Genomic DNA, 57,671 nt, shown 5'->3' with positions numbered 1-57,671 from the left:
TGACCGTGATCATCGGGCGCAGGCGGCGGAAGGTCGCGCGACCGATGCCGCGCACGCGCAAGATGTCCTCGACGCGGCGGAACGCTGTGCGCTCGCGGAACGCGACGATCGCCTGTGCCTTCGAGGGCCCGATGCCGGGCAGCCGCTGCAGCTCCTCGACGCTCGCGGTCTGGATGTTCACCACCCCCTCGGCGCTCGCCGTCGCGGGCGCAGCGGCAGGCGCGCGCGAGGCGCTGGTCTGCGCGGTCGCGACCTGACGTCGCTGCGCATCGGCATGCGGCGTCGCCGCGAGCGTGGAGATCGCGAGCGCGGCGATCGTCGCGCGCACGAGGCCCATTCCGAACATCGAACGATTCTGCTTTTCCATGACTCCGACTCTCCTTTTTCTTTTCTCTTCGACTGACACTCTCGACTGCCATGCTCGACGAGCGAGGCAGTCGTGCTCTCGTTCACTGCGCGAGCGCGTCCGCGACCGCGAGATCGTCGTGCGGCACTTCGCCGGCGTCGCGCTCGTTCCACGGGCGCGCTTCGCGGATGTGCATCGTGCCGTTCACCGGCACCGCATCGAGGAACGCGTTGAGGCTCCCGTCGCGGTTGCGGAACGCGGCTCCGATACGAACCCAGAACTTCTTCCCGTCGCGCTCGCGCTCCACGATCGTGTAGACGACGAGCGGCGACCTGCTGCTGGCGCTCTCCATTTCGATTCGACCTCCTCTCGCCGCCATCGCGCGGCGTGCTCGTCTCCTTCGCAACTCGCGATCCGCTCCCGCGGTGTGAGAAAACAAAGGAAAACGCGAGCCGATCTGGCGGGATCGGTGGCGGAGGGATGGCGGCCGTCAGCTGCCCTCGTCTCTTGAGACTGCGAGCGCACCGTGGCACCATCGCGCGCGCCGAGCGCCGGGGGGACCGCGCGGCGATTGCCCCGCACGCTCTCCGGAGGATCATGAAGGTCAGCCTCACCACCGACGCGCCCACCAAGATCAAGGCGGATCTCCTCGCCATCGGCGTGCGCGCCGGTCAACTCGGCAAGGACACCGTCTTCAAGCAGCTCGACAAGGCGACGGACGGTGCGCTCGCGGCGGCGGCGAAGCGCGAAGACTTCACGGGCAAGACGGGCGAGTCGCTCCGAGTCACGGTGAGCGGCCTCGGCGCGCCCGTCGTGCTGGTGCTCGGTCTCGGCGACGGCGAGCGCAAGGAGCGCGACGTTCGCTCGATCGCGGTGAAGGCCGCGCAGGCGGCGAGCCGCTATCACCACGTCGCGCTCGTGCTGCCCGAGGACGTGCCCGACGAGGAGCGCGCTGTGCGCGTCGCGACCGAGGGGCTCATCACCGGCAGCTACAAGTACACGCGCTATCTGACCGGCGATCGCCTCCCCAAGCGCCGCACCGAGACCGCGAAGATCGCGGTCGCGAAGAGCGCAGCCGGCGCGAAGGACGCGCTTCGTCGCGGCACCGCGCTGGGCGAGACGATCAACTTCGTGCGCGACCTCGTGAACGCGCCGCCGAACGATCTCACGCCGACCGCGCTCGCCGAGGCGGCGCGCGCGCAGTCCGAGGCCCACGGCCTGAGCTGCAAGGTCTGGGACAAGAAGGGCATCGAGAAGCTCGGCATGAACCTCTTCCTCGCGGTCAACCGCGGGAGCGCCGAGGAGCCGCGCCTCGTGCACATGGCGTGGAAGCCCGCGGGCGCGAAGAAGGGCGCCAAGAAGATCGTGTTCGTCGGCAAGGGCCTGACGTTCGACTCGGGTGGTCTCTGCATCAAGCCGCCGAAGTCGATGGTCGACATGAAGTGCGACATGGCGGGCGCGGCCGTGACGATCGGCGTGCTCGTCGCGTGCGCGCGGCTCGGTCTGCCGGTCGAGGTGCACGGCTTCATCGGCGCGACGGAGAACATGACGGGCCCCGCGGCGTACCGGCCCGGTGACGTGTTCTCGAGCCTCGACGGCAAGACCGTCGAGATCATCAACACCGACGCCGAGGGCCGCCTCGTGCTCGCCGACGTGCTCACGTACGCGGCGCGCGAGATCGAGCCCGACTACCTGATCGATCACGCGACGCTCACCGGCGCGTGCATGGTCGCGCTCGGTCCGTGGCGCGCGGGTCTCTTCGCGAACGACGACGAGCTCGCGAGCCGCTACCAGAAGGCCGCGGACGCCGAGGGCGAGACGTTCTGGCGGATGCCGCTCGACGAGGAGCTCCGCGAGCTGCTCAAGAGCGACATCGCGGACATGAAGCACGTCGGCGAGCAGTACGGCGGCTCGATCACGGCGGCGCTCTTCCTGCGCGAGTTCATCGGCCAGTCGAAGTGGATGCACCTCGACATCGCGGGCCCGGCGTTCCTCGATCGTCCGCATGGCACCGCGCCCAAGGGCGGCACGGGCTTCGGCGTGACGACCGCGGTGCGCTTCCTCGAGGCGCTCGGCGAGAGTGCGTGAACGTCGTCGGCTCGCGATCGCGGTCGCGCTGATCGGAGGCGCGATCGCGATCGCGCGTCCGGCGCGCGCGCACCTCGGTCACGTGATCCTGCGCGCCGAGCGGTACCTCAAGCTCGACGCGACCGAGGGCGACACGCGGCTCGTGGTCTCGCTGATGCTCGGCGCGGAAGAAGGCGAGCGCGTGCTCGCGGCCGCCGACGCGAACGGCGATCACGAGGTCACGCGCGACGAAGCGGATCGCTACCTCGCGCAGTGGGGCGAGGGGCTGCGCACCGAGGTGCCGGTCGAGCTCGACGGCGCGCCCGTCGAGCTCGCGTGGACCGACGGCTGGCTCGATCCGATCGGGCGCGTGCGCGAGGTGCCGCTGACGGTCGAGATGGTCGCGCACCTGCCGACCGACGCGCGCGAGCACCACGTCGTCTTCGAGGATCGAATGGTCCGGCGCGAGACGTTCGATCGCACCGACGTCGCGTTCCGCGCGCACGACGGCGCGGAGATGATTGCGTGCGGCCCCGAGCGTGATCCCGCGCGCTGCGACGAGGACGAGCTCGGCATCGTGCGCGGCGGCGCGCAGCCGACGACGTTCGGCGCGCGCGTGCGTTATCCGACGCGGAGCGAGTCGCGCATGCCGCTCGTCGCGCTCGCGGTCGGGCTCGTCGCGCTCGTCGCGGGTCTGATCGCGTTCTTCGTGCGCCGACGCCGCTGACCGACGGAACGAAGAAGCCCCGCCCGCTTCACGCGGACGGGGCTCCTCGCGCGTTCACGCGCTCGCGATCAGAGGCGGAACGGATAGTTGATCGTGAACGTCGCGCGCTGGAAGCGCGGGAACGACGCGCCACGCACCGCACGCGCGATGCACGAGCCGACCGGCGTGCCCGCGAACTGACCGCCGACCGTCGCGTTCGTCACGCGACCCGACGTGCCCGCGACCGAGATCGCGACCGTCGCGGTGCCGTGCTGACCGCCGCCGCACGCCGCGACCGCGCTCTGCACGCTGCCCATCGCGCGCACGACGTCGTCACGCGACGGGGTCTGCGGGAGCGACGAGTCACCGCCGCCACCACCACTGCCACCGCCACCGCCGCTACGGCCGCCACCGCCGCTGCCGCCGAGCGCGCCCTGGAGCAGGCTGTCGATGTCGCTGCCGCCGCCACCGCCGCCACCGCTGCGGCTGCCCGACGACGAGCCACCCGACGCCGCGCTGCCGCCCGACGAGCCGCCGCCGCCGCTGCTCGCAGCCGCCGGCTCACTGCCGCCGCCCGACGAGCCCGAGGCGCCGCGCTCACGACGACGACCGCTGCCGCCACCGCTGCGGCCCTCGCTGCTGCCCTCTTCCTCGCGCGCCGTGGCGCCCGAGGTGCCGGTCGCGGGCGCCGCCGGCGCGGTCGTCCCGCCCGTCGTCCCACCCGCTGCCGCCGCGACTTCGGTGCCCGTCGCAGGCGTCGGCGCGGCGGTCCCCGGAACGGCCGTCGTGCCGGGCACCGCCGTCGCGCCCGGCGCGGCCGCCGTCGCACCCGGCGCGAGCGCGCCCGCAGCCGCCGTGTCGGCCGCCGCGATCGTCGCGGGGTCGGGCTGGTTCGACATCACGACGACGATCGCGATCGCCGCCACGAGGATGCAGCCGCCCAGGATCGACATGCCGATCACCAGGCCCTTGCCGCCGCCCTCTTCCTTCTTCTCGGGGATGATCACCGGCGCGCCGAGCGCCGACCCGAGACCCGGCGAAGCCGTACCGATGCTGAGGAGATCATCGACGCGCGCCGGCGACGCCGCGGGCGCGATCCCGCCCGTCGCCGCACCGCCGCCCGCGACACCGGTCGCGCTCGCGAGCGCGCGGATGTCGATCAGGCCCGAGCCCTCGCCCGCCGCCATCCCCGGCCGCGCCGCGGCCGCCGACGACGAGGACGACTTCGCCGCGCTCGACGACGAGCTGGTCGACGCCCCGGGGCTCGAGCCGCCGGTCGCGAGCGCCTGCAGGTTCGAGAGCGAGAACAGCACCGAGTTCTCGTTGCGCGCGCCGGTCATCGCCTGGTTCGCGCTCACCCGCGGGCTCGGCGCCGACGCGACCACGTCGTCGTCGTCACCACCGCCACCGAACGGGCTTCCACCGCCGAACGGGCTCGCCGACTCGCTCTGCGCGAAGAGATCCGCGCCTGCATCCGAGCCCGACGACGCCGCCGGCGCCGGCTTGCTCGCGGGCGCCGCGGCGGCCTCGGCGAACGGATCGTCACTCGCCGCCGCCTCACCGCCACCCGCGGCGCCGCCGCCCGGGTTCATGATCGCCTGGACGAGCTCCTCGATGTCCTGCGCCGGCTTCCAGTCGTCGTAGCCCTCGCGCCACACGTACGCGTCCCACGCGATCGTGTTCGCCGAGATCATCTGGCCGAGCTGCGCGGGCGAGAACGGGCCCTGCTGCTCGCCCTCGACGACCACGTGCCACACGGCCTCGCCGCCGTAGTCGAAGTTGCCGGCGGGCGCCGCTCCACCCGCGGCCGCGCTCTCCTGCGACGACGACTGATCACCGCGCACGACGATCGCCGCGCCGCACTTCTTGCACCGGATCTTGAAGACCCGGCCTGCCACCTTCTCGTCGGCAATCGAGTACTTGGCGCCACAGCTGTCGCAGACGATTTTCATCTCGGTGATCCCCTCGATCGGTCGAATGGCCTGGTCCCCCGAGCGACAAAACAGCTCGGAACGATAGCGGAGCGGCCCGAAAGCGCGTGCGAGGATACCCGTCTCGCGACGCGCCGATCAAGCTCGGCTCACATCTCGTTCGGCCTGATAGAACCGACGACGCGCACACCCTTGGGTGTAGCGATCGCGCCTCAGCGCGATGTCAGCTCAGGGTCGTCCCGTCCTTGCCGCAGAAGCGGGTCGAGGCCGGATATCGAGTGCCGCAGACCGGGCAGATCTTCTCGCTCGCGGCGGTGCTCGCGGCCTTGCCCGCGGCGAAGTCCGCGTAGGCGACGAGCGGCGTCCCGTCGACCGAGCACGTCGTCGCGTCGGGCGGATATCCGCGGCGACACGTCGGGCAGATCTTCGGCTCTCCGCTCGCGACCGGCGGAGGCGGCGGGACCGGCGCCGGCACGGGCGCGACGGGCGCCTCGTGCACCTCGCTCGCGACGATCGGTCGCTCCTTCTTCTTCCTGCGGCGCCGCCCGACCACGACCAGCCCGATGCTCGCCACGACGACCATGACGAGCCCGAGCACGGCGCCCGCGACGAGCCACGCCGGCGTCCCGCGCGCAGCGCCTTCGCTCCGCGCCGCAACGCGCGCGGCTTCTTCCGACGTGCTCTCCGCATCGCCGAGCGTCACGGCGCCGCCGCCCTCGGCTCGACGCGCGATGAGGTCCGAGAGATCCGGCGTGCGCACCTGCACGCGCACCTGGGCCTCCATCGCTCCGTCGCGCGCGACGATCGTGAACTCGCCTTCGCCCTCCGCCGCGCTCGCTGCCGCCTCGAAGCACGTCCCGCGCAGCTGGCCCGTCGCGCCCGGCGGCGTACGGAGCTCAAGCCGCGGCGATCGCCCGCGGATCGCGCACCCGTTCGCATCGACGACACGCGCGCTCAGGCACACGCGTCCGCCCGGCTCGAGCGTCGACTGCGCCGGGCGCAGCGAGATCCGCGCCGGTGCGCCCGGCGTGCACGCGGGCTCGCGCTCCGGCTCGGGCGTCGGAGTCGGCATCGGCTCGGGCTCCGGTGTCGGGCTCGCGCCGCCGACGCGCTCGAACGTCTGCGTCGACGTGATCGTCGCGCGGCACGACGACTCGTTGAGCTGCCAGTCGTAGCGGCTCACGTCGCGGAACTCGATGCGCTCGGTGCCCTCCGCGCGAAGCGTGTACTGCCCGGTCTCGGCGCGCGGATCGTCGTCGGGCGTGCGGCACACGATCCGCCACGTGCCCGCCTGGAAGCTCGACGACACGCGCCGCACCGACGCGTTCTCGCTCCAGCATCCGCGCGTGCTGCGCGCGGGACGCCCCTGGAACGTCAGATCGTCGCCCGACTGCGTGACGTGGACCGTCGATCCGCCCGGCACGGTCGTCGACTCCGGACGCGGCCCGCAGTCGCCGCCCCAGCTCTCGACCTGCACGTCGATGCGCATCGGCCCGGCGCGCCAATCGCCCTCGTAGGGCCCGTCCGCACGCGCGCTCGATGCCGCGCTCGCGATCACGACGGCCGCGACCAGCGCGACCCAACCCCGACGCTCACCGACGCTCACCGGGGCGCAACATACCAACGTTCGACCGACGGAACACGAAACCGCGCGCAGCTTCCGCCGCGCGCGGTCTCGTTCACGCGAGCTCGATCCGATGGCTCAGCCGCGCGCCTTCTTGATCTCGCCCGTCAGCTCCGGGATGACCTGGAAGAGATCGCCGACGAGGAAGTAGTCCGCGACCTGCGCGATCGGCGCTTCCTTGTCCTTGTTGATCGCGACGATCACCTTCGAGCCCTTCATGCCCGCGAGGTGCTGGATCGCGCCGCTGATGCCGACCGCGAAGTAGAGCTTCGGCGCGACGACCTTGCCGGTCTGACCGACCTGCAGATCGTTCGGCACGTAGCCCGCGTCCGCCGCCGCGCGCGACGCGCCCATCGCCGCTCCGAGCGTGTCGACGAGCGGCTCGAGCACCGTCTTGAAGTTCTCCGCGCTCTTCAGCGCGCGACCGCCCGACACGACGATCTCCGCCTCAGTGAGCTCGGGGCGCTCGCTCTTCTGCGACTCGAGCGACACGAACTCCACGCGCGACGCCGCGTCGTCCTCGGCGATCGAGACCGACTCGGTGTCGCTCGATCCACCGCTCTCCGCCGCCGCCTCGAACTCGGTCTGACGCACGGTGACCACCTGGATCGGCGTCTCGACCGTGCAGTAGCCGAACACGTTGCCGGCGTACATCGGGCGGCGATAGACGATCTTCCCGCCGTCGACCGCGACGCTCGCGATGTCGCTCGCGACGCCCGCCTCGAGGCGCGCCGCGACGCGCGGAAGCAGGTCCTTGCCGTACGTCGTCGCCGTCGCCGACACGACGCCGTAGTCACCGCTCTTCGCCACCTCGGCGACCGTCGGCGCGTACTTCTCCGCGACGTACCCGCCCTCGATCTCCGCAGTGAAGATCTTGCGCGCGCCGTAGCCCGAGAGCTGCGACGCCGCGTTGTCCGCGCCCTCGCCGATCGCGAGGATGTCGAACGAGCCGCCCGTTCCCTCGGCGACCTGCTTGGCGAAGTTGACCGCGCTCAGCGTGCTGCGGCGCATCCCACCTTCGAGGAGCTCCGCGACAACCAGGACATCCGTCATGTTCCCGTCTCCTTACTTTCTCGCGCTGGGTTCAGGAACAGCGGCTCAGAGGACCTTCGCCTCGGTGCGGAGCTTCGTGACGAGCTCCTGCACCGACTCGACGTACTTGACCTGGCCCGAGCGCGCGGGCGGCAGCTCGAACTTCGAGTACTTCACGACGGGCGCGCTCGTGACGCCGAGATCCGCGAGCGACTTGACGTCGATCGGCTTCTTCTTGGCGGCCATGATGCCCTTGAGCGACGCGTAGCGCGCGCCCTCGTTGTACTTGTGGCTGTCCGGCGTCTTGCTGTTCTTCACCGCGGCGGGCGACACGATGCGCAGGTCGACCGTCACGACGGCAGGCAGCGTCACCTTCACGGTGAGCACGCCGGTGTCGACCTCGCGGCCCACCTTGATCGCCTTGCCGCTCGCGTCGACCTCGAGGGCCATCGCGAACGTCGCCATCGGCCAGCCGAGCAGCTCCGCGAGCATCTGGCCCGCGGTGTTCGAGTCGCCGTCGACCGCCTGCTTGCCCATCAGCACGAGGTCGGGCTTCTCCGCGTCGACGAGCGCCTTGAGCGCCTTCGCGACCACGCTCGAGTCGAGCTGATCGTCGGTCGCCTTGATCTGCACGCCGCGGTCCGCGCCCATCGCGAGCGGCTGACGCAGCGTCGTCTGCACGTCGTCCGGACCGAGGCTCACCACGACGACCTCGCCGAGCTTCTCGCCGCTCGCGCCGTTCTCGTTGATGCGCAGCGCGGCCTCGACGGCGTACTCGTCGAACGGGTTCAGCTTCCACTCGAGCCCGTCCGACGTCACGCGCTGACCGTCGGGCGAGACCTTCACCTTGTTCGCGTTGTCGGGATCCGCGACGCGCTTGACGGGAACGAGGATTTTCACGTGAGCCCTCCTACGGGACGAATCGAGGAAGAAGCAGGTGACTCTGCACCTCGTGAGGTGCGTCACCAACGAAAACCAGCGGCGATGTAGAAGCCACGACGCAGTGTGTCAAGCACGGTCTGCGTTGCGACGAACACCCTCCAGAAACACGCTCGCAACCTGCGAAGCAGCGCGATGGAGCTGGCCCGATTCGCCCCCTCCACCGAGCGCCCAAGTCACCGCGACACCATCGAGCGCGCCCCACAACGCACGCGCCAGGATGCGGGGATTCAGATCCGGACGAACGACCCCTTCGCGCTGTCCCTGCGCGACGAGCCCCGCGATCACCTCGAGGTACTCGGTGAAGAGCGGCGTCGCGTACTGCTTCAGCAATCGCGACGACTGACGAAGGTTCACCGTGACGACCTCCGCGAGGTCGCGCTGTCCTTCGAGCAGACCGAGCTGGAGCTCGATCACGCGACGGAACTTCTCGTCGAAGGTGCCGCCCTGCTCGAGCTCGCTGCGCAGCACCTTGATGAGCTTCGAGATGCGGTCCTCGAAGATCGAGACGAGGACGTCGTCCTTGTTCTTGAAATAGAGATAGATGGTGCCGTCGGCGACGCCCGCGGCCTTCGCGATCTCGCTGACGCGCGTGGCGTAGAAGCCCTTGCGCGCGAACACGCGGATGGCGGCGCGCAGGATGCGCTCGCGCTTGTCGGGGCCGCCGCGGTCGGACGCGCGCTTGGCCTTCGACTTCGTGGGGCGCGCGGGCGCGGCGTCCTCCTCGCCCTCGTCGCCTGCGCTGAATGGCCGTTCATTCGGCACGCGCGGGCGTATGCCACGCGCGTGGCGGAGGGTCAACGCCCGCGCTGCTCCTCGGCCGCAGCCGGACGCGCGATGACGTAACGAGGCGTGCCGTCGACCAGCGCGCGCGCGGTGCGCGCGGACGCGTCCGCGTCGATGGCGTGATCGTCGTCGCCTCGCGCGAGATGGCGCGCGCTCGCCCGCGCGGTCGCGGCGTCTCGAGCGCGCGACTCGCGCGTCGTTCGGATCGCGCCCTGGACTGCCTCGTCGATCCGTGATCGTGCAGCCTCTCGCGCGCGCTCGATGCGCGCCGGCAACGTCGTGATCGTCTCTTCGTCGCCGCGCACCGCGATCGCGATCCACGCACCTTCCGCACCGGCACCGGATCGCGCCCACGCGACGCGCAGCGCGGGCCCGTCGAGCGCCGCGATCCACGCATCGAGCGCCGCGCGCGCGCCCACGTCGTCGCTCGCACGCGGAGTGGGATCACGCAGCGCGATCGTCACCTCGACGCGCTCGTCGAGCGAGCGCACCGCGACGATCTCCTCTCCCCCGACGCTCGCGACCGCGTCGCTCGGGCGCGTGCTCTCGGGCGCAGGCAGCGACACGAGCCCGAGCAACGCCGCACGCGCGATCGGCCCTGCGTCGACGTCACCGACGATCGCGAGAGACACCGCGCCACGCGTCGCGAGCCTCGCCCATGCGCGCTCGACCGAACGCGGGTCGATCGCGGCGAGCGACGCGAGCGTGCCCGAAGGCGCGATCATCCCAGGCGCGCCCGGCACCAGCACCGATGCGGCGCGCGCCAGCCGCTCGCTGTCGCCGTCGAGCGAGGCGATCGCGCGCGCGCGCGCGTCCTCGAGCGACGCCGGGCTCCACCCCATCCTGCGCACGCAGCGCGTCACGTGCTCGATCGCGTCGAGCGCACGCGCCGGAGCGACCTCCACGCTCGCGCCGAACGAGCTCGCATCGACCCACGCACCCGCTTCGTGCGCGTCGATGCAGCGCGCGAGCAGGCGCGCGAGGAGCGCGCTCCGCCCTTGCACGCGAGCGGGCTCGTCGCGCACGCCGCCCGCGATCGACACCGCGATCGCGACGCGTCCGATCGGCGCTGCGCGCACCGCGACACGGGTGCCGTGCGCATCGCGGATCGAAACGCCGTGCGCGCTCGTCTCCTCGCGCAATCCTTCGCCGCGCGACGCGGCGTCGCTCGCGCGTGCGAGCGCGTCGATCCGCGCGGTCGCTTCCTCGCGCGCTCGCGCATCGGGATCGTCGGCGTCAGCGTCGCCGCGCCCGCCCGCGATCACCGCACCGACGCCGAGCCCACCCTCGACGCGCTCGCTCGTGCGCGCGACCCACCGCGCGCCGACTCGCCGCGCAAGCGAGCGCGGATCGTCCTCGGCGAGCGCGTCCGGGCGCTCTCCTCCGAGCGCGCGTGCGTACGTCGCGGCCGCGATCACCTCGTCCGCGTCGCGGCCGCGCACGAGCACGATCTCACCGCCACGCAGCGGGAACACGCTCGCGCTCCCGCCTTCGAGCTCGGCGGTCGCACGCCGCGCGATTGCGAGCGCGTGCGGCACGTCGCGCACTGCGATCGCGACGCTGGTCGCGCTCTGGTCGTCGACCTCGACGCGCGCGCCGACGCTCGGCTCGAACGCGCGCACCGTGCGGCTCGTCATCGCGCCGGGGGCGCGCCCGAGCGCGTCCGCGATCGCCGCGCGCACCCGCGCTTCGTCCGCGTCTCCGATCACCACGAACAGCGCGCGCGCCGGCCCGTAGTGGGTCGCGACGAAGCGCTCGATCTCGGCGCGCGTGATCGACGCATCCTCACTCGCGTCGCCGAGCGGGTCCATCCCGGGCGCATCGCCGGTGAGCGCGGCGATCGCGAGCCGATCGGCCGCCCGCTCGACGTCCGCGCGCGAGCCACGCCGCGCCGCGCGCAGCCGCTCCAACGCGGCATCGAGCGCGTGCTCGTCGATCGTCCTCGTCGCGAGCACGCCCGCGAGCGCCTCGACGCACACCTCGATCTGCGCGCTCTCGCACCCGACGTGCAGCTCGGTCCCGTCCGGGATCACGCGCGCCTCGATCTCGCGCCCGTCTGCGATGGCCCAGGCCGCGACCGTCGCGATCGCCGCCGGCTGCGCATCGCGCGATCCCGCGTCGATCCAGAGCGACACCCACGTGCGCCCATCGCTCGGCCGCGCGATCACCGAGAGCGACGCATCGCCGATCGACGCGACGTGCTCGTCCCCCGACGAGCTCACGGCGCGTGGCACCACCGCCCGCGGCGCGCCTCCACACGCGACGAGCACCACGCTCGCCACGATCACAGCGAGCGCGCGCATCACGACGGCGGCTCCTCCCCGCGCGCCAACCGCACCAGGTTGTCCGCATGCCGCAGCCACACGACGACCGCGACCGCGATCGTCATCGTCCCGACCGTCGATCGCGCGCCCTCGAGCGCGACGACGATCGCCGCACCGATCACCGCGCCGACGAGCGATCCCACGCTCGCCCGCCGCGTGACTCGTTTGAGCACCAAGTATCCGACGACCGCCGCCACGCCCGCGATCGGCTGCGCGACCAGCATCACCCCGGCTGCCGTCGCCGCGCCCTTCCCGCCGCGGAAGCGGTGCCACACGGGCAAACAATGCCCGACCACCGCTGCGACGCCGCAGACCGCGGTCCACACGTCGTCTCGACCGAGCACGAGCACCGCCGCCCCGTACGGCAGCGCGCCCTTCAGCGCGTCGAGCAGGAGGACGGCGCGTCCTTCCTTCTTCCCGATCACCCGGCCGACGTTCGTCGCACCGGGATTCCCACTTCCCTCACCGTAGAGGTCGATGCCCTTGCGTCGTGCGATCAGCAGCGCGAACGAGATCGACCCCACCAGATAGGCGACGATCGCGAGCGCAGGACCGATCCAGGACGGCGGCACGGCCGCGGAGCATACGGCTCGTGCCTCGCGGCGGCATCACGCCGCGTGATCGACGATCGGCTGCAGCATGCGCTGGAGGCGGCAGCGGATCTTGTGCTTCTTCGAGTAGACCGTCTTCACCGAGATGTGCATCTCCTCGGCGACCTCCTCGGGGGTCAGGCCATCCATGTAGTAGAGGCGCACGAAGGTGCGATCCTTCGCCGAGAAGGTCTGCAGCGTCGCGTCGATGCGGCCCCAGCGCTCCTTGTCGAGCAGCTGCGTGTACGGGTCGGCCTCGATCTCACCGACGTTCTCCGCGTCCGAGAGCTCCGTGCACTGCGGCTGGCGCGCGACGGTGCGCAGGTAGTCCCACGCTGCGTTGGTCGCGAGCATGCCGACCCACGAGCTCAGCTTGTTGCCGCGCTCCGCGTCGAACGTGCGGAGCTTGTGCATGTCGCGGCGCGTCAGGCCGAGGAGGAACTGCGCGTAGATCTCGCGCACGTCTTCGCTCGAGAGCGAGCCCGGGAAGCGGCTCGTGACTTTGTGGATGCAGCGATAGACCAAGCGATCGAAGCGGCGGTGGAACTCGCGCCACGCGAGCGACTCCTTCAGCAGCATCCGCGCGAGCAGGGTGTCGTCGCTCCACGTCTCCGCCTGCTTCGCCGCCGTCTCGAACCGATTCGTCGTCATGTCCCGTCCTTCGTGATCCGCAGAGAAAGCCCGAGGCTGCCGGCCCCGTCCGGGTCGCAGCTCGTCGTCCCCGTCGAGCCGCGGCCGCCCCTTGAGCAGCCGGCGTGCCACTCGCGCCACCGACCGCTAGATCACGAAATCACAGAGAAAATCGGAACGAAGGAAGAACTCGGAGCCGCCGATCGTAACGTTCGGCTCCCTGCGTTACGGCCGAGCACCGCAACAGCCTGTTACGCTGTTACGCTCCCGTTCCGCTGCTCGCGGCCCCATGCTCAGGCCCCAAGGAACTCTCCCGTTCGCGCGTTGTCCCGCGTGACGGAGGCCTCGCCGGAATGATCACGCGCGCGCTGCTCGCCCTGTCCTCGTTCGCTCTGCTCGCCGCGTGCGGCGGAGCCCGCACGACCGCCGCGACGGGCCCTGCGGTGCAGCTCGAGGAGACGCGCATCGTCGCGCGCCGCACGAGCGGCGGCGAGCTCGAGCTCGACTCGTACGACGCGAGCCAGCTCTTCCAGCGCGCGTACGAGCTCGGCCAGCGTGGCGAGTGCGCGCAGGCGGTCGAGCTCTACGATCGCGTGGTCGCCGAGTTCCCGAGCAGCCGCTTCCTCTCTCCTGCGCTCTACAACGCCGGGCTGTGCCTCCAGAACAGCGGCGAGCTCGCGGGCGCGGTCGAGCGCTGGTCGATGCTGCTCGATCGCGCGCCCGACGCGCCCGACGCGAAGCACGCGCGCTTCTTGATGACCGCCGCGCTGGTCGAGCTCGAGCGTTGGGAGCCGGCGCTCGACTCCGCCGAGCTGCTCCTCGATCGCGACGATCTGCGCAGCGACGAGCGGCTCGAGGCGATGGCGCGTCGAGCCGAGGCGCTCTTCGGCCTCCGTCGTGTCGAAGACGCGGAGCGCGCGGCACGAGACGCCCTCGCCTACTACCGCACGCGCCAGGGCGAGGAGATCATCGCCGACGAGTACTTCGCGGCCGCCGCGAACTTCGTGCTCGCCGAGACGATCCGCGCTCGCTCGGAAGCGCTCGTGCTCCCCGACTCCGACGTGGTGACGCAGCGCGAGACGCTCGATCGGCGCGCGCAGCTCCTCCTCGACGCGCAGCGCGCGTACTTCGACACGATGCGCCACACCGACGCGCGCTGGGCAGCCGCGGCGGGCTACCGCATCGGCGCGATGTACGAGCAGCTCTATCGCGCGATCACCGAAGCGCCCGTTCCGCCCCCGCCGCCGGATCGTCCCCTCACCGGAGACGCGCTCGAGATCTACCGGCGCGAGTACCGCGGTCAGCTCGCGGATCGCGTCCGACCGCTCGTGCGTCACGCGATCCGCTACTGGGAGCTGACCCTGCTGATGGTCGAGCGCACCGGCGTTCGCTCGGACTGGGTCGAGCGCACGCGCACCGACCTCGACCGTGCCCGACAGCTCCTGCTCGGAGGACCGGTCTCCGACACGCCCCTGGAGCCCGAGCCGGCGCGGGCTCTCGGATCGCCCGCCGACGCTCCCGATCGCCCCCCGACCAGCACTGCGGCAGCCCCGTCGAGCGCACCTGTTCACCAATGATCCCCACGATCTGGGGCTCTCGACGACGGCATCCGAGCAAGCGTCGTACCCGGGTGCATCGATCTCGCTTGACAGCTTTGCGAGGGCACCGTACATAACGCGCCCTCGCGTTCCCCGCGCGGGTGGAGTGGTCCGTTCTCCGCAGTCCGTGTCGGCCCGCTCTGCTTCTCCGGGGCGCCAGGAAGGTGTGCTGGCGTAGCTCAATCGGTAGAGCACCTGTTTTGTAAACAGGGGGTCGTGGGTTCGAGTCCCACCGTCAGCTCGAGCCCGATTCCCTCGCTCCGATTGACACGCTGGCTCGACGGGCTCGTTTTCTCACTCTCTTTCCGCGAACGAACGGTCTTCTCGCGAACGACCTGCTACTGACCGGCCCCGCTGAACCAGCCCTGCACGCCAGCCACCGAACGACGCAGCTCAGTAGACGACGAAATCGCTAGACATCCCGGAGGGTTGCCCGAGTGGCCAAAGGGAGCAGACTGTAAATCTGCCGGCGCCAGCCTTCGGTGGTTCGAATCCACCACCCTCCAATCCGCTTCTCCATATCCCCGCTCGTTCGCTACGCGGGAGTAGCTCAGTTGGTAGAGCGTCAGCCTTCCAAGCTGAACGTCGCCGGTTCGAATCCGGTCTCCCGCTCTGTTCGACGTTCGCGGACTCACCTCCCGCGAAAACTTCTCTGAAAATCTCGTTCTTCGCAGATTCCCAGAACCGTACGCCCAGGTAGCTCAGAGGTAGAGCACCTCCTTGGTAAGGAGGAGGTCGTGAGTTCGATTCTCATCCTGGGCTCGAGACCGCACACGCTGAATAAGAGAAAATAGGAGCACGGCGCGATGGCGAAGGAAAAGTTCGTCCGGACCAAGCCGCACGTCAACGTCGGCACGATCGGTCACATCGATCACGGCAAGACCACGACGACCGCGGCGATCACGAAGGTCGCGGCGAAGAAGTTCGGCGGCAAGGAGATCTCGTACTCCGACATCGCCAAGGGCGGCACCGTCCGCGACGACTCGAAGATCGTCACGATCGCGGTCTCGCACGTCGAGTACGAGTCGGAGAAGCGCCACTACGCGCACGTCGACTGCCCCGGCCACGCCGACTACATCAAGAACATGATCACCGGCGCCGCCCAGATGGACGGCGCGATCCTGGTGGTCAGCGCCCTCGACGGCCCGATGCCGCAGACGAAGGAGCACGTGCTCCTCGCGGGTCAGGTCGGCGTGCCGAAGATCGTCGTCTGGCTCAACAAGGTCGACGCGGTCGAGGATCCGGACCTGCTCGAGCTCGTCGAGATGGAGGTCCGCGACCTCCTCAACAAGTACAAGTTCGACGGCGACAACGCGCCGGTCGTCCGCGGCTCGGCCCTCAAGGCCATGCAGGGCGATCCCGAGGGCGAGCAGACCGTCATCAACCTGCTCAACGCGCTCGACGCGTGGATCCCCGAGCCGGTTCGCGACACCGACAAGCCGTTCCTGATGGCCATCGAGGACGTGTTCTCGATCAAGGGCCGCGGCACGGTCGTGACGGGCCGCATCGAGCGCGGCGTGATCAAGGTCGGCGAGGAAGTCGAGATCCTCGGCTTCCGCGACACGCGCAAGACCACGGTCACCGGCGTCGAGATGTTCCGCAAGCTGCTCGACCAGGGCCAGGCTGGCGACAACGTCGGCTGCCTCCTGCGCGGCATCGAGAAGGACGACGTCGAGCGCGGCCAGGTGCTCGCGAAGCCCGGCTCGGTGAAGACGCACAAGAAGTTCAACGCCGAGGTCTACGTCCTCAAGAAGGAGGAGGGCGGCCGTCACAAGCCGTTCTTCACCAACTACCGCCCGCAGTTCTACATGCGGACGACGGACGTGACCGGCACGATCCACCTCGCCGAGGACGTGAAGATGGTCATGCCGGGCGACAACGTCTCGATGACCGTCGAGCTCATCACGTCGGTCGCGCTCGAGGAGCAGCAGCGCTTCGCGATCCGCGAGGGCGGCCGCACCGTCGGCGCCGGCGTCATCACGAAGATCATCGAGTGATCGGAGCTCGCTAGATGGGGGATCGAGTGCGCGTCGCGCTCGTCTGCAGCGAGTGCGACGCGCGCAACTATCAGACGACGAAGTCTCGGAAGCAGGCCGAGCGTCTGGAAATCAAGAAGTACTGCCCCCGCTGCGAGAAGCACACGACTCATCGAGAGTCGAAGTGACCGTTCGAGAGCCTCGACGAAGAAAACGAGGCTCTCGAGAATAGGCCAGTAGCTCCAACGGTAGAGCACCGGATTCCAAATCCGAGGGTTGGGGGTTCGAATCCCTCCTGGCCTGACCTCGACGGGTCGATATCAAACGAACGCTGGAACACGGATGGCGGACGAAGACGACAAGGACCTCGAGCGCGACGGCGACGAGGACACCTCCGACCCGAGCGCGGCCGGGGACTCCGACGACGCTGGCGCCGACGACGACGTCGCGCGCCGCGAGGCCGCCGCGATCGAGCGCGAGGAGCGCGAGCTCGCCGAGGCCGCCGCCGAGAACGAGGCGAACCCGGTCACCAGCCTGCTCGGCATCGAGCGCTGGGTCCAGTTCGCGTTCATCGCGGCCGCGGTGATCACGTTCTACCTGTCGGACCGGCTGATCACGTTCGCGTGGGGCTTCTTCGCGGAGCCGGATCCCACGATCGTCTCGGGCGCCGCGGCGCTGATCGGCATCGTCGGCTCGTTCCTGCTCTATCGCCACCCGCGCGTGAACGAGCTCGCCCACGAGGTCGTGGGTGAGCTGAGCAAGGTGACCTGGCCGACGCGCGACGAGACCTACTACTCGACCGTCGTCGTGATCGTCACCTCGATCATCGCTGCGGTCTACACCGGCGTCTTCGACGCGCTCTGGTCGGCGTTCACCGACCTCATCTACAACGTCTGATCGAGCGGGGGCGCGCTCGAAGCGAGAGGCCCATGCAGTACGAAGGGCGCCTCGACAGCCGGCGCGAGAGTGGGGCTTCGATGGCCAAGAAGTGGTACGTGGTGCAGGCGTATTCGGGCTACGAGGGCAAGGTGAAGTCCGCCCTCGAGGAGCGCGTCCGTCAGCACGGGATGGAGGAGTTCTTCGGGGAGATCCTGATCCCCAAGGAGAACGTCCAGGACACCACGAAGACCGGCACGAAGCGCGTGTCCAGCCGGACCTTCTATCCGGGCTACGTGTTCGTGAACATGGACCTCAACGAGCGCACTTGGCACCTGGTCAAGGACACGCCGAAGGTCAGCGGGTTCGTCGGTGGCCGTCACCCGAGCCCGGTTCCGGAGAGTGAGATCAACGCGATCTTCCAGCAGGTCGCGGAGGGCGCCGCCAAGCCGAAGCCGCGCGTCGTGTTCGACACCGGCGATCACGTGCGCGTGACCGACGGGGCGTTCGCGAACTTCACGGGCACCGTCCAGGAAGTGAACCCGGCGAAGCAGAAGGTCACGGTGCTGGTCTCGATCTTCGGCCGCGCGACGCCGGTCGAGCTCGAGTACGGGCAGGTCGAGAAGACGCAGTAGTTCTCAGCGCAGTCGCCGGTCGAGTGGTCGTCACTCTCGGTGCTGCAACTCTGGTTTCCGCACCGCCATTGCGGTGATTGAGGCTGGGTCTCGACGAGCCCAGCAGACGGTTTCGAGTCGCTTCGCTCCGCGCGCGCGGGATTTCAGGACGCAGCCATGAAGAAGGTCACTGGTCAGATCAAGCTCCAGCTCCCCGCCGGCAAGGCGAACCCCTCGCCCCCGGTCGGTCCCGCGCTCGGTCAGCACGGCGTGAACATCATGCAGTTCTGCAAGGAGTTCAACGCGCGGACGAACAAGCAGGAGGGGCTGATCATCCCGGTGGTGATCACGGTCTTCTCCGACCGCTCGTTCACCTTCATCACGAAGACGCCGCCCGCCTCGGTGCTCATCAAGCGCGAGCTCGGGCTGAAGATCGGCAAGAAGCCGGCGAGCGGCTCGTCGCGTCCCAACAAGGACAAGGTCGGCAAGATCACCCGCGCGCAGCTCGCGAAGCTCGCGGCGGAGAAGATCCAGGACACGAACGCGGCCTCGATCGAGGCGTGCGTTCGTTCGCTGGCGGGCACCGCCCGCTCGATGGGCGTCGACGTCGTCGACTGACCTGCTCGAGCGACGATTCGAGTTCGGACTGACATCGTCGCAACACCCTTCCCGCTGGATGGGTGGAACGTCGGTGATCGAACCACTGCCGCTGAGAAGTGACGGCGTCGGTGGGAGGCGGGAACGCCGACAATGGGGTCGGGGCCGCCGAATGGAGGAGCGATGAAGACGGGAAGAAAGCGCAAGAGCGCGATCGAGTCGATCGATCGTGATCGTCGCTATGCCCTCCCGGAGGCCGTCGCTCTCGTCGCCAAGGCGAGCTTCGCCAAGTTCGACGAGAGTGTGGACATCGCGGTCAGGCTCGGGGTCAACCCGAAGCACGCCGATCAGATGGTTCGTGGAGCAACCGTGTTGCCCCACGGCATCGGCAAGACCGTTCGTGTCCTGGTCTTCGCAAAGGGCGAGAAGGCGACGGAGGCCCAGGCGGCCGGAGCTGACTTTGTCGGCGCCGACGACCTGGTGGCCAAGGTCCAAGAAGGCTGGCTCGACTTCGAGACCGTGATCGCGACGCCCGACATGATGGGTCAGGTCGGTCGTCTCGGTCGTGTGCTCGGTCCCCGCGGTCTGATGCCCAACCCCAAGACCGGCACCGTGACGTTCGACGTCACGAAGGCGGTCAAGGAGGCCAAGGGCGGCAAGGTCGAGTTCCGCGCCGAGAAGGAAGGTGGCATCGTCCACGCTCCGATCGGCAAGAAGTCGTTCTCGCCGGACAAGCTCGAGGAGAACGCCCGTGCACTGATTGCTGCGCTGATGAAGGCGAAGCCGTCGGCGGCCAAGGGCACCTACCTTCGCAGCATCACCATCAGCACCACGATGGGCGCGGGCGTCAAGGTCGACACGGCGACGGTCGAGCAGGCGACTGCGGAGGCGTGATCATGGCCAACGGAACCAGCACTGCCCGCGCGGACAAGGCGAAGGTCGTCGACGAGGTCAAGGGCCTCTTCGACAAGGCGACCAGCGTCGTGTTCCTCGGCTTCAAGGGCATGGACGTGATCACGGTGACGGACCTGCGCTCGAAGTTCCGCAAGGCGGGCGTCGAGTACAAGGTCGTCAAGAACAAGCTCGTCGAGCAGGCGCTGAAGGGGACCCCCCTCGAGGGCAAGCTCGGGAAGGTCCTCGCCGGCGAGACCGCCGTCGCGTTCTCGTTCGAGGATCCCTCGACGGCCGCGAAGGTCGTGCGCGACTTCCGCAAGGAAGGCGACAAGCAGGAGAAGCTCGAGGTCAAGGCCGCGGTTCTCGACAACGCCGTCATGGCTGGCGGTGACGTCGAGAAGCAGCTCGCCTCGATGCCTGGCAAGGACGAGCTCCGCGCCATGCTCCTCGCGACCCTCCAGGCGCCGGCGCAGAACCTCGTCGCGCAGCTGCAGGCCCCCCTGCAGAACCTCGTCTACGTGCTCGAGGCGCGCCGCAAGCAGCTCGAAGAGAGCAGCGGCGGCTGAGCCCGAGCGATTCGCTCGTACTCCAACTCACCGAAACGAACCAGAACATGAGATTTGCGCACCTGCTCAAGTGCGCGTGATTGCAGGGAAGAGAAGGTCAACATGGCGACGATGGATCAGCAGAAGATGGTCGATGAGCTCTCGAGCTGGACCGTGATGGAGGTTGCGAACCTCATCAAGGCGCTCGAGGAGAAGTGGGGCGTCAAGGCGGCGCCGGCGGCGGTCGCGGTCGCGGCCCCGGCGGGCGGCGGCGCGGCGGCGGCCCCCGCGGCGGAGCAGACCGAGTTCACGGTCGAGCTCACCAGCGGCGGCGACAAGAAGATCAACGTGATCAAGGTCGTTCGCGAGCTGACGGGCCTCGGCCTGGCGGACGCGAAGAACCTCGTCGAGGCCGCGCCGAAGGTCGTCAAGGAAGGCGTGTCGAAGGCCGACGCCGAGGACATGAAGAAGAAGCTCGAGGAGGCTGGCGCCAAGGTCACGCTGAAGTGACCGGGATCTGCAATCACGAGCACGGCTGAAAGGATCACGGTGCGGGGGCCGGAAGGCCCCTGCGCCGTGCTCCGTCTTTCTGACGCCCGCATCTGCGGCGCTTTCGGCTGAGTCGCTGGCTCGACCCCGCACGGGTCGCCTGACTCTGCCGCACGTTTTCTGGGGTTCTACCCCGTCCTTCGACTAGCTTCCGGGCTCCCGAACCAAGACGCATAGAGGTACGTTCCGATGGCCTCGACCTCGCAGATTCAGACCAACTTCCGGATTCGGCACAGCTTCGCGAAGATCAGTCAGATCATCGGCATCCCGAATCTGATCGACATCCAGAAGCGGTCGTACGAGAAGTTCCTCCAGGCGAACGTTCCTCCCAACCGGCGCGAAGACATCGGCCTGCAGGGCGTCTTCCGCAGCGTCTTCCCGATCCGTGACTTCAACGGCACGAGCGAGCTCGTGTTCGTCGGATACACGCTCGAGCGTCCCAAGTACGACGTGGACGAGTGCGTGCAGCGCGGCATGACCTACGCCGCGCCGATCAAGGTCACGATCCAGCTGATCATCTACGACTCGCAGAGCGAAGGCTCGGAGCGGACCGTCCGCGACATCAAGGAGCAGGAGGTCTACTTCGGCGAGATCCCGCTGATGACCGAGAACGGTACGTTCATCATCAACGGGACCGAGCGCGTCGTCGTCAGCCAGCTGCACCGCTCGCCCGGCGTGTTCTTCGACCACGACAAGGGCAAGACGCACTCGAGCGGCAAGCTGCTCTACCAGGCGCGCGTGATCCCCTACCGCGGCTCGTGGCTCGACTTCGAGTTCGATCCGAAGGACCTCATCTACGTCCGCATCGATCGCCGCCGCAAGCTGCACGCGACCGTGCTGCTCAAGGCGCTCGGCTACTCGACGCAGGATCTGCTCAAGTTCTATTACGACACCGAGACGATCTTCCTCGAGAAGGGCGGCAAGTACGCGCGCTCGATCGAGTTCGATCTCCTCCCCGGTCAGCGCGCCACCCGCGACATCAAGGTCGAGGGCGACGTGATCGTGCGCAAGAACCGCAAGTTCACGCGCGCCGCGATCCGCAAGCTGAAGGACGCGGGCCTCGATCGCCTTCCGCTCGATCTCCCCGAGGTCGTCGGCAAGGTCAGCGCCGAGGACGTGATCGACGAGGAGACCGGCGAGGTCCTTCTCGGCGTCAACGAAGAGGTCACCGAGGAGAAGCTCGAGCGCCTTCGCGAGGCGAAGATCGAGAGCTTCAAGATCCTCTTCATCGACGGCCTCAACGTCGGCTCGTACCTCCGCGACACGCTCAACGCGGACAAGATCACCACGCAGGACGAGGCGATCCTCGAGATCTACCGCCGCCTGCGCCCGGGCGATCCGCCGACGCTCGAGACGGCGAAGACCCTCTTCAACAACTTGTTCTTCAACCCGGAGCGCTACGACCTCTCGAAGGTCGGCCGCCTGAAGCTGAACTACAAGTTCTACAAGGAAGAGGATCCGGCTCGCCCGCAGCTCGAGGTCAGCGTCCTGACGACGCTCGACATCCTGCACACGGTCAAGCACCTCATCGAGCTGAAGAACGGCCGCGGCTCGGTCGACGACATCGACCACCTCGGCAACCGTCGCGTGCGCGCGGTCGGCGAGCTCATGGAGAACCAGTACCGCATCGGCCTGGTTCGCATGGAGCGCGCGATCAAGGAGCGCATGAGCATGTCTCAGGAGATCGAGACGCTCATGCCGCACGACCTGATCAACGCGAAGCCCGTCTCCGCGGTGGTCAAGGAGTACTTCGGCAGCTCGCAGCTCTCGCAGTTCATGGATCAGACGAACCCGCTCTCCGAGGTGACGCACAAGCGTCGTCTCTCGGCGCTCGGGCCCGGCGGTCTGACCCGTGAGCGTGCGGGCTTCGAGGTCCGCGACGTCCACCCGACGCACTACGGTCGTATCTGCCCGATCGAGACGCCGGAAGGTCCGAACATCGGCCTCATCGCGTCGCTCTCGACGTTCGCGCGCGTGAACGAGTACGGCTTCGTCGAGACGCCGTACCGCAAGGTCGAGAACGGCCAGGTCGCCAAGGAAGTGCGGTGGTTCTCCGCCCTCGAGGAGGAAGGCCACTACATCGCCCAGGCGAACGCGAAGACCGACAAGGACGGCATGCTCAACGCGGGCCTCGTCCCCGCTCGCTACAACGGCGAGTCGGTGATGGTGCCGCACGACCAGATCACGCTGATGGACGTCAGTCCGAATCAGCTCGTCTCGGTCGCCGCGTCGATGATTCCGTTCCTCGAGCACGACGACGCGAACCGCGCCCTCATGGGCTCGAACATGCAGCGTCAGGCGGTGCCGCTGGTCCGCTGTGACGCGCCGATCGTCGGGACCGGCCTCGAGGGCAAGGTCGCGCGCGACTCGGGCGTGTGCATCCTCGCGAAGCGCGATGGCATCGTCGACTCGGTCGACGCGACGCGTATCGTCGTGAAGGCCGAGGGCGAGGCGGGCGCGTTCCCCGACATCTATCGTCTGGGCAAGTTCGCGCGCAGCAATCAGTCGACGTCGTACACGCAGAAGCCGGTGGTTCGCCCCGGTGAGCGCGTGAAGGCGGGCGACGTGATCGCCGACGGTCCGAGCTGCGATGTCGGCGAGCTCGCGCTCGGCCGCAACGTGGTCGTCGCGTTCATGCCGTGGGGTGGATACAACTTCGAAGATTCGATCCTGATCTCGGAGCGAATCGCGAAGGAAGACATCTACACCTCGGTGCACATCGAGGAGTTCGAGTGCGTCGCGCGCGACACGAAGCTCGGCAAGGAAGAGATCACGCGCGACATCCCGAACGTCGGTGAGGACGCCCTCAAGGACCTCGACGACTCGGGCATCGTGCGCATCGGCGCCGAGGTGAAGAGCGGCGACATCCTCGTCGGCAAGATCACGCCGAAGGGCGAGACGCAGCTCTCGCCCGAGGAAAAGCTCCTCCGCGCGATCTTCGGTGAGAAGGCGGGCGACGTGCGCGACACGTCGCTGCGCGTCCCGCCGGGCGTCGGTGGCGTCGTGATCAACGCGCGCGTCTTCTCCCGCAAGGGCACCGAGAAGGACGACCGCGCGAAGGAGATCGAGGACGCCGAGCGCGCGAAGCTCGAGAAGGACATGGCGGACGAGCAGAAGATCATCCGCGAGTCCGCTTACAACCGCGTCAAGAAGCTCCTCACGGGTCGCACCACGCAGTCGAAGCTCGTCGACGAGAAGGGCAAGGTCCTCCTCGCGAAGGGCGCCGAGATCACTGCGGAGATGCTCGACCCGATCCCGCGCAAGTATTGGAAGGACATCGAGATCGACAAGGGCCAGGAGAAGGTCCAGGCGATCCTCGAGGAGCTCAACGAGCAGGTCGGCGCGATCGAGAGCCTCTTCCAGGAGAAGATCGGCAAGCTCTCGAAGGGCGACGAGCTGCCGCCGGGCGTCATCAAGATGGTGAAGGTCTACATCGCCATCAAGAGGAAGCTCCAGGTCGGCGACAAGATGGCGGGTCGACACGGCAACAAGGGTGTCGTGTCGCGCATCCTCCCCGAGGAGGACCTGCCGTACCTGCCGGACGGCACGCCGGTGGACGTCGTGCTCAACCCGCTCGGCGTCCCGAGCCGCATGAACGTCGGTCAGATCCTCGAAGTCCACCTCGGGTGGGCGGGCCTGCTGCTCGGTCGGCAGATCCAGGAGCTGATCGCCGAGAAGAAGCTCGGCGGCGACGGGCTGCGCAAGCACCTGCAGGCGATCTTCAAGCGCGGTGAGACCCGCGCGCTGATCGACGAGCTCAAGACCGAAGAGCTCGTGTCCTTCGCGGAGAAGTACAAGAACGGCTTCAAGCTCGCGTCGCCCGTCTTCGACGGCGCGCACGAGAGCGAGATCAAGGGCCTGCTGCAGCTGGTGCAGGACACGGCGAAGGAGCACGAGCAGCGCTCGTCGCTCTATCACGTGTCGGCTCGCACCAGCGGTCAGACGGTGCTCTTCGACGGTCGCACCGGTGAAGCGTTCCACCGCGATGTCACGGTGGGCGTGATGTACATCCTGAAGCTGCACCACCTCGTGGACGACAAGATCCACGCGCGCAGCATCGGGCCGTACTCGCTGGTCACCCAGCAGCCCCTCGGCGGCAAGGCGCAGTTCGGTGGTCAGCGCCTCGGCGAGATGGAGGTCTGGGCGATGGAGGCCTACGGCGCCGCATACGCGCTGCAGGAGTTCCTCACCGTCAAGTCCGACGACGTGCAGGGCCGCACTCGGATGTACGAGTCCATCGTGAAGGGCGAGTACATCCTCGACGCGGGTCTGCCGGAGAGCTTCAACGTCCTGATGAAGGAGCTCCAGGCCCTCTGTCTCAACGTCGAGTTGATCGAGGGCCCGGGGGGCACGCCGCGCAAGAGCGATGACGTGCTGGTTGCCGAGGAGGAGTGAGGTAGACGATGAAGGACATTTTCTCGTTCTTCGAGAAGCCGAAGGATCCGCTCTCGTTCTCGGCGATTCGTATCTCGCTCGCTTCGCCTGAGAAGATCCGCGAGTGGTCGCACGGCGAGGTCAAGAAGCCGGAGACGATCAACTACCGCACGTTCAAGCCGGAGCGGGACGGGCTCTTCTGCGCGAAGATCTTCGGTCCCGTGAAGGACTACGAGTGCATCTGCGGCAAGTACAAGCGCATGAAGCACCGTGGAATCGTGTGCGAGAAGTGCGGCGTCGAGGTGATTCAGTCGAAGGTGCGTCGTGAGCGCCTCGGCCACATCACGCTCGCGACGCCCGTCGCGCACATCTGGTTCCTGAAGTCGCTGCCTTCGCGAATCGGCGCGATCCTCGACATCACGCTCAAGGATCTCGAGCGCATCCTGTACTGCGAGAGCTACGTCGTTCTCGACAAGGGCGACACGCCCCTCGAGAAGGGCGAGATCCTCTCGGAGGAGCGCCACCAGGAGCTCCTCGACGAGTACGGCGACGACCGCTTCAAGGCTGGCATGGGCGGCGAGGCGATCCTCGAGCTCCTCAAGGAGATCGACGTCCACGCGATGGCCGAGCAGCTCCGCTCCGAGATGAAGGAGTCGAGCAGCGAGGCGAAGCGGAAGAAGTACGCCAAGCGCCTGAAGGTCATCGAGGCCTTCAAGGAGAGTGGCAATCGTCCCGAGTGGATGATGCTGACGGTGATTCCGGTGCTCCCGCCGGATCTCCGCCCGCTCGTTCCGCTCGACGGCGGTCGATTCGCGACGTCGGATCTCAACGATCTCTATCGTCGTGTCATCAACCGCAACAACCGCCTGAAGCGCCTCATCGAGCTGAACGCGCCGGAGATCATCATCCGGAACGAGCGGCGCATGCTTCAGGAGGCGGTCGACGCGCTGTTCGACAACGGCCGTCGCGGCAAGACGATCACCGGCCCGAACAAGCGCCCGCTCAAGTCGCTCAGCGACATGCTGAAGGGCAAGCAGGGCCGCTTCCGCCAGAACCTGCTCGGCAAGCGCGTCGACTACTCCGGTCGTTCGGTCATCGTCGTCGGTCCCAGCCTGCGCCTTCACCAGTGCGGTCTGCCGAAGAAGATGGCGCTCGAGCTCTTCAAGCCGTTCATCTACAACAAGCTCGAAGAGCGCGGCTACGTCACGACGATCAAGAGCGCGAAGAAGCTCGTCGAGAAGGAGAAGCCGGAGGTCTGGGACATCCTCGAGGAGGTCATCACCGAGCACCCGGTGATGCTGAACCGAGCCCCCACCCTTCACCGTCTCGGCATCCAGGCGTTCGAGCCGGTGCTGATCGAGGGCAAGGCGATCCAGCTGCACCCCCTCGTCTGCGTCGCGTTCAACGCGGACTTCGACGGCGATCAGATGGCGGTCCACGTGCCGCTCTCGATCGAGGCGCAGATGGAAGCGCGCGTGCTCATGATGAGCACGAACAACATCCTCTCGCCCGCGAACGGCCGCCCGATCATCAACCCGACGCAGGACATCGTCCTCGGGCTCTACTACATGACGCGGCAGCGTCCTTTCGCGCGCGGCGAGTACGTCGACGGCAGCGAGAAGACGGGCAACTTCCGCGGCATCTACGCGTCGCCCGACGAAGTGCGCATGGCGTACGACGCGGGTGAGATCGAGCTGCACGCGCGCATCAAGTGCCGCGTGGACGGCAAGCTCGCGGACACGACCGTGGGTCGCGTCCTCGTGAGCGAGGTGCTGCCCGACAAGCTCGAGTTCTCGCTGATGAACCGCGTGCTCACGAAGAAGGCGCTCACCGAGGTGATCGACGCCTGCTATCGCGCGCACCAGAACAAGGCGACGGTTCTCCTCGCGGACCGCATGCGCAGCCTCGGCTTCGAGATGGCGGCCCAGTCGGGCGTGTCGGTCTGCATGGACGACATGCTGATCCCGCCGTCGAAGAAGACGATCCTCGAGCAGTCGCAGGCCGACGTCGAAACCGTCATCGAGCAGTATCAGGAAGGCCTGATCACCGACGGTGAGCGGTACAACAAGATCGTCGACATCTGGGCCGCTGCGTCGGACCAGGTCGCGCGCGATCTGATCGAGGGCATCAGCCGCGAGGTCATCGTCAGCAAGGATGGCGAGAAGAAGGAGACTGCCTCCTTCAATCCCATCTTCATGATGGCGGACTCCGGCGCGCGTGGCTCGAACCAGCAGATTCGTCAGCTGGCCGGCATGCGCGGCCTGATGGCGAAGCCGAGCGGCGAGATCATCGAGACGCCGATCACCGCGAATTTCCGCGAGGGTCTGACCGTTCTCCAGTACTTCATCTCGACGCACGGCGCGCGTAAGGGCCTCGCCGACACCGCGCTCAAGACCGCGAACTCCGGCTACCTCACGCGTCGTCTCGTCGACGTCGCGCAGGACGCCGTGGTCACGGAGCACGACTGCGGAACGATCGACGGCATCGAGATCGCGAAGCTCGAAGAGGGCGGCGAGATCGTGCAGGGCCTCGGCGAGCGCATCCTCGGCCGTACGGCGCTCGAGGACATCTTCGATCCGCGTGACGAGGACCGTGTGGTCGTCGCCGCCGGCGAGGAGATCGACGAGGCGAAGGTCGGCGAGATCGAAGAGGCGGGCATCGAGAGCGTGCGCATCCGTTCGGTGCTCACGTGCGCGACCCGTCGCGGCATCTGCGCCCTCTGCTACGGCCGTGACCTCGCGCGCGGTTACCGCGTGAACACGGGCGAAGCGGTCGGCGTCATCGCGGCGCAGTCGATCGGTGAGCCGGGCACGCAGCTCACGATGCGCACCTTCCACATCGGTGGTGCGGCGGCGCGCGGCAAGATCGAGCAGTCGGCGATCGAGAACCGCTTCGAGGGCCGGGTCAAGCTCGAGAAGGTCAACACGGTGACGAAGAAGGACGGAACGGTGGTGGTGATGAACCGCCACGGCGTCCTGAAGATCGTCGACGAGTCGGGCCGCGAGAAGGAGACCTACAACCTCGTGTACGGCGCCTTCCTGAAGGTGCCGGAGGGCACGTTCGTCCAGAAGGGCACGACCCTCGCGGACTGGGATCCCTACGCGATCCCGATCCTCACCGAGGTCTCCGGCATCGTGAAGTACGGCGACATCATCGATGGCGTCACGATGGAGGAGAAGCTCAACGAGGTGACCGGCCTCTCGCAGCGCGTGGTCATCGAGTCGCGCGATGCGTCGGCGCGCCCGCGCCTGTCGATCAAGGACGAGAGCGGCGAGACGAAGAAGACGGGCGTGGGTGAGAACCTCGCGCGTTACTTCCTCCCGGTCGGCTCGAACATCATCCCGGCGGACGGGACCGAGGTCGACGCGGGCGACATCCTCGCGAAGATCCCGCGCGAGACCACGAAGACCAAGGACATCACGGGCGGTCTGCCGCGCGTGGCCGAGCTCTTCGAGGCCCGCAAGCCGAAGGATCACGCGATCGTCGCGGAGATCGACGGCACGGTCACGTTCGGCAAGGACACCAAGGGCAAGCGCAAGGTCCTCGTGCAGCCCGAGTCGGGCGACGCGAAGGAGTACCTGATCGCGAAGGGCAAGCACCTCACCGTCAAGGAAGGTGACTACGTCCGCGCCGGCGAGCCGCTGATGGACGGCCCCGCCAACCCGCACGACATCCTGAAGATCAAGGGCGAGAAGGAGCTCGCGGCCTGGCTGGTGAACGAGATCCAGCAGGTCTACCGGCTCCAGGGCGTCGGCATCAACGACAAGCACATCGAGACGATCGTGCGGATGATGCTGCGCCGCGTCCGAGTGAAGGAGCCGGGCGACACCAACTTCCTGATGGACGAGCAGGTCGAGAAGGCCGTGTTCGAGCGCGAGAACGAGAAGGTCCTCGCGCGTGGCGGAGCCCCCGCGATCGCCGAGCCGCTGCTGCTCGGCATCACGAAGGCCTCGCTGAGCACCGAGAGCTTCATCTCGGCGAGCTCGTTCCAGGAGACCACGAAGGTCCTCACCGAGGCGGCGATCAACGGCAAGGTCGACGAGCTCCGCGGCCTGAAGGAGAACGTCATCATGGGACGCCTCCTGCCGGCCGGTACGGGCCTCTCGGCGTACAAGCGCCTCGACATGATCGTCGAGGACGGGTCGGCGGCGAGCGACTATTCGCCCGCGGACGACCTGATGGCGGCGGCCTCCGAAGAGGAGTGAGCGCCTGACCCGACACCCTCGCCGAGGGTGCCAGTCGCACGTGAAGAGGGTCGCGAGCCGATGGGCTCGCGGCCCTTTTCGCTTTGGTGCGCTATGAGCGCGGGATGGAAGGTCCCGTGTACTCGGTGCGCACCGAGCGGCTCTTGGTGCGCGGATACGAGCCCACCGATGCTGCCGCGTCGGGCGAGCTCCTGAAGGCGAACCTCGAGCACCTCGCGCGATGGATGCCGTGGGCCACGATGGAGGCGACCACCATCGACTCGCGGCTCGCGTGGATTCGTCGTGCCCGTGCGGACCTCGACCGCCCGGCGAGTGATCTCGTGTACGGGATCTTCGACGGGAGCTCGGGCGAGCTGATGGGCGGCATCGGGCTCCATGCGCGCGTCGGCCCGCAGGCATTGGAGATCGGCTATTGGATCTCGGTCGCGCACGAGGGCCGCGGGTACGTGACCGAGGCGGCGGGCGCGCTCACGCGCGTCGCGTTCGACGTGCATCGCGTGGCGCGCGTCGAGATCCACTGCGATCCGCGCAACGTGCGGAGCGCAGCGGTGCCGAGGCGGCTCGGGTACACGCACGACGCGACGCTCCGCCGGCGTGCGCTCGATCCGCGGGGGCGAGAGTGCGACCGGATGATCTGGTCGCTCTTCGCCGACGAGCTCGGCGCGAGCGCAGCGACGAAGGTGCGATACGAGGCGTTCGACGCGCTCGGGCGGTCGGTCGCGCGCGGCTGAGATGTCACGCCACGAAGTGCTGGCACGTCATCCAGGTAGAGCCCATCCTCGGGCCGATTTCGACGAGGTGTCGCCGTGCAGGCCGTATCGCTCCGCGCTCGTTCGCTCTCGACCTCGCTCTTCCTCAAGACGCTGCTCGCGCTGAGCGGCGCGGGGTGGTTCTTCTTCCTGATCAACCACCTCTACTCGAACCTGCACATGTTCCTCGGGCGCGACTCGTTCAACGCGTACTACGACGCGCTGAAGGAGAGCCCCGCGATGCTCTGGGGCATCCGCGGCGTGCTGATCGCGGGCATCGTGGTGCACGTCGGGACGTCGATCGTGATCACGCGACGGAGCCTCGAGTCGCGCCCGCAGCGCTATCACGTGAAGAAGGACGTGGTGACGTCGTACGCGGCGCGGACGATGCGCTGGACTGGCCCGCTCGTCGGGCTCTACCTCGTCTACCACATCCTCCATCTGACGGTCGGCGCGGCGATGCCCGCGGGGCTCGCGCACGATCCGCACGACTACTACGGCAACGTGGTGCGCAGCTTCCAGGTGCCGTGGGTCGCGGCGTTCTACGTGATCGCGAACGGCGCGCTGACGGTCCATCTCGCGCACGGCGCGTCGAGCTTGTTCCAGACGCTCGGGCTCGTGGATCCGCAGGTCGACAAGACGCGCAACGTGGTGGCGATCGCGCTCGCGGTGCTGGTGTGCGCGGGCTTCGCGTCGATGCCGATCGCGGTGTGGGCCGGCGTGCTGGTGCCTTGATCCGGCGTCGGGGCTCCGCCGTCGGCTCCCGCTGACACCGCACGCCGCTTCGACGATCGCCGGAGCGTTCCCGCCTTCGGGTCAGCGCCACGCTTCGGCGCACGAGCGCGAACGGCCCGGTGCGAGAACGCACCGGGCCGTCCATCTGCATCACGTGGCGCGAGACGCGATCAGGTCCCGGTCCAGGTGATCTCCTCCGCCGTGAAGTTCAGGAAGAACCAGAACCCACGCGTCGTGCCGTTCATGTCGGCGTCGTCCTCGTTGGTGCCGCCGCCGACGTTGCACGCGTCGGCGACGCCGCTGACGGTGCGGTTGCCCGCCTGCAGGTGCTCGTAGAGCGGATCGCCGCCGACCAGCGGCAGGTCGGCCGGCAGCGCTGCGGTGAGCGCGTCCGCCTCGGTGAGGAAGCCGCGGACCACGCCGTTCACGAGCCGGCGCGAGCCGACCGCGGTGCCGTCGTAGGCCGCCGAGAGCGTCGCGTCCCGGAGCGGGACGAGGATGCCGCCGATGTCGATCGTCAGCGTCTCTGCGTCGCTGATGAAGCAAGGCCCGCTGACCGTGTTGACCGTGGGATACGCCGCCGGCGTGCCCGCGCGCGTGTTCACCTCGGACGCGATCGGCGTGAAGCAGGTGCCCGTCGAGCGGTTCGTCACGCTCGACATCGCGACGCTCGGCGCGGTGGCCGCCGGACCGCACGAGTCGGGCGTCGGCGACTGGTTGCACTCCGCGTTCAAGTGGAAGTCCGCGGGCGTCGTGGCGGTGCCCGGCGCGTAGGGCCGGAAGATCGGGACGAGGTGCAGCGAGTACTCGCCGCCCGTCGTCGTCGTCGGGTTGAGCGCCTGCGCGAGCATCGTGTTCACGCCGTCGGCCGCGCACCCGCCGAAGACGCTGGCACAGTTGACGGTGATGTCCTGGCAGCCGCCGAGCGGGACGTCGACGATCACGCGCGGCGAGATCAGCGTCAGCGAGGTGATGCGGAACCCGGTGGGCGGCATCGACATCTCGATCGTGCAGGTCGCGCTGCAGCCGTCGCCGCCTGCCGTGTTGCCATCGTCGCACTGCTCGACGGGGCTCGACATCGCGTCGACGTAGCCGTCGCCGCACGCCGACGCGACGCACACGCTCGAGCGACAGATGTCGCGCGTCGACGCGTTGGCGTCGCGGTCGCAGGTGGTGCCGGTCGCCGCAGGCGTGCCCGCGCCGCATCGGCTTCCGAGCGTGCTCGGCGACGTGCAGACCTCGGCGCCGTTGCAGACGTTGCCGTCGGAGCAGTCGGCGGCGCCCGCGCAGGTCCAGGTGCAGTCGTTGTCGCAGCCGTCGGCGTTCGCGGTGTTTCCGTCGTCGCACTGCTCGCCCGTGCTGACGATCATGTCGCCGCAGCGGCGGGCGACGCAGGCGCCGCCGACGCAGATGTTCGTCCCGCCGCAGCTCGCGCCGTTCGCCGGCGCCGTGCCGGGGCCGCAGCGGCTCGCGAGCGATCCGCCGGCCGTGCAGACCTCGACACCGTTGCACGCGTTGCCGTCGCCGCAGTCCGCCACCGCCGTCGCGGCGGTGCAGGTCCAGCGGCAGTCGGCGTCGCAGCCGTCGCCGTTGCTCGTGTTGCCGTCGTCGCACTGCTCGGCGCCGCTCACCACGCCGTCACCGCAGCCCGCCGTGGTGCAGGCGCCGCCGATGCAAATCTGCCCGCCGCCGCACGACGTGCCGTTGGAGGCGGGCGAGCCCGCCGCGCAGCGGCTCGCGACGCTGCCGGCGTTCATGCAGACCTCGGGGCCGTTGCACACCGCGCCGTCGCTGCAGTCCGCCGCGCTCGAGCACGTGAACGTGCAGTCGTTCTCGCAGCCGTCGCCGCTCACGGTGTTGACGTCGTCGCACTGCTCTCCGCGCGAGGCGTCGGTGAAGCCGTCGCCGCACGCGCTCGCGACGCAGCCGCCGGTCAGGCAGATCTGGCCGGTGCCACAGGCGGCGCCGTCGGGCGCGGGGCTCGCCGCGGGCGCGCAGGCGCTGGTCGTGGTGCCCGGCGCGCTGCAGACCTCGGCGCCGTTGCAGACCGCGCCGTCGTCGCAGTCGGCGTCGCTCGAGCAGGTGAACGTGCAATCGAGCTGGCACCCGTCGGTCTCGACGTCGTTGCCGTCGTCGCACGCCTCGCCCGCGTCCACGCGGCCGTTGCCGCAGCGCTCCTGCTGGCACGACGCGTTGCAACCGTCGCCGTCGGCGTCGTTCCCGTCGTCGCACTCCTCGGCGCCATCGAGATCGCCGTTGCCGCAGAGGAAGCTCGTGAGGCAGTCCGCGCTGCACTCGTCGCCATCCTCGGTGTTGCCGTCGTCGCAGATCTCGCCGGCGCCGAGGTCGACGATGGCGTTGCCGCACGACTCGTCCGAGCTGCACGACGCGCTGCATCCGTCGCCGTTGGCGGTGTTCCCGTCGTCGCAGACCTCGTCGCTGCTGGCGCCGTCGGCGGTGGTGTCCACGACGCCGTTGCCGCAGCGGTAGTCCGATGCGCAGTCGCCGCGGCAGGTGTCGCCGTCGGCGGTGTTGCCGTCGTCGCAGACCTCGTCGGCGGCCTCGTCGAGGACGCCGTTGCCGCACGTCTCGTCGCTCCGACAGTCGGCGCTGCACCCGTCGCCGTCGGTGGTGTTCCCGTCGTCGCAGATCTCGCCGTCGCCCATCTGCACCGTGCCGTCGCCGCAGCGGGTCTCGGACGGCCCCGCGTCGGTCCCGACCTGTGCGTCGACACCGGTCGACGCGTCGCCCGGATCTCCGTCGTCGTCACCGCACGCCGCTGTACCGAGCGCCAGCGCGAGCACGAGGGCACCTACCGCTCTCCATCGCCTTCTCATCACGACCCCCTTCCCCCTGCCAAAGAGCAAGCTGCGCAGCGAGCGTACACGGGGTCGAAATCGAACTGAAATCGGGTCAATGACCTGGGGTCATTTGCCCCCGTTCTGAATGACGGTTCAGTCGGTGATAGGCTCGCCCCGCCATGACCTATCTGTTCGAGACCGAGGAGCACGCGGCGCTGCGCGCGCAGGTCCGTCGCTGGGCCCAGAACGAGATCGCGCCGCACGCGGATCGCTGGGAAGAAGACGAGGAATTCCCGGTCGAGCTCTACCGCCGAGCCGGCGGCGCGGGCGTGCTCGGCACCGGCTATCCCGAGGCGGTCGGCGGGAGCGGCGGCGACGTGACGCACGTGGTCGTCGCAGCCGAGGAGATGATCCTCGCCGGGCGAAGCGTGGGCACGACCGTCGGGCTCGGCTCGCACGGCATCGCGCTGCCGCCGATCCTGCACTCGGGCACCGACGCGCAGAAGCAGCGGTTCGTCGCGCCGACGCTGCGCGGCGAGCTGATCTCGGCGCTCGCGATCACCGAGCCCGGCGGCGGCAGTGACGTCGCATCGCTGCGGACGCGTGCGGTGCGCGATGGGGACCACTACGTCGTGAACGGGAGCAAGACGTTCATCACGTCGGGCGCGCGCGCCGACTTCGTGACCGCCGCAGTGCGCACCGGTGGGCCCGGGCACGGCGGCGTGTCCCTGCTGATCATCGAGTCGCGCACGCCGGGCTTCCACGTCTCGAAGAAGCTCAAGAAGACCGGCTGGTGGGCGAGCGACACCGCCGAGCTGACGTTCGAGGACTGCCGCGTTCCCGCCGAGAACCTCGTCGGGATCGAGAACGCAGGGTTCATCTCGATCATGATGAACTTCGCGCAAGAGCGGCTCTTGCTCGCGTCGCAGTGCGTCGCGATCTCGGAGCTCGCGTATCGAGAGTCGATTCGATATGCGAAGGAGCGAGTCGCGTTCGGCAAGTCGATCTCCGGATTCCAGGTGATCCGGCACAAGCTCGCCGACATGGCGTCGCGCATCGCGGCGGCGCGCGCGCTCACCGGCGAGCTCGCGGTGCGTCACGCGAAGGGCGAGCAGGTTCCCGCCCTCGCGGCGATGGCGAAGAACGTCGCGACCGACGCGTGCTCGTTCGTGTGCGACCAGGCCGTGCAGATCCACGGCGGAATGGGCTACATGCGCGAGGTGCTCGTCGAGCGCCTCTATCGCGATGCGCGCCTCTATCCGATCGGCGGCGGCACTCGAGAGATCATGAACGAGATCATCTCGAAGGCCGAGGGCTACTGAGTCAGCTGCGGATGATGTCGAGGACCGCGGGCTTCGCGCGCGGCTTCTTCGTCCCGAACGTCCACGCCGCTGCGACGCGCTGCGCGATCGGATCGGGATCAACGCCCGCGGCGAGGTGCAGCTCGGCGAGCGCCTCGCCTTTCTTCGCCTTCTCGCCGACGTGCGTCTTGATGACGATGCCGACCGCGGGATCGACCGCCTGATCGGCGCGCGTGCGGCCCGCGCCGATCGCGACGCCGGTGAGGCCGAGCTCGAGCGCGTCGATGCCGAGCACCCAGCCGCTCTTCGGCGCGTGCACGTCGACGATCTGCGCGGCGCGCGGGAGCCGCTCGGGCTCGTCGACGGTGCGCGGATCGCCGCCCTGCGCGCGCACGATCTCGCGCATCTTCGCGGCGGCGCTGCCGTCGGCGATCGACGCCTCGAGCATCTTGCGCGCCTGCGCGTTCGTCTTCGCGACGCCGCCGAGGCGCAGCATCTCCGCGCCGAGTCGCAGCGTGATCTCGAGGAGATCGGCGGGGCCGCGGCCGTGCAGGATCTCGAACGCCTCCGCCGTCTCGAGCGCGTTGCCGATCGTCCGGCCGAGCGGCGCGTCCATGCGCGTGAGGATCGCGGTGACCTGCTTGCCCGCGAGGCCCCCTACCCGCGCGAGCGACGACGCGAGCTCGCGCGCGTCCGCGAGCGACTTCATGAACGCGCCGCGGCCGACCTTCACGTCGAGCACGAGACCGTCGATGCCCTCCGCGAGCTTCTTCGAGAGGATGCTCGCGGTGATCAGCGGGATGCTCTCGACGGTGCCCGTCACGTCCCGCAGCGCGTAGAGGCGCTTGTCGGCGGGCGCGATGTCCGCGGTCTGACCGATCAGCGCGCACCCGATGTCGCGCACCTGCGCGACGAACTGCTCGGTGCTCATCGAGACCGAGAAGCCGGGGATCGCCTCGAGCTTGTCGAGCGTGCCGCCGGTGTGGCCGAGGCCGCGACCGCTCACCATCGGCACCGCGACGCCGCACGCCGCGACCATCGGCGCGAGACAGAGCGAGACCTTGTCGCCGACGCCGCCGGTCGAGTGCTTGTCGACCTTCACCGCGGGGATGTCGCTCGTGTCGACGACGAGGCCGGAGTCGCGCATCGCGAGCGTCAGCGCGACGATCTCGTCGGGATCCATGCCGCGCAGCAGGATCGCCATCGCGAGCGCGCTCATCTGGTAGTCGGCGACGGTGCCCGCGGTGAAGCCCTCGATGAGGTGCTGGATCTCGCGCGCGGAGAGCCGACCGCCTTCGCGCTTGCGCACGATGAGCTCGGGGACCGTGGGCAGTGGCTGCTCGGCAGCGACGGGCTTCGACTTCTTGGTCGTCTTCTTCTTCGCGTTCGCGCGGGACTGCATGGTGCTCGGTGTTCTCGTGACGTTCAGCGGCTGCGGCGCGGGCCGCGATCGCGATGTTTCGTGGGCTTCTGCGGGCGCGACGAGGGACGCGGTGCGCGCGAAGACGGACGCTCGCGGCGCGGCGGCTCTTCGGCGTGCGCGCGCGGGAGCTCGGTGCGGCGCCGCTCGGCGCGACGTGCTTCGGGCAAGGTCGTCGGCACCGCGACCATCTCGCGGCGCTCGATCACGACCGACTCGAGCCGCACCGTGAGCCGACCGCCGAGCGCGAAGGAGTGCCCCGAACGACGACCGACGAGGCGGATGCCGAGCCGATCGAGCTCGTAATAGTCCTCGCCGAGGCGCTCGATCGGGACGCGCGTCTCGACGAACGGGAGATCGAGCGCGACCGAGAGCCCGTGCTCGGTCACGCCGGTGATCGTGCCCTCGAACTCCTCGCCGACGCGATTCTTCATCAGCAGGCAGCGATAGAGGTTCACCGACTCGCGCTCGACCGTCATCGCGCGCCGCTCCATGCGGCTCGACTGCTGCGCTTGCTGCTGGAGCTTCTCGCGCAACGCGGCGGCCTCGATGCGCTCGCCGCGCGCGAGCGCGCGGACGACGCGATGCACCGCGAGATCGGGATAACGACGGATCGGCGACGTGAAGTGCAGATAGTCGCGCGCCGCGAGCGCGAAGTGACCGAGGTTGCGCGTGTCGTAGGTCGCCTGCTGCATCGCGCGCAAGAGCAGGAACCCGAGCGACTGCGCGTGCGGCGTGCCCGCGATGCGCTCGAGGAACTTCTGCAGCTTCTTCGGGCTCTCCGCGGCGTCTTCCTCGAGCGCGTGGCCGAACGCTTCGGCCACCGCCGCGAACGTCTCGACCTTGTGCGGATCGGGCTTGCCGTGGACGCGGAAGATCGCGGGCACCTTGCGGCGCGTGAGGTCCTCGGCGACGACCTCGTTCGCGAGGAGCATCAGGTCCTCGACGATCTCGTACGCCTCCTTGATGCCCGCGTCGCTGCGCGAGCGGATGACGTCACGCGGCTCGCCGCTCTTGTCGAGCAGCACCTTGGCCTCGGGCAGCTCGAAGCCGAGCGCGCCGCGTCGGTTGCGCAGCGCGCGCAGTCGACGCGAGATCTGGTGGAGCACCTTCAGGAGCGGCAGGTGCTGCTCCGCGCTCTCCTGTCGCGGCGCGTCCTCGGTCAGCCCGAGCGCGCGCGCGGCGCCGCCGTAGCTGATGCGCGCCTTGGAGCGCATCACGCCTTCGATGAGGCGATGCGAGAGGATCTTGCCCAGCTTGCCGAGGCGCACCTCGACGGCGAGCGTGAGGCGGTCCTCGTCGGGCACGAGCGACGCGAGGTTCGTCGAGAGCTCGGGCGGCAGCATCGGGATCGCGCGGCCCGGCAGGTAGATCGACGTGCCGCGCGTGAGCGCCTCGCGATCGATCGCGCTGCCGTCGCGCACGTAGTGCGAGACGTCGGCGATCGCGATGATCACGCGGAAGCCGTCGGGCGTCTGCTCGGCCCACACCGCGTCGTCGTGATCGCGCGCGTCCTCGGGATCGATGGTGACGAGATCGAGGTGACGCAGATCCTCGCGCTCGCGGATGTCGTGGTCCGGCACCTGCGCGGGGAAGCCGAGCGCCTCCTGGACGACGTCCTCGGGGAACTCCTCGACGACCCCCTCGCGGATCAGGATCTTCGCGATCTCGACCTCGGCCGACCCGCGCGGGCCGAGGACGCGCAGCACGCGCGCTTCCGGCACTTCTCCCGGGAACTCGGGGTACTTCGTGATCTGCGCGACGACGTCCATGCCCGGCTCGGTCTCGAGCGGGAGCGTGCCGCTCACGCGGAACACCTCGGGCAAGCGCGCGTCGTGCGTCTCGATCAGGTACACGCGGCGCGCGCGCGTGAGCCGTCCCGCGATGCGCAGCAGACCGCGGTCGACGATGCGCAGCACCTCGCCCTCGCGGCCCTTCTCGGTGCGTCGCGCGCTGACCTCGACGCGATCACCGTGCATCGCGTTCGCGAGGCTGCGCGCCGACACGAACACGTCGGGGCCGCCGTCGTCCGCCGCGACGAAGGCGAAGCCGCGCGGCGTGATCGTGAGCCACCCCGTGACCGCCGGGCCGCCCGGCGCGCGCGGCTTCTCGAAGCGCTCCGCGGCCTCCTGCTCGGCCTCGCGCTTCGCGCGCGGCTTCGTCACGAACGCCTCGGGCGGCGGCGGCGCTGCGTGCTTCCGCCCCGGGCCGACCTTGTAGCGATTGCCCGGCAGCTCCTTCGCGAGCCCGAGCTCCTTCAGGTCCTGCAGGCGATCGCGCACCTCGTCCCTCGCGCTCTTCGGCGCGCCGAGGATCTGCACGATCTCCATCACGTGCAGGCTGCGTCCGCCGCCCGCGCGCAGGGCGTTCATCACCTGCTCGCGGCCGATCGACTTCGTCGTGCTCATCGAGCCGCCGCCTCGAGCGCGTAGATGCCGCCGTCGTCGGTGCCGACGATCAGCACGCCGTCTTCGCTGATCGCCGCCGTCGAGTCCACGTCGTGGCCGAGGTTGTGGCGGTAGATCAGCGTGCCGTCGGGGGCGAGCACGTAGAGGTAGTCGTCCTGCGAGCCCACGTAGATCCTTCCCTCTGCGTCGATGCGCGCCGAAGCCCGGACGCGACCCGACGTGCGCACGCGGAAGCGCTGCGTACCGTCGGGCGCGATGCCGTGGATCGAGCGATCGTCACTCCCCACTACGATGGTCCCGTCGCGCGCGATCGCAGGTGTCGCGCGTACGTCTCCCTCGGCCTGGTAGCGCCAGCGCACGGTTCCGTCGGCGGGCGCGATGGCGAGCACCTCGCCGAGATCGTTGCCGACGTAGATCGTGCCGTCGTCGCCGATCGAAGCGCCTCCGTCGACGCTCGCGCCCGCGCGCGCCTCCCACGCGACCGCGCCGTTGCGGCGCACGGCGATCACACGGCCGTCGGTGGTCCCGACGATCACGAGGCCGCTCGGGTGGATCGCCGGCGCGGTGCGGAGCGCCTCGGCCGTGGCGACGTGCCACCGCGGATTGCCCGCACGATCGAGCGCCCACAGGCCGTCGGCCGCGACGTAGATCGTGCCGTCCTCGTCGATCGCGAGGCTCGCGTCGACGGGCGCGCCGAGCGCGCGACGCCAGCGCACCTGGCCTTGCGGCGTGAGCGCGACGACCGAGCCGTCGTGGTTGCCGACCAGGATCGTTCCGTCGCTCGCGATCGCCGCCGACGCGTAGAAGCGGTCCGCGCCCGCGTAGCGCCAGCGCAGCGAGCCGTCGGGCGCGATCGCGACGAAGCTGCGGTCGGTCGAGCCCACGTACGCCGTGCCGTCGGCGCCGAGGATCGGTGCCGCGGGAACGCGCGCGCCCGTGCGGTGGACCCAGCGCACGCGCGGCTCCGACGCGGGGCCCGCGGCCGCGGCGCGACCGGTGTGGCGCGGGCCGCCCATGAACATCGGGAGCTCGGTCGAGCGCGCGATCGGCGTGCCGGCGTCGGGCGTGATCGTCTCGATCGGCGCGCCCGCGTCGGGGCCGATCTCGCCGCCGCTCGAGAGCGCGCGGTTCCGCTCCGCGAGCTCGGTGCGCACCTCTTCTTCGAAGCGACACCGGCCCTCGTGGCAGATGCGGTCGCCGCGGCACTCGCGATCCGACATGCAGGGCCCGGGCTGCGGCATCGCGGGGCCGCACGACGCGAGCAGCGCTGCGAGCGCGGACGCGCATGGAACGAAGAGACGGCTCGGCATGGGGCGAGTTGTACGCGGGAAGAGCGGGCCGGTGGCGATGCAGCGTGGGCTCACGCGCGGATCCAGCGGTCCCTGGCCGGGCCACCTGTAGCAGAAAGTGGCGTCCGCGTCGCGCGTTCAGGGTGCGCGCTCGATCCAGCGCACACGCCCGTCCGCGATCCACGCGAGCCGCCTGCCCGAGGGCGAGACCGCGACGTCGATCGACGCGCCCTCGGGCGCGACCCACCCCGCCGGGCGCACGAATTCCGCGCGTCGCTCGGGCGCGAGCGTGATCACGACGAGCCCCGCGCTCGTCGCGTACGCGTACACGCGCGCGTCGGCGGTGGCGTGCCCGGGCGCGATCGGCGCGGGGATCGCGGCGCCCGCCTCGAGCACCACGGGATCGCCCGCGGCGCGCCCTTCGAGGTCGAGCGGCACGACGCGGAGCTCGGTGCCGCGCGCGAGCAGTACGCCCTGCGGTGCCCAGCCGAGCGCGCGCCAGCCGTCCTCGTCGGCGCGGAGCGCAGGCGTGAGGTCGGGGCACGGCGCGCCGGGCGGAGGACGACGCGGCGCGATCAGCGCGTCGTGGCGCGCACCACCGAGATCGGCGAGCGCGTCGACCGGGCCGATGACGAGCACCGTGCCCGCACATCGACGCTCGATCGCGACGAGCCGACGGCCCCCCGACGGATCGACCATCGCGAGCGAGCTCTCGGCGTCCGCGCCGCGCTGCTCTCCGCCGCTCTCGAGCGTGATCACGCGCGGTGCGCTGCCGCGCACGAGCAGACGATCCTCGGCGAGGAACGCGAGCACCGAGCGACGCGGACCGCGCTCGCGCGGGGCCTCGAGCGCCGGGCCCTCGTGGATCGTGAGCGCCGCGTTCGCGAGCCCGTCGAGCGCGCTCCGCGCAGCGTCACGCTCGCCGTCGCGCACCGAGATCTGCGACGTGGACCCGAGCCGCGACAGCGCATCGAGCGCGAGGAGCGGATCGCTCGTGCGCGCCGCGGCCTGTGCGAGCACCGCGAGCGCGCGGCCCGCGCCCGCCGAGCGCCCACACGGCACGCCCGCGGCACCGCCGATCTCGAGACGCGCGCGGCCCGGCTCGCGACAGAGCGCGTCCCAGAGCGTCAGCGCGCGCGACGCGATCGCGCGTGCGCGATCGGGATGACGCCGCAGCGCGGTGCGCGCCTCCTGAGCGAGCGCCGCGATGCGCGCCTCGGGCTCGGTCGCGTCGCGCGCGAGGCCCGCCGGTCGATCGAGGAACGCCAGCGACACGTCGGCCGCGGCCTCGACGCCCTCGGCGCGCAGCGCGACGTCCGCGACGAGATCCGCGTGCCCGTCTCCGTCACGATCCTCGATGCGCAGCGCCAGCGACTCCGCGGGCGCGACGTCGACTGCGCGCGCGCGCAGCACGAAGCGCTCGAGCACGCGCGGGCGCGCTTCGGCAGCGATCGCGATGACGTGCAGCACGCGCGGCGCGTCGCCCGACGCGCATGTCGCGTCGGCCTCGGCGGCCAGGCGGTCGTCCGAGAGCGCGCGCAGCGTCGCACGATCGATCGTGCACCCGCTCGCGAGCGCCGGCGTGGTCGCGAGCTCGATCGGCGCGGCGAACGCGGCGCCGTCGCGCGATGCGAAGAGCACGCGCGGTCCGTGCGCGCCGGTCCCACCGGTCACCAACACGACGTCGCGATCGCCGTCGCGGTCGAGATCGATCGCGCCGAGCGCGCGCAGGCTCTCGCCCTCGATCGCGATCGACGCGCCCTCGACCTCCACCTGCGCGGTGCCGTCGGGCAGCTCGCGGGTGACCATCGACGCACGCGCCGGTGCGTCGGGGCGCGCCTGCGTCTCGCCCGGGCCCTCGGTCCGCGCGCGACCCGCGCTCCCGCCGTCGAGCCCGAACGGCACGGGCCCTCCCCGCTCGCACGAATCGCAGGCGACGAGCGCGAGCGACACGATCACGAAGGTCGCGAGCGAGACATTGGGTGCGCGTCCGATCATCGCTGCCCGCTCATACCACGACGCCCGCGCCGCTCCGCCCACTCGTCGATCGGGTGAGCACGGCGAATCGGACTGCCACGCTCCGCACCGCGCGTTTCGTGAGAGGATGCGCGCGCTCCGCGTGGGAGCGGCAGGGAGGGGACTGCGATGGGCTCGAGACTCGCTTCGTGGAACGTGGTGCGCGTCGCGCTCGCGCTGAGCGTCGTGGGCTGCGGCGGAGGCGACGACGCGCCCGCCGATCCGGACGCGGGCACGAGCGCTCTTCCATTGCTGAGCACCGGCACGCAGCTGAACCCGACGGAGGGCGTCGCGGACTACGCGTGCAACGGGACCGCGAGCCGGCCCACCGCGGGCGAGCCCGTGAGCACGCGATTCGAGCTCCGCGACTTCCAGACCGGCACGGCGGTCGGCGACGCGCGATTCTGGCTGTTCCGCGACAACGTGGTGCGCGACGCGTGCGCCGCGCCCGAGTGCGAGGAGATCACGACGAGCGCCGACGGCAACGCGACCGTCACGCTGCCGGCGAACGGCTGGTACGCATACCGCGTCTTCCCGCGCGAAGGCGCGACGCCGCCGACGACGGTGATCGACTCGATGCAGTACAACGAGCCCGCGCCCGCTGCCGCCGACTCCTCGGTGACCGGCAATGCGGTGTCGCACGGCTCGCTCGACCTCATTCCGGCGGTGCTCGACATCGAGCGCGTGCCGCGCACCGCGATGCTCGCGGGCATCGTGCTCGACTGCGACGGCACCCCGGTGTACGGCGCGGAGATCCGCGCGTACTCCGGCGCGACGCGCATCGACGAAGGACAGCGCCCCACCGATCCTCGTTATCGCTACTTCGACGGCGACTCGTTCCCGGCCGGCACGGGCACGTTCACGCACGCCGACGGGCTCTACGTCGCGATCCAGATCCCGGTGCCCGCGGCCGCCGAGGACGTGCTGCGCATCGAAGCGTGGGGCCGCCCGACCGAAGGACCGCCGGTGCGCATCGGATGCGAGGCCGTGCGCGTGCTCGCCGACGCGGTGACGATCGTCAACCTCGGCCCGCTGCGCAGCGACTACGGCGCTGGCCATCCGTGCGCCGCGGAGTGATCGCCGACGAAACACACTGAATCAGCGTTCAGGCTCGATCCATCGAGAGCCTATCGTGCGTGCCAATCGCACGTCGGCCCTTCTCGATCGGCGTCCCTTCGTGTTCAATGGGCCCGCCGCGTTTCATTCGTGTGTCGTGCGCGCTCTCGGTGGATGGGGAGAGCGAGCGCGTCACTGCTGCTTCAAAGACCCGTGGAGAGTCCGGGAGGAACGATGCAACGATTCCGGTCCACGCTCGCGATCGTGCTGCTGCTCGCGTGCGGGACGATTCCATCGCTCGCGAGCGCTCAGCAGACAGACGTCGAGACCGAGGCGGGTACAGTCCAACCCGTCGAGACCCAGGATGTTCCGGGCGAGGGCGAGACCGTCTCCGGCGAAGCGCCGGTCGGGCCCGAGGAAGCGCAGACACCTCCGCCGCCGCCTCCTCCGCCCCCTCCGCCGCCGCCTCCTCCTCCACCCCCTCCGCCGGCCAGCGGTGGCGGCGGTGAGGACGCGCCCGGCGGCGACATCCCGATCGACTTCCAGCTGCACGGCTACTACCGCGCGCGCCTCGCGGTGATCGACAGCCTGCCGATCCCGAACCCCGATCCGACGATCGGTGCGTTCCGCGACGGCGCGACCGACGTGGCGTTCGGGTTCATGCGCCTGCGCCTCGATCCCGCGATCGTGTTCGGCTCGAACCGCGCCCAGCCGGTCGCCGCGCTGCGTGCGCAGTTCGACATCCTCGACAACGTCGTGTTCGGCGACAACGCGCGCCTCAACGGCACGCCGATCTTCGCGAACGACCCGAGCAACACGAGCCTCTTGTCCGGCTTCAATTGGAGCCAGGACATCAATCCGATCTTCGTCCGCCGGCTCTGGCTCGAGTTCATGACGCCCGTCGGTCAGATCCGAATCGGTCGTCAGCCCTCGCAGGGCGGCATGGGCCTGCTGTTCAACGACGGCAACGACTTCCGCAACGACTTCGGCGACGCGCTCAGCGGCACGACGTTCGACCGCGTCCTCTTCGCGACGCGCCCGCTGACGATCATCAACACGCTGGCGCGCGGCGACAGCCGGCAGACGCCGCTCGTGTTCGCCGTCGCGTACGACTGGCTCGTCGAGGATCAGCTCACGTATCAGCGCGCGGCGGATCCGACGCCCGCGGGTGAGCGCGACTTCGCGGAGGCGCAGCGTCGCGCCCGCAGCCCGGTGCCCTACGCGTTCCTGGGTGATCGCGCGGGCGAGGACGACGTCTGGCAGACCACGCTCGTCCTCGCGTGGAGCGACGCCGACTTCAACATGAGCGTCAACGCGCGCGACGAGCTCAGCGCGGGTGTCGTGCTCGTCCACCGCGGCCAGGCGTCGACGAGCTCCGACGTGTGGATCGGCGACATCTTTTACCGTCTCCGCTGGTCGGCGTTCGGGCGTCGCGCGCCGCTGATCTACAGCGAGGGCGAGCTCTGGACGATCCAGGGCGAGACCAACGGCGTCGCGCTCACCGGCGACTTCTGCAACGACCCGAACGGCTGCGTGCTGCCCGATCCGACGAACCCGAGCGCACCGCCGATCGCGGTGCCGGTCGGTCGTACGGCGACGACGGGCGGCGCGAACATCTGGGGCGGCGCGGCGCGCCTCGGCGTCGAGGACTCGTACTGGGCGGTCACGCTCGAGTCGGGCTTCTCGACCGGTCAGGAAGGCAACATCTTCGCGATCCGCACGCTGACGCAGCGCCCGAACAACCCGAACTACCAGGTCGGCCTGCTGCTCTATCCGATCGTGCTGAACGTGCGCACGGCGAACCAGTATCCGGCCTCGGCGCTCTGGTCGAACGGCGGCGTCTGGAACTCGATCTACTTCCTCGCGCAGGGTCGCCTGCGTCCGCTCGGCTACAACGGCGGCGTCGAGATCATCGGCCAGTTCCTCATGGGCTTCGCCGATCAGCTCAACGCGCCGCTGCGCAACACGCGCCCGGTCGACGCGTCGCAGGGCTGCGGCATCGGCAGCGAGTGTCTCCTCGGCTGGGAGGCCGACCTGGCGCTCAAGCTGAGCTGGGGCCCGCACGACGAGATGCGGTGGAGCAACGAGTTCGGCATCATGGGCGTGGGCGACGCGCTCGGCGCCGGCGGTCCGATCTCGACGGGCAATCGCCTCACCGACGACATCGCGTGGACGCTGCAGAGCCGCATCGCGTTCGTGTTCTGAGGAGGCGACGATGACGAATCGGATCGTGCTGATCTGTGTGCTCGGCGTCTTCGGTGTCGTCGCGACCGCGTGCGACTTCGGCGTGGCGTGCCCGGAGGGGTTCACCTACAACCACGAGCGCCGCGTGTGCCTCTTCACCGGTGACGCGGGCACCGGCGAGCCGCCGCCGGTCGACTCGGGATCGCCGTCGGACTCGGGCGCGCCCGACTCCGGCGCGGACGGTGGAGACGCGGACGGCGGCGGCGCCGACGCGGGCGACACCGACGCCGGCAGCGACGCCGGGACCTGAGCCCTGCTCTCGAGCGAGCACGCGCCCGGATCCCACGCGGTTCCGGGCGCGTTTTCGTTCTCAGAACGCGACGCGATCCGCTTCGAGCTCGGGGATGCTCGGATCGAGCTCGACCATCGGGAGGCCCTGCTGCGCGCGATACGCCGCCCAGTGGCCGAGCACGCGACGCACGTAGCGATGGGTCTGATCGAACGGGATGCGCTCGCAGAACGCATCGATCGGCATGTCCTCGGAGTGATCGCGCAGCCAGCGACGCACGTTGTGCGGACCGCCGTTGTACGACGCGATCGCGAGCGGCACGCGCCCTTCGAAGCGGCGGATCAGCGACGACAGATACCAGGCCGCGAACTCGATGTTGGTGCGCGGATCGAGCAGATCGTCGACGCCGAACTCCGCCTCGCGGCCCATCGAGCGCGCGATGAGGCGACCGGTGCGCGGCATGATCTGCAGCAGACCGACCGCGCCCGCGTACGAGACGATGCGCGGGTTGTAGACGCTCTCCACGCGCATCACGGCGAGCAGCAGGTTCGGATCGAGCCCGCGCTCGCGCGCGACCTCGTTCACGATCTGCTCGTACGCGCGCGGCCGCATCGCGGCGCGCGAGCGGCCGCCGAAGCGAATCGCGAGACCGAAGTCGCCGAGCGACGCGGCGATGTCGCCGAGCACGCCCGCATCCGCGACGCCGAGCTGACGGCGCGCGCGCAGCACCTCACCGGACTCGGCGCGCATGCGCGGCGGCGTGGCGCCGCGATAGACCGCCTCGACGCCCGCGCGCAGCGCGCTGCGACCGCGCGCCTGGTACCACGCGAGGAAGGCCTCGTGGAGCTCGTCGGTGACGCCCGCGTCGTCACCGAGGCGCAGCATCGCGAGCGCGCGCGTGAGCCACGGATAGCCGACACGATGCGTCTCCGCGATCGCCGCGAGGCGCTGCTCGATCTCGTCGCGCGGCATCGGGCGGAAGCGCGGCGCGGGCGCGTCGATGGGCGCATCGAGCTCTTCTTCGCTCGCGTCCTCGCTGGTCGGGCTCGGCGCGGGCTGCGGCGCGACCACCGTGGTGCGCGGGCTCGGCGCGTCGACGACCAGCGTCGGTGCAGGCGCGCCGCCGTCGTGCTCGCGTGCCTTGCCGGGCTCGAGCGCGCTCGTCGTCGTCGCGCTCGCGACCTGCTCGCCGCCGAGCCACTGACGCGCCCAGAGCGCGTACCAGCGCGTCTCGGTGCGATCCTGCGTGATCACCTGCGAGAGCTCGGCGCGCGCGTCGTCGTGACGTCCGAGGCGCTCGAGCGCGCGGGCGCGGTGGTAGCGCGACGCGACGCCGATCGATCCCGGCGCGCTCACGCACTGCTCGAGCACGCGCGCGACCCGCTCGTCGTCGCCCGCGCCGCTCGCGAGCACGCCTGCCTCGAGGCGCAGCCCGCAGGGCAGCGAGCGCGTCGCGAGCTCGTCGAGCGCGGCGTCGACCTCGGGGCGCAGCCCCGCGCGCGCCGCGGTGCGCAGGTACCCGAAGAGACGCGTGGTGTTCACCGTGCGCAGCGTGCGCGCGCGACCGGTGAAGCGCGCGAGCTCGGCGCGCGCATCGTCCTCCGCGCGCGCGACTGCCGCCGCCGCGAGGTCCTCGGCCTGCGCGCGGATGTCGGCGTCGTCGGTCGCGCCGCGCGCCTGGTGCATCAGCTGCGCCGCATCCTCGAAGCGCCCCTCGACGCGCGCGATGCGCGCCGCGAGCAGCGTCACCTCCGCGAGCTCGCGGCGCGGCAGGCGCATCGACTGCACGCGCTCGATCTCGGCGCGCGCGAAGTCGGGCGCGCCGCGGCGCACGATGCGATCGAGCCGCTCGACGATCTGGAGGGGCGTGAACGGCGGAACCCGATGACCGGCTGCCTCCAGTCGCGCGACCGACGCGCGCGCCCGCTCCGCCGCGGGCACGTCGGGGCTCGTGAGATCGATGTCGCGAAGGATCGCGATCGCGCCGCGCACGTCGCCGCGCTCCTCGCGCACCTCCGCCTCGAGCAGGCGAAGATCGAGCGCCTCGGGCAGCTCGGGGTAGCGCGCGAGCAGCGCGCGCAGCTCGACGTCGGCGCGGCGATCGCGCACCTCGAGCAGACAGCGCACGCGACCGACGCGACCGCGCGCCGCGACGGCGGAGTGCGGGCTCGCTGCCGCGCGCTCGTACGCCTCGCAGCCTCGACGATCGGCGGGGCGCATCTCGCCCTCGATCAGATCCCAGCGATCGGAGAGCTCGGGCACCAGCTCGCGCAGCGTCGCGAGCGAGATGAGCGCATCGGCGTCACGGCTCGCCGCGCGATGTGCGGCGAGCGACGCGTACGCGCGGCGTGCAGCCTCGAAGCGCGCGTCGAGCGTCGGGGCCGCCGACGTGGGCGACGACGGCCCGATGTAGGCGGGAGCGCCCGTGTACGCCGGAGCGCTGGGCAGACAAGCGAGCACGGCGGGCTCGCCTTCCCGCGGCCCCGACGTCAGACTCGCGTCGGAGAACCTCGAGGACGGAGCAACACCCGCCTCGCTCCACGTGGCATCGCCCGCGGTCGACACGCCCCACATCGACACGCCGTCGGACGCGCACATCGGCCCGTCCCACGCGCTCGCGGGCGTCGCGCCGCCGGCGATCACGAGGATCGACGCCAGCGACAGAAGGCAGCACCACGCGGAATTGCCGCGCACTCGCTCGGTCCTGATCACGGCAAACAACCCCCGTTCGGATTCCGAGTCCGACACTCAAGATGTGCGATCGCGCTCACGCGCGCAAAAAACGGACGCGCGAACCCCTCGTTCTTCCAGGCATCGTCCCCATCGCGCTCACGTCGAGCCCTCGTTCGTGCGACGTCGACTCTGCTGCTCTGATTTCGTCGCGCTGCTGATCACGCTCGCATCGCTGAGCGCGTGTGGCGCTTCGCCTCCGCGCGCGACGCAGGCGAGGCAGGAGCGCACGCCTCCCGTCGCTGCGTGGCCTCCGCCGAGCGATCCCCCGGTGCCGACGGTGCCGCCGGTCGCAGAGCAGGAAGCACCCCTGCCCGAGCCGGCGGTCGCCGCGAGCGTGCCCGAGCCGAGCGTGCCGCTGCCGCCGCCGACGCCGCGCGAGCACTACCAAGCGCGCGCGCCCGGCGTGCGCGTCCGCGAGGGCGAGTCGCAAGGGATCGGGTTCCTCGAGATCGTGCTCGGCGATGCAGACCCCCACGATCCGCTCCCGATGATCGTGGTGCTGCACGGTCGCGGCGATCGACCGCGCGTGCCCGGCGGGCCCTTCGAAGGGCTCACGCACCCGGTGCGCGTGATCATGCCGCGCGGCCCGATGATCGTCGGCGAGGGTTTCGGCTGGCTCCCGGTGCGCGTGCTCGAAGGACGCACCGAGCTGCTCGCGGCCGGGCTGCGCGACGTGAGCACGAGGCTCTCGCGGCTCATCGAAGAAGTGCGCGCGTCGCGCCCGACGATCGGCCCGACGATGGTCAGCGGCTTCTCGCAGGGCGGGATGCTCGCGGTGACGCTCGCGGTGCGGTACCCGACGCTGGTCGGCGTCGCGTTCCCGCTCGCCGGCTGGCTCCCGCCGCCGCTGTGGCCCGAGGCCCGACCGCCCACGGGCGCGGCGCCGATCCGCGCGATGCACGCGCTCGACGACGAGCGCATCCCGTTCGAGCCGACGCGCGACAGCTACGAGCGGCTGCGCACGCTCGGCTGGGATCTGCAGCTCTCGACGTACGACGGCGCCGGCCACGCGATGTCGGCGGAGATGGACGCGACGTTCCACGCGTGGCTCGAGCGCGCCCTCACCGCGATCGCGCGCGGCGAGTCACGGCTCGTCGAGCCGCTGCCGGCGCCCGAGGTGATCGAAGAGGAGCCTCCGCGCGTCAGGGCGCGGCGGCCGCGGCGGGAGGCGAGGCCGGAGCGTCGCTCTCGGGCGCGTCGGCCGGGCGATCGCCCTCGGCGTCCTGCGTCTCCTCGTCGCCGTCGTCCGTGACCTCGGGGACGACCACGGTCACGACGCCGACGATCGCGAGCACGAGGAACCCGATCAACAGGCCGATCGTCACCGCGAGCGGCGAGCCGCGCTGCAGCTCGGCGCTCGTCGGTGCGACGTCGTGCTTGCGCGCCGCCATGACGCTCAGCTCGCGCGGAGGCGCCCGCCGCCCGCGACGATGCGCTGCTCGATCGACGCTGCGACCTCGGCGAGCGGGACCATCGTCGGGTCCTTCTCCTCGCGCGACTTCACCTCGGCCTTGCCCTCGGCGAGGCCCTTCTTGCCGATCACGACGCGCAGCGGGATGCCGATGAGATCGGCGTCCTTGAACTTCACGCCGGGGCGCTCGTCGCGATCGTCGAAGAGCACCTCGACGCCCTTCGCGCGCAGCTCGTCGTAGATGCGCACCGCCGCCTGATCGAGATCGTCACCCTTGCCCGCCGTCGTGACGACGACGTGGTACGGCGCGATCGCGATCGGCCACTTGATGCCGTTCTCGTCGTGGTGCTGCTCGATCGACGTCGCGACGAGGCGCGACACGCCGATGCCGTAGCAGCCCATCACGATCGGCTTCTCGACGTTGTTCTCGTCGAGGAACGTCGCGCGCATCTTCGCGCTGTAGTGCGTGCCGAGCACGAAGATGTGCCCGCCCTCGATGCCGCGATAGCTCTTGAGCTCACCGCCGCAGCGCGGGCACGGATCGCCGTTGCCGACCGTGCGCACGTCCGCGAGCTTCGCCTGGAAGTCGCGCCCGAGCACCACGTCGCGCAGGTGCACGTCGACCTCGTTGCCGCCGCTCACGAAGCCCTCGCCGGTGTCGAGCGACATGTCCGCGATCACCGGCCCGCTCCAGCCGACGGGCCCGAGGTACCCGACCGGACCGACGCCCTCGCGGATCTCGACGTCGCTCGCCATGCGCACCTCGCGCGCACCGGCAGCGCGCGCGATCTTCACGTCGTTGCCCTCGTGATCGCCGCGCACGAGCACCATCGTGAGCTTGCCGTCGGCGACGACCATCAGCGTCTTCATCGTGCGCGACGCGGGCAGCCCGAGGAACTTCGCGACGTCCTCGATCGTCTTCTTGCCCGGCGTCGCGACCTTCGACGGCGCGCTCACCGCGTCGGTCTTCTTCGCGGGAACGACCTGGGCCGCGACCTCGACGTTCGCCGCGTAGTCGCACTTCGTGCACGCGACGATCGCGTCCTCGCCGTTCTGCGCGAGCACCTGGAACTCCGCGCTCGTCGAGCCGCCCATCGCGCCCGAGTCCGCCGCGACGATGCGGTAGTCGAGCCCGAGGCGCCGGAAGATGCGGTGATACGCCTCGCGCATCGCCTCGTAGGACGCGATCGCGTTCTGCTCGCTCGTGTCGAACGAGTACGCGTCCTTCATCATGAATTCGCGACAGCGCAGCAGGCCCGCGCGCGGGCGCGCCTCGTCGCGGAACTTCATCTGGATCTGATAGAGGTTCAGCGGGAGCTGGCGGTAGCTCTTCACGTCCCGCCGCACCATGTCGGTGATGATCTCCTCGTGCGTCGGCCCGAGGTGGTACTCGCCCGCCTTGCGATCCTTGAGCCGCAGGAGCGTGTCGCCGAACGACTCCCAGCGGCCCGACTCCTCGAAGTACTCCTTCGGCAGGAGCGCCGGCATCAGCACTTCCTGCGCGCCCGCGCGATCCATCTCCTCGCGCACGATGGCCGCGATCTTCGTCATCACGCGCAGGCCGAGCGGGAGCATCTCGTAGATGCCGGCGCCGACCATGCGGACGAACCCACCACGCAGGAGGAGCACGTGCGACGGAGTCGTCGCTTCCTTCGGCACTTCCTTGAGCGTGGGGATGAAGGCCTGGGAGTAACGCATATCGGCGCGGCTCATAGCACGCGCGCCGCGAGGCCGTCACCAAGCGGGCCCGGAGGCCCCGGCTTGCTCCGCGCGCGGCCGCGATCGTGATGTTCGTCGTCGCGGGGTGCGCCACGCACGCCGAGGTGATCGAGATCGATCGAGCCGTGCTCGAGGTCGACGGCGCGAGCAGACGGTCGCGCTGCCCGCGCACCTCGAGCTGCCGAGCCGCGATCTCGAGTACGTGCTGCGCGCCGAGATCCGCGTGCCCGAGGCGCTGCGGGATCGCGCGCTCGATCTGCGGATCGTGAGGCTGCCCGCGCGGGTGCGCGTCGAGGGCGACGGAGAGCCGCTCGACGACATCGCGCCGCCGCTGCTCGACGGCTATCGGGTCGAGACGCCGCGCGCGTTCAGCGAGACCTCGATCGAGCGCGTCCATGCGCTCGTGGGCGATCGCGAGGAGAGTTCCGCGCCCACATCGGACGAGGGCCCGCCGCTCACCGAGACCGGGCTGCTCCCCGGCACGCCGCTCTACATCGCGCCCGAGCTGGCGCGCGGCCCCGACGCGCTGCGTCCGGCGTCCGACCTGTTCGCGTTCGGCGTGCTCGCGTACGAGCTGCTGATCGGGCGCAAGCCGTACGACCAGCCGGTCGCGCTCGCCGTGCTCGAAGAGCGCAGGCCACCGCCACGCCTCCCGCTCGCGCCTCACTGGCCGAGCGGCGATCCCGCGATCGTGACGATCCTCGAGGCGTGCCTCGCGCTCGATCCCGCCGAGCGCCCGAGCGCGCGCGACGTGGCCGACGCGCTCGAGATCGCCTGAGCTCAGTCGACGATCTCGAAGCGGAAGTCCTCGATCACCGGGTTCGCGAGGAGCTTCTCGCCCATCGACTTCACGTCGGCCTCGACGCCCGCGCGATCCGTCCGATCGATCTGCATCTCGACGAGCTTGCCGATGCGCACGTCGCGCACCCCCTCGAAGCCCATCGAGCCGAGCGCGCGGCGCACCGCGTCGCCCTGGGGATCGAGCACCTCGCGCTTCAGCGTGACGTAGATCTTGGCCTTCATTTCCGCCTCTCCGGAGGTTTCGTTGGAGTCTCGACGAGAACGCACGGTGTCGGGTCGCGACGCTCCGGAGAGCGTCTACCGCGTGAGGCCGAGGTTGCGGCGCAAGCGCACCTGCGGGTCCTCGAGGTCGGGCACGAACGCGCGGCCCATGATCGTCTCGCACGCCTCGACGTAGCGGCGCGACGCTTCGATGCGCACCTCGTCGGGGATCGGCGGCATCGGGCCGTCGCCGGTCCAGCCCTGCGCCGCGAGCCAGCGACGCACGTACTCCTTGTCGAAGCTCTCGGGCTCCTCGCCCCGCGCGCGGCGCTCCTCGTAGCTCTCGCGGAACCAGTAGCGCGACGAGTCGGGCGTGTGCATCTCGTCGATCACGACGATGCGCCCGCTCGGGTCGACGCCCATCTCGTACTTCGTGTCGACGAGGATCAGCCCGCGCTTCGCGCAGAGCTCCTGGCCGCGGCGGAACAGCGCGAGCGCGAGCTGCGATGCGCGATCGAATTCTTCCGCGCTCACCCGGCCCATCGCGAGCAGCTCGTCGCGCGACACGCTCACGTCGTGGCCGCCCTTCTCCGCCTTCGTGCTCGGCGTGAGGATCGGCGCGGGCAGCGCGTCGTTCTTCGCGAGCCCGTCGGGGAGCGCGTGCCCACAGAACGTGCGCGCGCCCTTCGCGTAGTGCGTCCAGATGCTCGTCGACGTGACGCCGGTGAGGTACGCGCGCACGACGAGCTCGACCTCGAGCGGGCGGCAGTCGATGCCGATCGTGACGTTCGGATCGGGGATCGAGAGCACGTGGTTCGACGCGACGTCCTTCGTCTGATCGAACCACCACGCCGCGAGCTGGTTGAGCACCTGGCCCTTGAAGGGCAGCGTGCCGAGCACGCGATCGAACGCGCTGATGCGGTCGGTCGTGACGAGGATGCGGCGACCGTCGCCGGGCAGGTAATTGTCGCGGACCTTGCCCTCGTACTTCGTGCCGAGGCCGCGCGGCGGCGGGCCTCCGAGGTCGGTCGCGTCGAGCGTGAGCTCGAGGCCCTTGCGCAGCGTGTCGGTGTCGATGGGCATCGCGGCGGCGCGGAGACTAGCAGAGGAACCTGGGCGCGAAAGGGGGTGTACGATGCGCCCGATGCGAGGGATCACGACGCGCTCGTGGGCGCTCTGGCTCGCGGCGCTGATCGCCGCGTTCGCGCTGCTCTTCTGGCCCGAGAGCGCGCTCGCGCAGGGCACCGGCGGCAGCTTCGGCGGCGGCAACTGGGGCGGCGGCGGGAGCGGTGGCGGCGGCGGTGGTGGGAGCTCGTCGGACGACGACGGTGGGGGCGCCGCGTACCTCGTCTTCATGCTCATCCGCGTGCTGCTCGTGACCGTCGGGCCGATCCCGACGCTGATCATCGTCGTGCTCGCGGGCGGCGCGTGGCTCCTCGTGCGCGGCTCGCGGCGCAGCGCGGGCGACGCCGGCATGCCGTTCGGCCGCCCGCCCGCCGCGGGCTCGCCGCTCTGGAACCAGGTCGACATCACCGCGGTGCGCATCGCGATCGACTGGCGTGCGCGCGCGTTCGTGCGCAAGCGCTACCTCGAGCTCGCGAAGGGCGCCGACGCGCGCAAGAAGCCCGGGCTCGTGAAGCACGTCGCCGCGATCGCGCAGGCGCTCGACGAAGCGCGCGTCGCGTGGCTGCGCGCGGAGGTCTCGAACTTCCACCCGATGTCGCCGCCCGACGCCGAGCACCACTTCCGCTCGCTCGCCGACGGAGCGCGGGCCGCGATCACGTCGGACGCGTCGGGCATCGCGGATCCCAGCGCGCACCCCGCCGAGGGCGCGGTGGTGATCACCGTGATCGTCGCTGCCTCGCGCGAGCTCGTCGACGTGCAGGCGAACGACGCGAACGATCTCGCGATCGCGCTGCGCGGCCTGCGCAGCGTGCAGCCGCACGAGATGATCGCCGGCGATCTCGTCTGGTCCCCGCCCGCCGAGGGCGCGAAGATGAGCACGCGCGAGCTCGAGGCGCGTCATCCCGCGATGGTCGTCATCGCCGAGCACTCGATCGGCGGGCGCGTGATCTGCCACGCGTGCCGCGCGCCCTTCCCGCGCGGGATCCCGAAGTGCCCCGGCTGCGGCGCGGACGTTCGCTGATCGCCCGCGCCGCAGCCTCGGATCACTCGTCGTCGGGCACGCCGGCGTCCATCACCCCGGTGCTCGTGCCGGCGTCGCGCGCGCCCGCGTCGGGCATGCACGTGATGCCGTCGTCGACCCGCTCGTCGCAGTCCTGATCGATCCCGTCGCAGGTCTCGGTCGCGCCCGGTCGCACGTCGTCGCGCGCATCGTCGCAGTCGCCGCCCTGCGTCGCGTAGCCGCTCGGGCGCATGCACGCCTGGATCGCGCTCGACGTCACGCCGTAGCCGTCGTCGTCGGCATCCGCGTAGAACGTCGTGCGCACGCCTTCGTCGGTCGTGCCGTCGCAGTCGTCGTCGAGCGCGTTGCAGCTCTCGGTGCCCGCGCTCACCGCGCCGCTGCACGTGCCCCACGCGCCCGCGCTGCACGCCTGGGTGCCGCGCCGGCAGACGCCGACTTCCGTCATCGGCCCGCACGCGCGCTGCACGCCCTCGTCGACGCGCGCGTCGCAGTCGTCGTCGCGCGCGTTGCAGGTCTCGGCCGCGGGCTCGACCGCGCCCGTGCACGTGCCCCACGTGCCGCCGGTGCACGTCTGCGTGCCCGCGCTGCACTCGCCGGTGTCGACGCCGCCCGGGCACGCGCGCGTCGCGCCCGCGGTGCACGCGCAGCCCTGATCGACGGTGCCGTTGCAGTCCTCGTCGAGACGACCGTCGCAGGTCTCGCGTCCACCCGGGCGACACGTGCGGCACGTGTCGTCGCAGTCGCCGGCGCGCGTCACGTACCCGGCCGGCGCGCGGCACCCGAGCGCGGTCTGCGTCGCCGCGCCGTACGTGTCGGCGTCGGCGTCGCGATAGAACGTCGACTGCACGCCCTCGTCGGTGCTGCCGTCGCAGTCGTCGTCCATCCCGTTGCACGTCTCGGCGCGCGGCGCGCGCACCGTGCAGCCTTGCCACTCGCCCGCGCGGCACGTCTCGGTGCCGGTGCCGCACGCGCCTTCACACGCGCGCTGCAGGCCTTCGTCGACGCGACCGTCGCAGTCCTCGTCGCCGCCGTCGCACGTCTCGGGCAGCGGGTCGACGCGATCGCCGCACACGCTCCACGTGCCCTCGACGCAGCGCTGCGTGCCCGCGACGCACTCGCCGACGTCGCTCGCGCCGGGGCACGCACGCGACGCACCGGTCGTGCACGCGCAGCCCTCGTCGGCGGTGCCGTCGCAGTCCTCGTCGCGCTCGCCGTCGCACACCTCGACGCCCTCGGGCCGGCACGTGTCGCACGTGTCGTCGCAGTCTCCCGCGCGCGTCACGCGACCGTCGGGCACCGTGCAGCTCGTCTCGAGCGTCGCGGGATCGCCGAAGCCGTCGCCGTCCTCGTCGGCGTAGGTCGCGGCCGGCGTGCACGCGTCGACGCCGCCGTCGGGATCGGTGCCCGCGTCGTCGACGCCGGCGTCCATGCCGGTCTGGCCGAAGCGCGGCAGCGACGCGGCGGCGATGCGCGCGTCGACGCACTGGCCCGCAGCGCACGTGGCCTCCGCCGCGCACTCGACGCCGAGGCACGCCGCCGTCAGCTCGATGCGCAGCTCGCGCGTCTCGCCCGGCACGAAGCCGCTGATCGCGCGCGCGATCACGAGCGGGGCGCCCGACGGGTCGAGCGCGATCGCCTCGACGAGGTACGTGCGCGACGCGTCCCCTTCGCGCGGCACCACCGTCGTGCGCGCCGGCCAGTCGAAGCTGCGCGCGGCGAGCGTCTGATCGAACGTCGCCTCGCCGCCCTGCGAGTCGGGGTCGACGCGCAGCCGCAGCGACGCGACCTGCGCGCGCATCGTCTCATCGGCGTCGATCGTCACCACGACGCGCGTCGCGTCGTCGTCCTCGGACGTGCACGCGACCAGCGCGATCGCGGCGCACAGCAGCGCGAGACGGGCGCGCATCAGAACGCCTCCAGCGCGACGATCACGCCGCCCGGACCGAAGTCGCCCTCGACCGGCGGGCCCGAGCCTCCGTCGGTCGCGGCCGCGATCGCGGCGCCCACGCCGACGCCCGTGCCCACCACCGCGACGCCGACCAGCGTCCAGAACCACCACTCGTCCGTGATGTCGCCGCCGTCGCGATCGTCGCGCTGCTCTTCGATCGCGAGCGCGCCCGGCGCGATCGTGGGCTCCCCGACAGGCCGAGGCTCGGCAGCGCGCACGCGCGGCGCGCCCGACGGAGCCGCCGCGTCGTCCTCCTCGCGCGCGTCGATGCGCACGTCGCTCCCCTGGGCACGCTGCGCTGCTTCGCGCAGGCGCGCGTCGGCCGCGATCTGCTCGCGCAAGAAGGCGATGCGCTGCTGCGCGAACTCGCGGTTCGGCGCGTCGGGCATCGCGCGGAGGTAGTCCTCGTACGCGCGCAGCGCCTCGTCGTCGCGGCGCAGGCGCTCCGAGGCCGACGCGATGTTGAAGAGCAGCCCCGGCCGCCCGCTCAGCGCGTGGGCGCGCGTGAAGTAGTCGAGCGCGGCCTCGTAGCGGCCCGCGTCGTACGCGGTCTGCCCTGCGAGGAAGAGCTGTCGCGCTTCCTCGTCGAGCCGCGGATCGACGCCCTCGCGTTGCTGCTCTTGGGCTTGGGTCTGCGCGTCGCGCGCGCGCCCCGAGGGGCGTCGGCGGCGTTGAGCGTCGGCGCTGCTCGCATCCGCGAGCACGGCTGTGATCACGCTGCAAGACAGCGCGAGGACGGCGAATCGTCGGGCGAAGCGGTGCATCGGCTCCTCCGACGCTGCGCGGTGAGGTCACGCTGTCCCTCCCCTGCTGCGGCCTCCCGCCACAGCCCGGAGCTCGCTCCGGCTCGATCGCAGCGTCGGCCTCTCGCACGAGCACACGGCGCGCCATCCATCGAGGAGCGCAGGAGCCCGGGCCGCTCGGGAGCGCAGGAAGGGCGAGGAACACCACGGCCATGTGCGTGCCCGTCGACGCGACGCGTCCGCCGAGCTCGCACGACGAGAATTTCTGAGGAGGGCAGGAGGAGAAGGAACACCACGACGATGTGCGTGCCCATCGACGCGACGCGTCCGCCGCGCGCGCACGAGCAGAGAGGAAGCGGGTCGTCCTCGCGCGCATCGCGCTCCCATCCGCGCGCAGCGCGTTCCCATCTTCGCGCAGCGCGCTCCCATTCCCGCTGGTGGTTCCGGAAAATCTGAGCTGAAGCGTTCCGGAAAATCTGAGCTCCCTCGGAGGAGGGAGCGAGGATGACCCTGCTGGC

At 70.3% G+C, this 57,671-nt stretch carries 45 protein-coding genes and 5 tRNA genes (2 of these 50 cut by a window edge); 28 read left to right on the top strand and 22 right to left on the bottom strand.

The annotated features are described in order from the left end of the window. A protein-coding gene (locus tag DB32_RS13270; RefSeq protein ID WP_240481195.1) for a ComEA family DNA-binding protein crosses the window boundary here: on the bottom strand, positions 1–406 show its 5' portion. 107 nt of this gene lie to the left of the window's left edge; 406 of the gene's 513 nt are visible here — the first part of the coding sequence; its start codon is at positions 404–406; the stop codon falls past the left edge of the window. Between the two features lie 43 nt (positions 407–449). Continuing rightward, positions 450–698 carry a hypothetical protein gene (locus DB32_RS13265; protein WP_053232818.1) on the bottom strand — a complete coding sequence of 83 codons (249 nt, stop codon included), beginning with the start codon at positions 696–698 and terminating at the stop codon, positions 450–452. A gap of 245 nt (positions 699–943) precedes the next feature. Between DB32_RS13265 and DB32_RS13260 the strand changes: the two genes are divergently transcribed. Then, positions 944–2,434, top strand: coding sequence for a leucyl aminopeptidase (locus DB32_RS13260; protein WP_053232815.1), 1,491 nt, complete (start codon positions 944–946; stop codon positions 2,432–2,434). Next, positions 2,427–3,140 (top strand): hypothetical protein, encoded by a 714-nt coding sequence (locus tag DB32_RS13255; RefSeq protein ID WP_053232813.1) that lies wholly within the window; start codon positions 2,427–2,429, stop codon positions 3,138–3,140. Before DB32_RS13260 ends, DB32_RS13255 begins: the two co-directional genes overlap by 8 nt. Positions 3,141–3,208: 68 nt before the next feature. Here DB32_RS13255 and DB32_RS49945 read toward each other — a convergent pair whose 3' ends face one another. From DB32_RS49945 to DB32_RS13215, 8 genes are all read right to left on the bottom strand, one after another. Then, positions 3,209–5,071 (bottom strand): GYF domain-containing protein, encoded by a 1,863-nt coding sequence (locus DB32_RS49945; RefSeq protein WP_053232811.1) that lies wholly within the window; start codon positions 5,069–5,071, stop codon positions 3,209–3,211. A 202-nt stretch (positions 5,072–5,273) separates the two neighbouring features. Beyond that, positions 5,274–6,656, bottom strand: a complete 1,383-nt coding sequence (locus DB32_RS13245) for a zinc ribbon domain-containing protein (RefSeq protein ID WP_053232809.1) — start codon at positions 6,654–6,656, stop codon at positions 5,274–5,276. A gap of 96 nt (positions 6,657–6,752) precedes the next feature. Continuing rightward, complete coding sequence (locus DB32_RS13240; protein WP_053232806.1) at positions 6,753–7,727, bottom strand: electron transfer flavoprotein subunit alpha/FixB family protein; 975 nt, start codon at positions 7,725–7,727, stop codon at positions 6,753–6,755. A gap of 45 nt (positions 7,728–7,772) precedes the next feature. Continuing rightward, entirely contained in the window at positions 7,773–8,606 is an 834-nt protein-coding gene (locus DB32_RS13235) for an electron transfer flavoprotein subunit beta/FixA family protein (protein ID WP_053232804.1), read from the bottom strand. A 108-nt stretch (positions 8,607–8,714) separates the two neighbouring features. Next, positions 8,715–9,410 carry a TetR/AcrR family transcriptional regulator gene (locus DB32_RS48170; protein WP_053232802.1) on the bottom strand — a complete coding sequence of 232 codons (696 nt, stop codon included), beginning with the start codon at positions 9,408–9,410 and terminating at the stop codon, positions 8,715–8,717. A gap of 32 nt (positions 9,411–9,442) precedes the next feature. Continuing rightward, complete coding sequence (locus DB32_RS46675; protein WP_240481350.1) at positions 9,443–11,242, bottom strand: insulinase family protein; 1,800 nt, start codon at positions 11,240–11,242, stop codon at positions 9,443–9,445. A 491-nt stretch (positions 11,243–11,733) separates the two neighbouring features. Next, positions 11,734–12,327 carry a glycerol-3-phosphate 1-O-acyltransferase PlsY gene (plsY, locus tag DB32_RS49490; RefSeq protein ID WP_053232798.1) on the bottom strand — a complete coding sequence of 198 codons (594 nt, stop codon included), beginning with the start codon at positions 12,325–12,327 and terminating at the stop codon, positions 11,734–11,736. A gap of 36 nt (positions 12,328–12,363) precedes the next feature. Beyond that, positions 12,364–12,996: an RNA polymerase sigma factor gene (locus DB32_RS13215; protein WP_053232796.1), complete on the bottom strand. Its 633-nt coding sequence runs from the start codon at positions 12,994–12,996 to the stop codon at positions 12,364–12,366. Between the two features lie 332 nt (positions 12,997–13,328). Between DB32_RS13215 and DB32_RS13210 the strand changes: the two genes are divergently transcribed. The 18 genes from DB32_RS13210 to DB32_RS13125 all read left to right on the top strand — a co-directional run bounded on the left by DB32_RS13210 (position 13,329) and on the right by DB32_RS13125 (position 30,687). Further along, positions 13,329–14,552, top strand: a complete 1,224-nt coding sequence (locus tag DB32_RS13210; protein WP_053232794.1) for a tol-pal system YbgF family protein — start codon at positions 13,329–13,331, stop codon at positions 14,550–14,552. Positions 14,553–14,741: 189 nt separating this feature from the next. Beyond that, positions 14,742–14,814 (top strand) — tRNA-Thr (locus DB32_RS13205). A gap of 182 nt (positions 14,815–14,996) precedes the next feature. Further along, a tRNA-Tyr gene (locus DB32_RS13200) sits at positions 14,997–15,079 on the top strand. A gap of 33 nt (positions 15,080–15,112) precedes the next feature. Continuing rightward, positions 15,113–15,185, top strand: a tRNA-Gly gene (locus tag DB32_RS13195). Between the two features lie 78 nt (positions 15,186–15,263). After that, positions 15,264–15,335: transfer RNA gene (locus DB32_RS13190), tRNA-Thr, on the top strand. Positions 15,336–15,379: 44 nt separating this feature from the next. Beyond that, positions 15,380–16,570, top strand: a complete 1,191-nt coding sequence (gene tuf, locus DB32_RS13185) for an elongation factor Tu (protein ID WP_053232793.1) — start codon at positions 15,380–15,382, stop codon at positions 16,568–16,570. 14 nt (positions 16,571–16,584) lie between these two features. After that, on the top strand, positions 16,585–16,737 hold the full coding sequence (gene rpmG, locus DB32_RS13180) for a 50S ribosomal protein L33 (RefSeq protein ID WP_053232790.1): 153 nt from the start codon (positions 16,585–16,587) through the stop codon (positions 16,735–16,737). Between the two features lie 42 nt (positions 16,738–16,779). After that, a tRNA-Trp gene (locus tag DB32_RS13175) sits at positions 16,780–16,852 on the top strand. Between the two features lie 39 nt (positions 16,853–16,891). After that, entirely contained in the window at positions 16,892–17,446 is a 555-nt protein-coding gene (secE, locus tag DB32_RS13170; protein WP_053232788.1) for a preprotein translocase subunit SecE, read from the top strand. Positions 17,447–17,526: 80 nt separating this feature from the next. After that, entirely contained in the window at positions 17,527–18,060 is a 534-nt protein-coding gene (gene nusG, locus DB32_RS13165; RefSeq protein WP_053238792.1) for a transcription termination/antitermination protein NusG, read from the top strand. A gap of 156 nt (positions 18,061–18,216) precedes the next feature. Continuing rightward, positions 18,217–18,657, top strand: coding sequence for a 50S ribosomal protein L11 (gene rplK, locus DB32_RS13160; protein WP_053232785.1), 441 nt, complete (start codon positions 18,217–18,219; stop codon positions 18,655–18,657). A gap of 162 nt (positions 18,658–18,819) precedes the next feature. After that, complete coding sequence (rplA, locus tag DB32_RS13155; protein WP_053232784.1) at positions 18,820–19,530, top strand: 50S ribosomal protein L1; 711 nt, start codon at positions 18,820–18,822, stop codon at positions 19,528–19,530. Between the two features lie 2 nt (positions 19,531–19,532). After that, positions 19,533–20,096 (top strand): 50S ribosomal protein L10, encoded by a 564-nt coding sequence (rplJ, locus tag DB32_RS13150; RefSeq protein ID WP_053232782.1) that lies wholly within the window; start codon positions 19,533–19,535, stop codon positions 20,094–20,096. 111 nt (positions 20,097–20,207) lie between these two features. Beyond that, positions 20,208–20,585, top strand: coding sequence for a 50S ribosomal protein L7/L12 (rplL, locus tag DB32_RS13145; protein WP_053238791.1), 378 nt, complete (start codon positions 20,208–20,210; stop codon positions 20,583–20,585). 228 nt (positions 20,586–20,813) lie between these two features. Beyond that, positions 20,814–25,019, top strand: a complete 4,206-nt coding sequence (gene rpoB, locus DB32_RS13140; RefSeq protein WP_053232781.1) for a DNA-directed RNA polymerase subunit beta — start codon at positions 20,814–20,816, stop codon at positions 25,017–25,019. Between the two features lie 8 nt (positions 25,020–25,027). After that, complete coding sequence (gene rpoC / locus DB32_RS13135; RefSeq protein ID WP_053232779.1) at positions 25,028–29,203, top strand: DNA-directed RNA polymerase subunit beta'; 4,176 nt, start codon at positions 25,028–25,030, stop codon at positions 29,201–29,203. 104 nt (positions 29,204–29,307) lie between these two features. Beyond that, positions 29,308–29,934 (top strand): GNAT family N-acetyltransferase, encoded by a 627-nt coding sequence (locus DB32_RS13130; protein ID WP_053232778.1) that lies wholly within the window; start codon positions 29,308–29,310, stop codon positions 29,932–29,934. Between the two features lie 75 nt (positions 29,935–30,009). After that, positions 30,010–30,687: a succinate dehydrogenase cytochrome b subunit gene (locus DB32_RS13125; RefSeq protein ID WP_053232776.1), complete on the top strand. Its 678-nt coding sequence runs from the start codon at positions 30,010–30,012 to the stop codon at positions 30,685–30,687. 170 nt (positions 30,688–30,857) lie between these two features. On the opposite strand, the gene DB32_RS13120 is transcribed toward DB32_RS13125, so the two are convergent. Beyond that, positions 30,858–33,491, bottom strand: coding sequence for a DUF4215 domain-containing protein (locus DB32_RS13120; RefSeq protein WP_053232774.1), 2,634 nt, complete (start codon positions 33,489–33,491; stop codon positions 30,858–30,860). Between the two features lie 176 nt (positions 33,492–33,667). Between DB32_RS13120 and DB32_RS13115 the strand changes: the two genes are divergently transcribed. Then, positions 33,668–34,810, top strand: coding sequence for an acyl-CoA dehydrogenase family protein (locus tag DB32_RS13115; protein ID WP_053232773.1), 1,143 nt, complete (start codon positions 33,668–33,670; stop codon positions 34,808–34,810). A 1-nt stretch (position 34,811) separates the two neighbouring features. Here the strand turns inward: DB32_RS13115 and DB32_RS13110 are convergent, their stop codons facing one another. The 4 genes from DB32_RS13110 to DB32_RS13095 form a co-directional block, all read right to left on the bottom strand. After that, complete coding sequence (locus DB32_RS13110; RefSeq protein ID WP_205627049.1) at positions 34,812–36,191, bottom strand: thymidine phosphorylase; 1,380 nt, start codon at positions 36,189–36,191, stop codon at positions 34,812–34,814. Between the two features lie 23 nt (positions 36,192–36,214). Next, entirely contained in the window at positions 36,215–38,617 is a 2,403-nt protein-coding gene (gene rnr / locus DB32_RS13105) for a ribonuclease R (protein ID WP_053232772.1), read from the bottom strand. Further along, complete coding sequence (locus tag DB32_RS13100; RefSeq protein WP_053232770.1) at positions 38,614–39,927, bottom strand: outer membrane protein assembly factor BamB family protein; 1,314 nt, start codon at positions 39,925–39,927, stop codon at positions 38,614–38,616. Before DB32_RS13100 ends, rnr begins: the two co-directional genes overlap by 4 nt. Before the next feature lie 117 nt (positions 39,928–40,044). Next, positions 40,045–41,904, bottom strand: a complete 1,860-nt coding sequence (locus DB32_RS13095; RefSeq protein ID WP_053232767.1) for a hypothetical protein — start codon at positions 41,902–41,904, stop codon at positions 40,045–40,047. A 147-nt stretch (positions 41,905–42,051) separates the two neighbouring features. Between DB32_RS13095 and DB32_RS13090 the strand changes: the two genes are divergently transcribed. The 3 genes from DB32_RS13090 to DB32_RS13080 all read left to right on the top strand — a co-directional run bounded on the left by DB32_RS13090 (position 42,052) and on the right by DB32_RS13080 (position 45,472). Then, the gene (locus tag DB32_RS13090) at positions 42,052–42,999 is read left to right on the top strand and encodes a hypothetical protein (protein ID WP_157069008.1); all 948 of its coding nucleotides are present in this window, start codon (positions 42,052–42,054) and stop codon (positions 42,997–42,999) included. Positions 43,000–43,212: 213 nt separating this feature from the next. Beyond that, positions 43,213–45,183: a hypothetical protein gene (locus DB32_RS49055; RefSeq protein ID WP_157069007.1), complete on the top strand. Its 1,971-nt coding sequence runs from the start codon at positions 43,213–43,215 to the stop codon at positions 45,181–45,183. Between the two features lie 10 nt (positions 45,184–45,193). Then, positions 45,194–45,472 (top strand): hypothetical protein, encoded by a 279-nt coding sequence (locus tag DB32_RS13080; RefSeq protein ID WP_053232764.1) that lies wholly within the window; start codon positions 45,194–45,196, stop codon positions 45,470–45,472. A 60-nt stretch (positions 45,473–45,532) separates the two neighbouring features. On the opposite strand, the gene DB32_RS13075 is transcribed toward DB32_RS13080, so the two are convergent. Beyond that, a complete protein-coding gene (locus DB32_RS13075) occupies positions 45,533–48,145 on the bottom strand; it encodes a transglycosylase SLT domain-containing protein (RefSeq protein ID WP_157069006.1) in 2,613 nt (870 codons plus the stop codon). A 154-nt stretch (positions 48,146–48,299) separates the two neighbouring features. Here DB32_RS13075 and DB32_RS13070 point away from each other — a divergent pair, with 154 nt between their 5' ends. After that, the gene (locus DB32_RS13070) at positions 48,300–49,436 is read left to right on the top strand and encodes an alpha/beta hydrolase (protein ID WP_053232762.1); all 1,137 of its coding nucleotides are present in this window, start codon (positions 48,300–48,302) and stop codon (positions 49,434–49,436) included. On the opposite strand, the gene DB32_RS13065 is transcribed toward DB32_RS13070, so the two are convergent. Together DB32_RS13065 and DB32_RS13060 are read right to left on the bottom strand one after the other, a co-directional pair. Continuing rightward, positions 49,327–49,575 (bottom strand): hypothetical protein, encoded by a 249-nt coding sequence (locus DB32_RS13065; protein WP_053232761.1) that lies wholly within the window; start codon positions 49,573–49,575, stop codon positions 49,327–49,329. The two genes, DB32_RS13070 and DB32_RS13065, sit on opposite strands and share 110 nt — an antisense overlap. A 5-nt stretch (positions 49,576–49,580) precedes the next feature. After that, positions 49,581–51,293, bottom strand: a complete 1,713-nt coding sequence (locus DB32_RS13060) for a proline--tRNA ligase (RefSeq protein ID WP_053232760.1) — start codon at positions 51,291–51,293, stop codon at positions 49,581–49,583. 106 nt (positions 51,294–51,399) lie between these two features. On the opposite strand from DB32_RS13060, the gene DB32_RS13055 reads away from it, so the two are divergent. After that, a complete protein-coding gene (locus DB32_RS13055; protein WP_053232759.1) occupies positions 51,400–52,092 on the top strand; it encodes a protein kinase domain-containing protein in 693 nt (230 codons plus the stop codon). 2 nt (positions 52,093–52,094) lie between these two features. Here DB32_RS13055 and purS read toward each other — a convergent pair whose 3' ends face one another. Together purS and DB32_RS13045 are read right to left on the bottom strand one after the other, a co-directional pair. Further along, positions 52,095–52,337 (bottom strand): phosphoribosylformylglycinamidine synthase subunit PurS, encoded by a 243-nt coding sequence (gene purS, locus DB32_RS13050; protein WP_053232758.1) that lies wholly within the window; start codon positions 52,335–52,337, stop codon positions 52,095–52,097. A gap of 75 nt (positions 52,338–52,412) precedes the next feature. Further along, the gene (locus DB32_RS13045) at positions 52,413–53,399 is read right to left on the bottom strand and encodes a phosphoribosylaminoimidazolesuccinocarboxamide synthase (protein WP_053232757.1); all 987 of its coding nucleotides are present in this window, start codon (positions 53,397–53,399) and stop codon (positions 52,413–52,415) included. Positions 53,400–53,460: 61 nt separating this feature from the next. Here DB32_RS13045 and DB32_RS13040 point away from each other — a divergent pair, with 61 nt between their 5' ends. Then, the gene (locus DB32_RS13040; RefSeq protein ID WP_083458501.1) at positions 53,461–54,462 is read left to right on the top strand and encodes a DUF1517 domain-containing protein; all 1,002 of its coding nucleotides are present in this window, start codon (positions 53,461–53,463) and stop codon (positions 54,460–54,462) included. 22 nt (positions 54,463–54,484) lie between these two features. On the opposite strand, the gene DB32_RS46670 is transcribed toward DB32_RS13040, so the two are convergent. Beyond that, on the bottom strand, positions 54,485–56,368 hold the full coding sequence (locus DB32_RS46670) for a putative metal-binding motif-containing protein (RefSeq protein WP_053232755.1): 1,884 nt from the start codon (positions 56,366–56,368) through the stop codon (positions 54,485–54,487). Beyond that, positions 56,368–57,174 carry a tetratricopeptide repeat protein gene (locus tag DB32_RS46665; RefSeq protein WP_157069004.1) on the bottom strand — a complete coding sequence of 269 codons (807 nt, stop codon included), beginning with the start codon at positions 57,172–57,174 and terminating at the stop codon, positions 56,368–56,370. Before DB32_RS46665 ends, DB32_RS46670 begins: the two co-directional genes overlap by 1 nt. A gap of 483 nt (positions 57,175–57,657) precedes the next feature. On the opposite strand from DB32_RS46665, the gene istA reads away from it, so the two are divergent. Continuing rightward, positions 57,658–57,671, top strand: partial view of an IS21 family transposase gene (gene istA, locus DB32_RS13025; RefSeq protein ID WP_053232753.1) — the beginning only. It continues 1,579 nt past the right edge of the window; only the first 14 of its 1,593 coding nucleotides appear in the window; it begins with the start codon at positions 57,658–57,660; its stop codon lies off the right edge, out of view.

Origin of the sequence: Sandaracinus amylolyticus (genome assembly GCF_000737325.1) — a bacterium.
Classification (GTDB): domain Bacteria; phylum Myxococcota_A; class Polyangia; order Polyangiales; family Sandaracinaceae; genus Sandaracinus; species Sandaracinus amylolyticus.
The sequence above is the reverse complement of the archived record's forward strand: the minus strand, read 5'-3'. Positions and strand labels throughout refer to the sequence as shown.

Bases quoted from the DNA above. Each gene is read 5' to 3' on its own strand.
- rplJ (WP_053232782.1), top strand. From the start codon at position 19,533: ATGGCCAACGGAACCAGCACTGCCCGCGCGGACAAGGCGAAGGTCGTC.
- secE (WP_053232788.1), top strand. From the start codon at position 16,892: ATGGCGGACGAAGACGACAAGGACCTCGAGCGCGACGGCGACGAGGAC.
- DB32_RS13240 (WP_053232806.1), bottom strand. From the start codon at position 7,727: ATGACGGATGTCCTGGTTGTCGCGGAGCTCCTCGAAGGTGGGATGCGC.
- rplA (WP_053232784.1), top strand. From the start codon at position 18,820: ATGAAGACGGGAAGAAAGCGCAAGAGCGCGATCGAGTCGATCGATCGT.
- DB32_RS13265 (WP_053232818.1), bottom strand. From the start codon at position 698: ATGGAGAGCGCCAGCAGCAGGTCGCCGCTCGTCGTCTACACGATCGTG.
- DB32_RS13110 (WP_205627049.1), bottom strand. From the start codon at position 36,191: ATGCAGTCCCGCGCGAACGCGAAGAAGAAGACGACCAAGAAGTCGAAG.
- DB32_RS13095 (WP_053232767.1), bottom strand. From the start codon at position 41,904: ATGATCGGACGCGCACCCAATGTCTCGCTCGCGACCTTCGTGATCGTG.
- purS (WP_053232758.1), bottom strand. From the start codon at position 52,337: ATGAAGGCCAAGATCTACGTCACGCTGAAGCGCGAGGTGCTCGATCCC.
- DB32_RS13130 (WP_053232778.1), top strand. From the start codon at position 29,308: ATGGAAGGTCCCGTGTACTCGGTGCGCACCGAGCGGCTCTTGGTGCGC.
- rnr (WP_053232772.1), bottom strand. From the start codon at position 38,617: ATGAGCACGACGAAGTCGATCGGCCGCGAGCAGGTGATGAACGCCCTG.
- DB32_RS13080 (WP_053232764.1), top strand. From the start codon at position 45,194: ATGACGAATCGGATCGTGCTGATCTGTGTGCTCGGCGTCTTCGGTGTC.
- DB32_RS13060 (WP_053232760.1), bottom strand. From the start codon at position 51,293: ATGCGTTACTCCCAGGCCTTCATCCCCACGCTCAAGGAAGTGCCGAAG.
- rpmG (WP_053232790.1), top strand. From the start codon at position 16,585: ATGGGGGATCGAGTGCGCGTCGCGCTCGTCTGCAGCGAGTGCGACGCG.
- DB32_RS13045 (WP_053232757.1), bottom strand. From the start codon at position 53,399: ATGCCCATCGACACCGACACGCTGCGCAAGGGCCTCGAGCTCACGCTC.
- rplL (WP_053238791.1), top strand. From the start codon at position 20,208: ATGGATCAGCAGAAGATGGTCGATGAGCTCTCGAGCTGGACCGTGATG.
- DB32_RS13090 (WP_157069008.1), top strand. From the start codon at position 42,052: ATGGGCTCGAGACTCGCTTCGTGGAACGTGGTGCGCGTCGCGCTCGCG.
- DB32_RS13210 (WP_053232794.1), top strand. From the start codon at position 13,329: ATGATCACGCGCGCGCTGCTCGCCCTGTCCTCGTTCGCTCTGCTCGCC.
- DB32_RS13115 (WP_053232773.1), top strand. From the start codon at position 33,668: ATGACCTATCTGTTCGAGACCGAGGAGCACGCGGCGCTGCGCGCGCAG.
- DB32_RS46675 (WP_240481350.1), bottom strand. From the start codon at position 11,242: ATGGACCCGCTCGGCGACGCGAGTGAGGATGCGTCGATCACGCGCGCC.
- rpoB (WP_053232781.1), top strand. From the start codon at position 20,814: ATGGCCTCGACCTCGCAGATTCAGACCAACTTCCGGATTCGGCACAGC.
- DB32_RS13065 (WP_053232761.1), bottom strand. From the start codon at position 49,575: ATGGCGGCGCGCAAGCACGACGTCGCACCGACGAGCGCCGAGCTGCAG.
- tuf (WP_053232793.1), top strand. From the start codon at position 15,380: ATGGCGAAGGAAAAGTTCGTCCGGACCAAGCCGCACGTCAACGTCGGC.
- DB32_RS49055 (WP_157069007.1), top strand. From the start codon at position 43,213: ATGCAACGATTCCGGTCCACGCTCGCGATCGTGCTGCTGCTCGCGTGC.
- rplK (WP_053232785.1), top strand. From the start codon at position 18,217: ATGAAGAAGGTCACTGGTCAGATCAAGCTCCAGCTCCCCGCCGGCAAG.
- DB32_RS46670 (WP_053232755.1), bottom strand. From the start codon at position 56,368: ATGCGCGCCCGTCTCGCGCTGCTGTGCGCCGCGATCGCGCTGGTCGCG.
- DB32_RS49945 (WP_053232811.1), bottom strand. From the start codon at position 5,071: ATGAAAATCGTCTGCGACAGCTGTGGCGCCAAGTACTCGATTGCCGAC.
- DB32_RS13260 (WP_053232815.1), top strand. From the start codon at position 944: ATGAAGGTCAGCCTCACCACCGACGCGCCCACCAAGATCAAGGCGGAT.
- DB32_RS46665 (WP_157069004.1), bottom strand. From the start codon at position 57,174: ATGCACCGCTTCGCCCGACGATTCGCCGTCCTCGCGCTGTCTTGCAGC.
- DB32_RS13100 (WP_053232770.1), bottom strand. From the start codon at position 39,927: ATGCCGAGCCGTCTCTTCGTTCCATGCGCGTCCGCGCTCGCAGCGCTG.
- DB32_RS13040 (WP_083458501.1), top strand. From the start codon at position 53,461: ATGCGAGGGATCACGACGCGCTCGTGGGCGCTCTGGCTCGCGGCGCTG.
- DB32_RS13215 (WP_053232796.1), bottom strand. From the start codon at position 12,996: ATGACGACGAATCGGTTCGAGACGGCGGCGAAGCAGGCGGAGACGTGG.
- nusG (WP_053238792.1), top strand. From the start codon at position 17,527: ATGGCCAAGAAGTGGTACGTGGTGCAGGCGTATTCGGGCTACGAGGGC.
- rpoC (WP_053232779.1), top strand. From the start codon at position 25,028: ATGAAGGACATTTTCTCGTTCTTCGAGAAGCCGAAGGATCCGCTCTCG.